The 41,281-nt window shown below is 71.0% G+C and carries 36 protein-coding genes (1 of these 36 running past the window's edge); 17 read left to right on the plus strand and 19 right to left on the minus strand.

Features of this window, described 5'->3' with window-relative positions:
* The 4 genes from AAW14_RS26390 to AAW14_RS26405 form a co-directional block, all read right to left on the minus strand.
* A protein-coding gene (locus AAW14_RS26390) for a carbohydrate ABC transporter permease (RefSeq protein ID WP_265566428.1) crosses the window boundary here: on the minus strand, nt 1-144 show its beginning. Its footprint begins 798 nt before the window's first position; only the first 144 of its 942 coding nucleotides appear in the window; it begins with the start codon at nt 142-144; its stop codon lies beyond the left edge, outside the window.
* Between the two features lie 2 nt (nt 145-146).
* Entirely contained in the window at nt 147-1,478 is a 1,332-nt protein-coding gene (locus AAW14_RS26395) for an ABC transporter substrate-binding protein (protein ID WP_265566429.1), read from the minus strand.
* Nucleotides 1,479-1,569: 91 nt separating this feature from the next.
* Entirely contained in the window at nt 1,570-2,820 is a 1,251-nt protein-coding gene (locus AAW14_RS26400) for an ROK family transcriptional regulator (RefSeq protein WP_265566430.1), read from the minus strand.
* A gap of 328 nt (nt 2,821-3,148) precedes the next feature.
* Entirely contained in the window at nt 3,149-4,243 is a 1,095-nt protein-coding gene (locus AAW14_RS26405) for a mechanosensitive ion channel family protein (protein WP_265566431.1), read from the minus strand.
* A 304-nt stretch (nt 4,244-4,547) separates the two neighbouring features.
* On the opposite strand from AAW14_RS26405, the gene AAW14_RS26410 reads away from it, so the two are divergent.
* The 4 genes from AAW14_RS26410 (at nt 4,548) to AAW14_RS26425 (ending at nt 8,170) form a co-directional block, all read left to right on the plus strand.
* Nucleotides 4,548-5,084, plus strand: a complete 537-nt coding sequence (locus tag AAW14_RS26410; protein WP_265566432.1) for an HNH endonuclease — start codon at nt 4,548-4,550, stop codon at nt 5,082-5,084.
* 408 nt (nt 5,085-5,492) lie between these two features.
* Nucleotides 5,493-5,732 carry a hypothetical protein gene (locus tag AAW14_RS26415; RefSeq protein WP_265566433.1) on the plus strand — a complete coding sequence of 80 codons (240 nt, stop codon included), beginning with the start codon at nt 5,493-5,495 and terminating at the stop codon, nt 5,730-5,732.
* On the plus strand, nt 5,733-7,883 hold the full coding sequence (gene malQ / locus AAW14_RS26420; protein ID WP_265566434.1) for a 4-alpha-glucanotransferase: 2,151 nt from the start codon (nt 5,733-5,735) through the stop codon (nt 7,881-7,883).
* A 47-nt stretch (nt 7,884-7,930) separates the two neighbouring features.
* Complete coding sequence (locus AAW14_RS26425) at nt 7,931-8,170, plus strand: hypothetical protein (RefSeq protein WP_265566435.1); 240 nt, start codon at nt 7,931-7,933, stop codon at nt 8,168-8,170.
* A gap of 462 nt (nt 8,171-8,632) precedes the next feature.
* Here the strand turns inward: AAW14_RS26425 and AAW14_RS26430 are convergent, their stop codons facing one another.
* Nucleotides 8,633-9,202: a TetR family transcriptional regulator gene (locus tag AAW14_RS26430; protein WP_265566436.1), complete on the minus strand. Its 570-nt coding sequence runs from the start codon at nt 9,200-9,202 to the stop codon at nt 8,633-8,635.
* 155 nt (nt 9,203-9,357) lie between these two features.
* Here AAW14_RS26430 and AAW14_RS26435 point away from each other — a divergent pair, with 155 nt between their 5' ends.
* On the plus strand, nt 9,358-10,830 hold the full coding sequence (locus AAW14_RS26435; protein ID WP_265566437.1) for an FAD-dependent monooxygenase: 1,473 nt from the start codon (nt 9,358-9,360) through the stop codon (nt 10,828-10,830).
* Nucleotides 10,831-10,990: 160 nt separating this feature from the next.
* Here the strand turns inward: AAW14_RS26435 and pepN (AAW14_RS26440) are convergent, their stop codons facing one another.
* Entirely contained in the window at nt 10,991-13,576 is a 2,586-nt protein-coding gene (pepN, locus tag AAW14_RS26440) for an aminopeptidase N (RefSeq protein WP_265566438.1), read from the minus strand.
* Nucleotides 13,577-13,859: 283 nt separating this feature from the next.
* On the opposite strand from pepN (AAW14_RS26440), the gene AAW14_RS26445 reads away from it, so the two are divergent.
* Entirely contained in the window at nt 13,860-14,345 is a 486-nt protein-coding gene (locus AAW14_RS26445; RefSeq protein WP_265566439.1) for a DUF1203 domain-containing protein, read from the plus strand.
* Between the two features lie 70 nt (nt 14,346-14,415).
* Here the strand turns inward: AAW14_RS26445 and AAW14_RS26450 are convergent, their stop codons facing one another.
* The 3 genes from AAW14_RS26450 to AAW14_RS26460 all read right to left on the minus strand — a co-directional run bounded on the left by AAW14_RS26450 (nt 14,416) and on the right by AAW14_RS26460 (nt 17,609).
* The gene (locus AAW14_RS26450; RefSeq protein WP_265566440.1) at nt 14,416-15,432 is read right to left on the minus strand and encodes an aspartate-semialdehyde dehydrogenase; all 1,017 of its coding nucleotides are present in this window, start codon (nt 15,430-15,432) and stop codon (nt 14,416-14,418) included.
* Between the two features lie 456 nt (nt 15,433-15,888).
* Nucleotides 15,889-16,773 carry an NmrA/HSCARG family protein gene (locus tag AAW14_RS26455; RefSeq protein ID WP_265566441.1) on the minus strand — a complete coding sequence of 295 codons (885 nt, stop codon included), beginning with the start codon at nt 16,771-16,773 and terminating at the stop codon, nt 15,889-15,891.
* Nucleotides 16,774-17,069: 296 nt separating this feature from the next.
* A complete protein-coding gene (locus tag AAW14_RS26460; protein WP_265566442.1) occupies nt 17,070-17,609 on the minus strand; it encodes a CGNR zinc finger domain-containing protein in 540 nt (179 codons plus the stop codon).
* Nucleotides 17,610-17,743: 134 nt separating this feature from the next.
* On the opposite strand from AAW14_RS26460, the gene AAW14_RS26465 reads away from it, so the two are divergent.
* From AAW14_RS26465 to AAW14_RS26475, 3 genes are read left to right on the plus strand one after another with little or no spacing between them, the layout of a single operon-like run.
* Nucleotides 17,744-18,187 (plus strand): VOC family protein, encoded by a 444-nt coding sequence (locus AAW14_RS26465; RefSeq protein ID WP_265566465.1) that lies wholly within the window; start codon nt 17,744-17,746, stop codon nt 18,185-18,187.
* A gap of 2 nt (nt 18,188-18,189) precedes the next feature.
* Nucleotides 18,190-19,077 carry a pyridoxamine 5'-phosphate oxidase family protein gene (locus AAW14_RS26470; RefSeq protein WP_265566443.1) on the plus strand — a complete coding sequence of 296 codons (888 nt, stop codon included), beginning with the start codon at nt 18,190-18,192 and terminating at the stop codon, nt 19,075-19,077.
* Between the two features lie 9 nt (nt 19,078-19,086).
* Nucleotides 19,087-19,545, plus strand: coding sequence for an NUDIX hydrolase (locus AAW14_RS26475; RefSeq protein WP_265566444.1), 459 nt, complete (start codon nt 19,087-19,089; stop codon nt 19,543-19,545).
* Nucleotides 19,546-19,611: 66 nt separating this feature from the next.
* On the opposite strand, the gene AAW14_RS26480 is transcribed toward AAW14_RS26475, so the two are convergent.
* Nucleotides 19,612-20,184, minus strand: a complete 573-nt coding sequence (locus tag AAW14_RS26480) for a GNAT family N-acetyltransferase (RefSeq protein ID WP_265566445.1) — start codon at nt 20,182-20,184, stop codon at nt 19,612-19,614.
* A 223-nt stretch (nt 20,185-20,407) separates the two neighbouring features.
* On the opposite strand from AAW14_RS26480, the gene AAW14_RS26485 reads away from it, so the two are divergent.
* Nucleotides 20,408-21,619 (plus strand): glycosyltransferase, encoded by a 1,212-nt coding sequence (locus AAW14_RS26485; RefSeq protein ID WP_265566466.1) that lies wholly within the window; start codon nt 20,408-20,410, stop codon nt 21,617-21,619.
* A 99-nt stretch (nt 21,620-21,718) separates the two neighbouring features.
* Here AAW14_RS26485 and AAW14_RS26490 read toward each other — a convergent pair whose 3' ends face one another.
* Both AAW14_RS26490 and pepN (AAW14_RS26495) read right to left on the minus strand, forming a co-directional pair.
* Nucleotides 21,719-22,771, minus strand: coding sequence for a hypothetical protein (locus AAW14_RS26490; RefSeq protein ID WP_265566446.1), 1,053 nt, complete (start codon nt 22,769-22,771; stop codon nt 21,719-21,721).
* A gap of 211 nt (nt 22,772-22,982) precedes the next feature.
* Entirely contained in the window at nt 22,983-25,556 is a 2,574-nt protein-coding gene (gene pepN, locus AAW14_RS26495; RefSeq protein WP_265566447.1) for an aminopeptidase N, read from the minus strand.
* A gap of 129 nt (nt 25,557-25,685) precedes the next feature.
* On the opposite strand from pepN (AAW14_RS26495), the gene AAW14_RS26500 reads away from it, so the two are divergent.
* Nucleotides 25,686-26,348, plus strand: coding sequence for a DsbA family protein (locus AAW14_RS26500; protein ID WP_265566448.1), 663 nt, complete (start codon nt 25,686-25,688; stop codon nt 26,346-26,348).
* 29 nt (nt 26,349-26,377) lie between these two features.
* Here AAW14_RS26500 and AAW14_RS26505 read toward each other — a convergent pair whose 3' ends face one another.
* From AAW14_RS26505 to AAW14_RS26520, 4 genes are all read right to left on the minus strand, one after another.
* Nucleotides 26,378-26,608 (minus strand): hypothetical protein, encoded by a 231-nt coding sequence (locus AAW14_RS26505; RefSeq protein ID WP_265566449.1) that lies wholly within the window; start codon nt 26,606-26,608, stop codon nt 26,378-26,380.
* A gap of 273 nt (nt 26,609-26,881) precedes the next feature.
* Entirely contained in the window at nt 26,882-28,267 is a 1,386-nt protein-coding gene (locus AAW14_RS26510) for an amino acid permease (protein ID WP_265566450.1), read from the minus strand.
* A 121-nt stretch (nt 28,268-28,388) separates the two neighbouring features.
* Nucleotides 28,389-29,282 (minus strand): TauD/TfdA dioxygenase family protein, encoded by an 894-nt coding sequence (locus AAW14_RS26515; RefSeq protein ID WP_265566451.1) that lies wholly within the window; start codon nt 29,280-29,282, stop codon nt 28,389-28,391.
* 338 nt (nt 29,283-29,620) lie between these two features.
* Nucleotides 29,621-30,811 (minus strand): ROK family transcriptional regulator, encoded by a 1,191-nt coding sequence (locus AAW14_RS26520; protein ID WP_265566452.1) that lies wholly within the window; start codon nt 30,809-30,811, stop codon nt 29,621-29,623.
* Between the two features lie 625 nt (nt 30,812-31,436).
* On the opposite strand from AAW14_RS26520, the gene AAW14_RS26525 reads away from it, so the two are divergent.
* Nucleotides 31,437-32,015 carry a biotin transporter BioY gene (locus AAW14_RS26525; protein ID WP_265566453.1) on the plus strand — a complete coding sequence of 193 codons (579 nt, stop codon included), beginning with the start codon at nt 31,437-31,439 and terminating at the stop codon, nt 32,013-32,015.
* A 134-nt stretch (nt 32,016-32,149) separates the two neighbouring features.
* On the opposite strand, the gene AAW14_RS26530 is transcribed toward AAW14_RS26525, so the two are convergent.
* On the minus strand, nt 32,150-32,866 hold the full coding sequence (locus AAW14_RS26530; RefSeq protein ID WP_265566454.1) for an LPXTG cell wall anchor domain-containing protein: 717 nt from the start codon (nt 32,864-32,866) through the stop codon (nt 32,150-32,152).
* A gap of 219 nt (nt 32,867-33,085) precedes the next feature.
* Here AAW14_RS26530 and AAW14_RS26535 point away from each other — a divergent pair, with 219 nt between their 5' ends.
* Nucleotides 33,086-34,735 carry a protein kinase domain-containing protein gene (locus AAW14_RS26535; RefSeq protein ID WP_416223379.1) on the plus strand — a complete coding sequence of 550 codons (1,650 nt, stop codon included), beginning with the start codon at nt 33,086-33,088 and terminating at the stop codon, nt 34,733-34,735.
* 99 nt (nt 34,736-34,834) lie between these two features.
* Here the strand turns inward: AAW14_RS26535 and AAW14_RS26540 are convergent, their stop codons facing one another.
* Complete coding sequence (locus tag AAW14_RS26540; protein WP_265566456.1) at nt 34,835-36,316, minus strand: amino acid permease; 1,482 nt, start codon at nt 36,314-36,316, stop codon at nt 34,835-34,837.
* A gap of 271 nt (nt 36,317-36,587) precedes the next feature.
* On the opposite strand from AAW14_RS26540, the gene AAW14_RS26545 reads away from it, so the two are divergent.
* Both AAW14_RS26545 and AAW14_RS26550 read left to right on the plus strand, forming a co-directional pair.
* On the plus strand, nt 36,588-37,073 hold the full coding sequence (locus tag AAW14_RS26545) for a ribose-5-phosphate isomerase (protein WP_265566457.1): 486 nt from the start codon (nt 36,588-36,590) through the stop codon (nt 37,071-37,073).
* Between the two features lie 137 nt (nt 37,074-37,210).
* Entirely contained in the window at nt 37,211-38,020 is an 810-nt protein-coding gene (locus AAW14_RS26550; protein ID WP_265566458.1) for an Fpg/Nei family DNA glycosylase, read from the plus strand.
* A gap of 25 nt (nt 38,021-38,045) precedes the next feature.
* On the opposite strand, the gene AAW14_RS26555 is transcribed toward AAW14_RS26550, so the two are convergent.
* Nucleotides 38,046-39,275, minus strand: a complete 1,230-nt coding sequence (locus AAW14_RS26555; RefSeq protein WP_265566459.1) for a GNAT family N-acetyltransferase — start codon at nt 39,273-39,275, stop codon at nt 38,046-38,048.
* Nucleotides 39,276-39,425: 150 nt separating this feature from the next.
* On the opposite strand from AAW14_RS26555, the gene AAW14_RS26560 reads away from it, so the two are divergent.
* Together AAW14_RS26560 and AAW14_RS26565 are read left to right on the plus strand one after the other, a co-directional pair.
* Nucleotides 39,426-40,604, plus strand: a complete 1,179-nt coding sequence (locus AAW14_RS26560; RefSeq protein WP_265566460.1) for a PP2C family protein-serine/threonine phosphatase — start codon at nt 39,426-39,428, stop codon at nt 40,602-40,604.
* Nucleotides 40,605-40,894: 290 nt separating this feature from the next.
* Nucleotides 40,895-41,221: a hypothetical protein gene (locus AAW14_RS26565; protein WP_265566461.1), complete on the plus strand. Its 327-nt coding sequence runs from the start codon at nt 40,895-40,897 to the stop codon at nt 41,219-41,221.
* Nucleotides 41,222-41,281 lie beyond the last annotated feature (60 nt).

Genomic DNA, 41,281 nt, shown 5'->3' on the forward strand with positions numbered 1-41,281 from the left:
GTCGTAGTGCATGAACGAGAAGTAGACCGTGGAGATCAGCGGGTACGCGAAGAAGACCGCGAAGCCGATCAGCCAGGGGGACATGAAGGCGACCGTGCGCAGCGCCGCGCGGCGGCGCTTCGACGTGAGGGTGATCGTGCTCATCGCTACTTCGCCTGCGCGATGTCCGTGTCGATCTGCCGGGCCGCGTTCGCCAGGCCCGCCTTCAGGTCCTTGGCCTTGCCGCTCTCGTAGTCGTAGCCGAACTGCTGGATCGTCACGAGGTACTGGCCGCCGTTGATGGAAGCGGGTGTCGTCGTCGAGTCCGGGCTGGCGGCGATGTCCAGGAACGTCTTGAAGCGCGGGTCGTACTTCAGCTTCGGCGACTTCAGCGCGGCCAGTGTGGACGGCACGTTGTGGATGTCGTTGGCGAAGCCGACCACCGCGTCCGTGTCCGTGGTCATGTACTTCACCAGCTCCCAGGCCGCGTTCTGCTTCTTGCTGGCGGCGGAGATGCCCGCGATGGTTCCGGTGATGTAGCCCTTGCCGTACTGGGCGGCCCGGTCGTCGGGCACGGGCAGCGGGGCCACCCCGACCTCGAACGCGGGCTTGGCGTCCAGGGCCATGCCCAGCCGCCACTCTCCGTCGAGCTGCATCGCGACCTGGCCGGTGTGGAAGGGGTGCTTCGGGCCCCACTCGTCGCCCAGCGTGGCGCGGAACTTCTCCAGCTTCTGGTAGCCGCCCAGCTCGTCGACGAGCCTCTTCTGCAGGGTGAAACCGGCCGTGAACGCGGGGTCCTTGGCGAGGTTCGACTTGCCCGACCCGTCGAAGTAGGTGGGTGAGAACTGCGCGAAGTAGTGCTCCGTCGTCGACTCCCAGCCGTGGTAGTCCGGCATGAACCCGAGCTGTTTGTAGCTGCCGCCGTCGGTGATCGTCAGCTTCTTGGCGTCGGCCTCGAACTCGGACCAGGTCTTGGGCGGCCCTGCGATGCCCGCCGCCTTGAACGCCGTCTTGTTGTAGTAGAGCCCGTACGCGTCGCCCAGCAGCGGCACCGTGCAGCGGTTGCCGTTGAACTGCGTGTACTCGTTCATCGCCTTCGGGAAGGTCGTGCCCGGGTCGATGTCCGCCTTCTTGAAGAAGGGATTGAGGTCGACGAGGGCGCCCGAGGAACAGAACTTGCCGACGTTGTTCGTGGTGAAGGAGGAGATGACGTCGGGGGCCTTGTCGCCGCCGGAGCGCAGCGCCTGGTTGATCTTGTCGTCGGTCATGTTGGCGACGACGTTGACGTGGATGTTGGGGTGCGCCTTCTCGAAGCCCGCGATCAGCGCGGTCACGGCCTTCGTCTCGGAGGGCGCGCTCCACGCGTGCCAGAAGTTGATGGTGGTCTCCTTGGACGCGTCGTCGTTCGCGCCGGAGGAGGACTGGCCGGTGCAGGCGGTGGTGAGGAGAGCGAGGGACGCGGTAAGGGCAAAAGCTGTCTTTCTGAATGCTTCGGGCATGACGGGGTCTCCCTGGGGCGGGCGGGGGGTGTGGTTCGGCCGGGGCGGATGTCGGGGCCGGGGTGCTGCCGGGGCGGGGCCCGGCGGTTGCTCAGCGCGAGGTGTCGAAGACCTCGTCGCGGGTGGTCGCGAGCGCGCTCTCCAACGCGCCGCGCAGCACGGGGTGTTCGCGTACGTCGCCGATGACGAGGCAGGGCCGGGACGCGGCCAGTTCCTCGAGTTCGGCCTGGATCAGGGTCCGCAGCGGCTCGCCTCCGGCGGTGAGCGAGGTGCCGCTGAGGACGACGAGTTCGGGGTCGAGCACGGAGACGAGCGCCGCGAGTCCGGTGGCGAGCCGTGTCGCGTACGTCTCGAGGAGCCGCCGGTGGGGGCCGGTCGCGCTGTCGGCGCCCTGGGCGACGAGGGCGGCGGCGACCTCGGTGTACGGGCCGGTGGGCAGGTCCGTGACGCCGAGTTCGCGGGCCAGCCCGGGGATCGACTGGGAGCCGGCCAGTTCCTGGTAGCCGCCGCTGTTGGCCCGGGTCACCTGGCGGACCAAGGGAGCGCCGGGCACCGGCAGGAAGCCGACCTCACCGGCACCCCCGGTCCAGCCGCGGTGCAGGCGGCCGCCGAGGACCAGGGCGGCGCCGAGACCGCCCTCGTTCCACAGCAGGACGAAGTCCTCGTGGCCCCGGGCGGCCCCGAGCCGTTGCTCGGCGAGGGCGACGAGGTTGACGTCGTTCTCGTACTCGAGGGGCACCGGAAGGGCGGCGGCCAGTTCGTCCAGCAGGGCGGGGGAGTGCCAGCCGGGCAGATGGGAGGCGTAGCGCAGGCGGCCGGTGTTGGGGTCGAAGGCGCCCGGGGTGCCGATGACCACCCGGTGCACGTCCGTGGCGGCGAGCCCGGCGGCCTTCACAGCTCCTTCGAGGGCCTCGGCGACCTGACGCACGACGGGCGACGGGGTTCCCCCCTGCTTGGGCGAGGCCGACGGCCTGGGGGAGGGGCGGCGGCCCGGAGTGGGCAGTTCGTACGTGCCGACCGTCCTGCCGGTGATGTCGGCGACGGCGGCGAGGATGCGTTCGGGGGTGACGTCGAGGCCGGCGACATGGGCGGCGGCCGGGTTGACGACGTACAGCTGTGCGTTGGGGCCCGGGCGGCCCTCGCTCGTGCCCGTCATCAGGACGAGGCCGGCGGCTTCCAGGCGGGCGAGCAGCTGGGAGGCGGTGGGCTTCGACAGGCCGGTGAGCTTGCCGATGCGGGTGCGGCTGAGCGGACCGTGCGCCAGGAGCAGATCGAGGGCGGCGCGGTCGTTCATGGCGCGCAGCACGCGCGGGGTGCCCGGCGTACCGGCGGATCCTTCCATGTCTGTCGCCACCTGCCTTTCAACGGCTCAGCTTCTCAGCGGGGCCACCGGGAAGTCCACCGGGTGATCGCCGCCGCGGCCGTTTCGGTTCTGTGCCCGGCGGACTCCGGAGATCACTGTTAGGAAAGTTTCCTATTGGTGAGAGGAAAGTAGGCCCGACGCCACGGGGGCGTCAATACCGGCCACTGGTGGCAACCAAGTCGTTACCCGGACATGGAGGGACCATGGGCGGCCGCACGACGAAGGGCGCCCGGAGATCCCTCCGGGCGCCCTTCCTTCACGTCCTGCAGGTCCTCTACGACTGCGTACCGCAGGTCGTGTACGCGTCCTACTTCGCCGCCGGGCGGGGCGACGCGATCGGGGCCGCCGCCTCCGACTGGGGCGAGGCCGAGTTCGCGTGCGCCGACGGAGCCGCCACCGTGGCCGTCGGATCGGCCGGGGCCGCACCCTCCGCCGCGGCCGGGAGCCCGCCCACGATGCGGATGTCCGCCTCGTCGAAGGCGCGCTTGACACGCCAGCGCAGCTCGCGCTCCACCCCCGCGGCCTTGCCCGGCATCGTCTTCGCCGAGACACGGACGACCATCGAGTCCAGCAGCACGCTGTCCAGGCCGAGCACCTCGACCGGACCCCACAGGATCTCGTTCCAGGGCTCGTCCTTGGTCATCCGCTCCGCCACCGCGTCGAGGGTCGCCTTCACCCGGTCCAGGTCCTCGCTCGCACGGACGGTCACGTCCACTCCGGCCGTCGCCCAGCCCTGCGAGAGGTTTCCGATGCGCTTGATCTCGCCGTTGCGGACGTACCAGATCTCGCCGTTGTCGCCGCGCAGCTTCGTCACGCGCAGGCCGACCTCGATCACCTCGCCGGAGGCAACCCCCGCGTCGATGGCGTCGCCGACGCCGTACTGATCCTCGAGGATCATGAACACGCCGGACAGGAAGTCCGTCACCAGGTTGCGCGCGCCGAAACCGATCGCCACGCCCGCGACACCGGCGGAGGCGAGCAGCGGAGCCAGGTTGATCTGGAAGGTGGCCAGCACCATCAGCGCGGCCGTGCCCAGGATCAGGAAGGACGCCACCGAGCGCAGCACCGAGCCGATCGCCTGCGAGCGCTGCCGACGGCGCTCCGCGTTCACCAGCAGCCCACCGAGCGCCGTGCCGTCCACCGCCTGGACCGTACGGGTCATGCGGTCGATCAGCTTGGTGATCGCCCGGCGAACCACCACTCTCAGTATCGCCGCGATCACCAGGATCAGGAGGACCCGGAGGCCGATCGCGAGCCAGGTGGACCAGTTCTGCTCGACCCAGCTCGCGGCGTTGGTCGCGCTCTGCTGGGCGTCCTGCAGCGTGGGGACCGCGGGAGCCGTCGTCTGCGAGGACGACGAAGACGGCGTGGCGCCGACGGCCAGTAGGGCGGGCAGGGACACAGCAAGTACCTCCAGGTGCGGTGTCTGCCTCCGGTACTGACGGTCAAGGTCACGGAAAGGTCACCGGAGGGCAGAGGCACCACACTAACGGGGCATCGTGTGGGGATCGTGGCCATGTTCCAGGGAGAGACCGTGCTCACCTGGGGAAGTAAGGGGGCGCGCAGCGGGGGAAGCTTCAGGTGTGGTCGAAAACACTCCCAGCCCGTTACCGGGACATGGTGGCGCTTCCACCAGGCATGAGGGGAGACTGACTGCAGATCGTCCCGGCGCGAGCCACGCGTCGCCGGCGTACAAGGAGGCATCCGTGCCGCATGTCCTGGTCCTCAACGCGTCGTACGAGCCACTCGGCGTCGTACCGCTCCGCCGCGCGCTCGTCCTCGTCCTCGAGAACAAGGCCATATGCCTCGAGGAGTCCGGCGCCTATATGCACAGCGCAACCGTTACTGTCCCCGCACCCAGCGTGGTCCGGCTCAAGCGATTCGTGCGGGTTCCCTACCGGGGGCCCGTTCCTCTTACCCGGCGCGCGCTCTTCGCGCGTGACGGCGGCCGGTGCATGTACTGCGGTGGCGTCGCAACCAGCGTCGACCACGTCATTCCGCGCAGCCGCGGTGGTCAGCACGTCTGGGACAACGTGGTGGCGTCGTGCCGCCGCTGCAACCACGTCAAGGCCGACCGGCATCTCTTCGAGATCGGCTGGCGGCTGCGTCACAAACCGGCTCCGCCCAGCGGTCTGGCGTGGCGCATCATCGGCACCGGGCATAGGGACCCGCGCTGGCTGCCATACCTGCAGCCGTACGGCGCGGATGACGCCTTGGCCCGGATCGACGGCATTTCCGCCTGACGATCCGGGCCTTCGCATACCCCGCCGCCCCCGGACCGGCCCCGCGCCCATGACGCGAGGCCGGTCACCCGAACACGCCCACCCCACCACTGTCCGTGGTCGAGGAGGGCGGTGAACGGACCTTCCGCGGCGCACCCGCGCGCCGCCCCCGCACCCAGCACCCAGCACCCAGCACCCTCTGCCTCGGTCCGGTGGTCCGGTTACGTGCGTCATGCAGCGAAGCCGTCGTCGGCTTCGTTAGGGTGTCCTACGGAGTGGCCGATGTGTCCTGTTCGGCCCTCGCGGCGGGAGCGAGCGGGACGAAATGTGACCACGGACACGTTGCTCAGCCTCGTACGTCTGCGCACGCGCCCACTGGGTAGGCCTGCTCTCGCCCGCATCCGTCGTACGACGACCAAGGAGGCCCCTGTGGCCGCACCGGCACACCCCCTGCTCCCGGCCCCGTCCAAACGCTACGCGGAGCCGTCCGCCGACCCCGACACTCTGCTGTGCGTCCTCAGCGCGGAGAGTGCCTCGGCGGAGGCACCGCTGACCAGTGAGCCGCCCCTGCCCGACGCCGAGCCCCTCACCAGCGAGCCCCCCCTCGCCGACGCCACACCCCTGACCAGCGAGCCCTCCGCCCTCGGCCCGGACCCCTCGGGCTACTAGATGGCACAGGTCGGCTCCGCGCGCGACGAGACGCCCCTCGCCCGGCTCGCCGCGCTGTACGGCGTCGCCACCTTCTACCGCCCCTCCCCGGACCGCACGGTCGCGACGTCGGACACGGCCGTCACGGCCGCCCTGGCGGCGCTCGGGGTCGACGCGAGCACCCCGGAAGCCGTCCGGCATGCCCTCGCCGCGCGCGAGAGGGAGCTGCGGGAACGGCTGCTGCCGCCGACCGTGGTCGGCTGGGGCGGGCGGCCGCCCGCCGCGCTCGCCGCCCTTCCGGACGGCACCCGCCTGCGGATCGAGACCGAGCAGGGCGAGATCCGGGCCTCGGCAGAACAACTCCCGCCCGGCGTCCACGCGTTGCGCGTCACCGCGCCCGACGGACGCACCGCCGAAGTCCCTCTCGTCGCCGCGCCCGCCCGGCTGCCCGCGCCGCCGACCCGCTCGTACGGACTGCTCGTCCAGCTCTACTCGCTGCTCTCCCGCCGCTCCTGGGGCATGGGCGACCTCGGCGACCTCGCGGAGCTGACCGCCTGGGCCGGGCGCGCGCTCGGAGCCGGGTTCGTGCAGGTCAACCCCTTGCACGCGGCCGTACCCGGCGCGCCCACCGACCCCTCGCCCTACCGCCCCTCCTCCCGTCGCTACCCCGACCCCGTGCATCTGCGCGTCGAGGACGTCCCCGAATTCGCGTACGTGGAGGACCGGGCCCGCCTCCGCGGGCTGCTGGAGCGCGCCGCCCGGCTGCGCGAAACCGTCCTCGACAAGGGCGCGTTGATCGACCGCGACGCCGTGTGGAAGCTCAAGCGCGAGGCGCTCGAACTCGTGCACGTGGTCCCCCTCGGACCCGGGCGGCGCGCCGCGTACGTCGACTTCCTCGCCGAGGAGGGCGAGGTGCTGGAGGACCACGCGACCTGGTGCGCGCTCGCGGAGGTCTACGGCTCCGACTGGCAGAACTGGCCCTCCCGGCTGCGTGATCCGCGCTCCGCCGAAACCGCCCGTGCACGTCGCGCGTTGCTGGACCGCGTCGACTTCCACACCTGGCTCGCCTGGCTGACCGACGCCCAGCTCGGTACCGCCCAGCGCACCGCGCGCGACGCCGGAATGCCCGTCGGCCTGATCCACGACCTCGCGGTGGGCGTGCATCCGGGCGGCGCCGACGCCTGGGCACAGCAGGAGTACCTCGCGGGCGGCATGTCGGTGGGCGCACCACCGGACGCCTTCAACGCGCGCGGACAGGACTGGGGCCTGCCCCCGTGGCGCCCCGACCGCCTCGCCGCCTCGGGCTACGCCCCCTACCGCCGGCTCCTGCGCGCCCTTCTCCGGCACGCGGGCGCCCTGCGCATCGACCACGTCATGGGGCTGTTCCGGCTCTGGTGGGTGCCGCAGGGGCAGCCGCCCACGGAGGGCACATACGTCCGGTACGACGCCGAGGCCATGCTCGCCGTCCTAATCCTGGAGGCCTGGCGCGCCGGGGCGCTGGTCATCGGCGAGGACCTGGGGACGGTGGAGCCCGGGGTGCGCGAGGCGCTGCACGAACGCGGGGTGCTCGGGACCTCCGTGCTGTGGTTCGAACGGGACTGGGAGGGCGACGGGCAGCCGCTTCCGCCCGAGCGGTGGCGGGCGGACTGCCTCGCCACCGCCACCACCCACGACCTGCCCCCGACGGCCGCCCGGCTCACCGGCGAACACGTTGACCTGCGCGGCCGGTTGGGCCTGCTGACCCGCCCGCTGGACCAGGAGCGTGCGGCCGCTGCCGCCGACACCCGGGAGTGGCTCGCCCTGTTGTCCCGGATCGGACTGCTGAAGGGGGCGAGCGGAGGGGCTTCGACGGCGTCGGAGGAGCTCGAGATCCAGGCCGTCCACCGCTTCCTGCTGCGCACCCCGGCCCGTCTGATCGGCGTCTGGCTGCCCGACGGGGTGGGCGACCGCCGCCCGCAGAACCTGCCGGGCACCTGGGACCAGTACCCGAACTGGCGCCTGCCGATCGCGGACGCGGAGGGGCGCCCCGTGACCCTGGAGGACCTCGCGGCCTCACCGAGGCTGCACGCGCTGGTGGACGTGCTGCGCAGGAGGGGCGGGACGGGCGGGGACGAGCGTGCACGAGCGGTGAAGCACGGAGAACGGCCGGGGCGGGGAGCCGAGGGCTCGTAGCGCACCCCGGGCGCGCGGGCCGTTCGGGCGTTCGCTACTTTTGCACTGTGGACAAGAAGAACGCCCTGCGCGCCGGCGCCCTGGCCGCCGGTACGACGCTGATGATGCTGCTCATGTCGTCCCCCGCGCTCGCGCTGACGCGCGACGACGGCGACGACCCCGGCAAGGGCCTGAGCGTGGCCGCGACGCTGGGGCTGTTCGTGGCGACGCCGATCGTGCTGTTCCTGATCATCGCGGGTCTGGTCATGGTCACCGACAAGACCCGCAAGCAGGCGAAGCAGGGCTGACGCCCGTCCCGGAGCCATGGGGTCTGCGCCCAGGGCTCGTGGGCCGCTCAGGCCTTCCCGCACCTTCCGTCGAGGGAGTCCGCGCACACATCAGGCGCGCGGACTCCCTCGACGTGTTTCACCCGGATGCATCAACGACCAGGGGTGCAGCGCCTCTTCTGGGGGCTGGGCCTCCTGCGGGCGTCGCGTCTCGTGGGGGCGTTGCGCCTCCGGCGTCCGTCGCGCCTCTCACCGGCGATCCGCCTCCCGCGGGCGATCCGCGTCCGGCGGGCGATCCGCCTCTCGTGGGTGTCGCGTTTTCCGCGGGTGTTGTGCCTCCCGCGGGCGATCCGCCTCTCGTGGGTGTCGCGTTTTCCGCGCGTGTTGCGCCTTCTACGGGCGATCCGCCTCCCGCGGGCGATCCGCGTCCGGCTGGCGATCCGCCTCTCGTGGGTGTCGCGTTTTCCGCGGGTGTTGTGCCTTCTACGGGTGCGGTGCCGTGAGATAGCGCTGCACCGTCGGCGCCAGCCAGGCCACGACCTCCTCGCGGGCCAGGGCGACGGCCGGCGGGAGCTTCAGCACATACCGGGCCAGCGCCAGCCCCAGCATCTGCGAGACGATGAGCCCGGCCCGGGCCGGCGCCTGCTCGGGGTCCGGGCAGATGCGCTGCGCGACCGGCAGCACCTGGTCCCGGAAGATCCCCTGCAGCCGCTGGGCTCCCGCCGGGTTGGTGACGCCCACCCGCAGCAACGCCGTCAGCACGCCGTTGTTCTCCTCCCAGAGGGTGAGGAAGTGGTCCACCAGCGCCTCGCCCACGTCGTGAGGCCGCAGCCGCTGGGGGTCGGGCATGCGGAGATCGACGTCGAGGACCGCGTCGAAGAGGCCCTCCTTGGAGCCGTAGTAGCGCATCACCATGGACGGATCGATCTGCGCGTCCTTGGCGATCGCCCGGATGGTGGCGCGCTCGTAGCCGTCGGAGGCGAAGCGCTCCCGGGCGGCGGCGAGGATCGCGGTGCGGGTGGCGTCGGAGCGGCGGGGGGGTTTCTCAGCCATGTCAACAACCGTAGGCCAACACTTGTTGACAGTCCAGTGGGCTCACTCTATGTTGGCAAACGGGCGTTGGCCAACAGGTGTTGGCCAACGGAAGTTGACCTGTATGCGTCGGCCCGCAGACGCTGACCTGCAGGCGTTGGCACCAGGAGGTCGCCATGGCAGGCAAGACCCGCACCACCGCTCCCGACAACGGCACCCCCGCGGATGTCCTCGTCGTCGGCGCCGGTCCGACCGGCCTCCTTCTCGCGGGCGACCTTGCGACAGCCGGCGTCCCCGTCACCCTCGTCGAGAAACGCCCCCACCAGATCAGCAATCTCTCCCGCGCCTTCGTCCTGCACGCCCGCACGCTGGAGCAGCTCGACGCCCGCGGGCTCGCCGACGAACTGGAGGAGCAGGGGGAGCGCCTCTCGGGCATCCGGTTGTTCGGCGGTCTGTCCCTCCGGCTCGACACCCTGCCCTCCCGCTTCAACCACCTCCTGGTCCTCCCGCAGTACCAGGTGGAGAAGGCGCTGGAGCGGCGCGCGGTCGAGGCGGGGGTCCGGTTCGTGTACGAGACCGAGGTCACCGGCCTGATCCAGGACGCCGACGGCGTGAGGCTGGAGGTGTGCCGGGCCGGGGGTGAGACCGGTGAGATGCGCGCCGCGTACGCCGTCGGCACCGACGGACTGCACAGCGCCGTCCGCCAGGCCATCGGCCTGCCCTTTCCCGGCAGGTCCGTCATCCGTTCCGTCGTCCTCGCCGACGTCCTCCTCGACGAGAAGCCCGAGCAGCCGCTGACCGCCGACACCGTCGGCGACGCCTTCTCACTGATCGCGCCCCTCGGCGACGGCTACTACCGGGTCATCGGCTGGCAGCGCGGCCGCAACGTCCCCGACAGCGTGCCGGTCGACCTGGACGAGGTCCGGCAGGTGGTCCGCCTCTCGCTCGGCCGTGACTACGGCATGCACGACGCCCGCTGGATGTCCCGTTTCCACAGCGACGAGCGCCAGGCGCCCGCGTACCGGGTAGGCCGTGTCTTCCTCGCCGGGGACGCGGCGCATGTGCACACCCCGGCCGGGGGCCAGGGCATGAACACCGGCCTCCAGGACGCGGCCAACCTCTCCTGGAAGCTCGCCGCCGTACTCCGCGGAGACGCAGGGCCCGCCCTTCTGGACACCTATCAGTCCGAGCGGCATCCCGTCGGCAGGGCCGTGCTGCGCAGCAGCGGCGCGATCGTGCGGCTGGCGATGGCGAAGCACCCCGCGACCCTGGCGCTGCGCGCCGCGCTGACCGGCTTCCTCGCGCGCGTCGGCCCGGCCCGGCGACGGGCCGTCGGCCAGGTCACCGGCATCGGATACGCGTACGCGGCCCCGCGTGGCGCCCACCCGCTGGTCGGCAGGCGCATCCCCGACGTCGCCCTCACCTCGGGGCGGCTCTACGAGGCTCTGCGCGGCGGCAGGTTCGTGCTGATCACGCCTCGGGCCCAGGACGCGGACGGCCGCAAGGACCGGCTGACGGTGGAGCACTGGGCGAGCGGACGGCGTACGACCGTGCTCGTGCGGCCCGACGGCTACGTCGCCTGGGCGGCGGAGGCTCCCGACGCCGCGCGGATCGAGGCGGCGCTGGTCAGCTGGACGGGTCGGAGCTGACCGTACCGATGAGCAACTGACGCAGCGGTCCGGCCGGTTGGCCGGACCGCTGTGCGTACCGCGCATTCGGCGACGCCGCTTCGTATGACCACGCCCGCCGCCTGACACGGCAAGGGGCGCCCGGCACAGCGCCGGGCGCCCCCTCATACAGAGGCGGTGACTAGGCCGTGGCCGCCGCCGCGTCCGCCGCCTGCGCCCTGAGCGCCCGCTCGACGCCCGCACGCGACTCCAGGATCAGGCGTCGCAGCGCCGGGGGCGGCTCGGCGGATGCCAGCCACGCGTCCGTCTGCGCGAGGGTTTCCTCAAAGACCCGGATCGACGGGTACAGCCCCACGACGATCTGCTGGGCCATCTCGTGCGAGCGCGACTCCCAGATGTCCTTGACCACCGCGAAGTACCGGTCGGTGTAAGAGGCGAGCAGCTCCCGCTGGTCGGTCTGGACGAAGCCCGAGATCACTGCCTCCTGCACGGCGTTGGGCAACTTGTCGGACTCGACGACCGATGCCCAGGCCTCCTCCTTGGCCTCCGCGGTCGGACGCGCCGCCCGGGCGGTGGCCGCGTGCCGCTCACCGGCCGCCGTCTTGTCCCGCTCCAGCTCGCCCGCGATCTCCGGCTCGTCGAAGCGGCCCACCGCGGCGAGCCGCTCCACGAAGGCCCAGCGCAGCTCGGTGTCGACGACCAGACTCTCGATGGACTGCGAACCGTCGAGCAGCGCCTCCAGGAGGTCCAGCTGTTCGGGGGTCCGGGCGGTCGCCGCGAAGGCGCGTGCCCACGCCAGCTGGTGGTCGCTGCCCGGCTCGGCCGCCCGCAGATGGGCGAGGGTGGCGTCCGTCCACCGGGTCAGCAGCGCCTCGCGTGCGGACGGGTCGGCGTACAGGTCGATCGCCAGCTTCACCTGGCGGTGCAGCGACTGCACGACACCGATGTCCGACTCCTTGCCGATGCCGGACAGGACCAGGGCGAGGTAGTCGCGGGCCGCCAGCTCGGCGTCCCGGGTCATGTCCCAGGCCGAGGCCCAGCACAGGGCCCGCGGGAGAGACGACTCGAAGTCGCCGAGGTGCTCGGTGACGAAGGAGAGGGACCGGGGGTCCAGGCGGACCTTCGCGTACGACAGGTCGTCGTCGTTGAGCAGGATCACATCCGGGCGCAGCCGGCCGGCCAGCTGCGGTACGGCCGTCAGCTCACCGTCGACGTCCAGCTCGATCCGGCCGTCCTCGTCGCGCAGCAGCTTGCCGCTCTCCTCGTCGAGGTTGTACAGGCCGATCGCGATGCGGTGCGGACGCAGGGTGGGCTCGCCCTTCGCGCCGGCCGGGAGCGCCGGGGCCTCCTGGCGGATGGCGAAGGAGGCGATGACGCCGTTCTCGTCCGTTTCGATCTCGGGGCGGAGGATGTTGATGCCGGCCGTCTCCAGCCACTGCTTCGACCATGTCTTGAGGTCGCGGCCGGAGGTCTCTTCCAGGGCGCCCAGCAGGTCGGACAGGCGCGTGTTGCCGTACGCGTGCCGCTTGAAGTACGCCTGCACGCCGGCGAAGAACTCGTCCATGCCGACGTATGCGACGAGCTGCTTGAGGACCGAGGCGCCCTTGGCGTACGTGATGCCGTCGAAGTTGACCAGGACGTCGTCGAGGTCGTTGATCTCCGCCATGATCGGGTGGGTCGACGGCAGCTGGTCCTGCCGGTACGCCCATGTCTTCATCGAGTTGGCGAAGGTCGTCCAGGAGTGCGGCCACCGCGACTCGGGGTGGTAGGCCTGGCAGGCGATGGAGGTGTAGGTGGCGAACGACTCGTTCAGCCACAGGTCGTTCCACCACTCCATGGTCACGAGGTCGCCGAACCACATGTGCGCCAGCTCGTGCAGGATGGTCTCGGCCCGCACCTCGTACGCGGCGTCGGTGACCTTGGACCGGAAGACGTACTGGTCGCGGATGGTGACCGCGCCCGCGTTCTCCATCGCGCCCGCGTTGAACTCGGGCACGAAGAGCTGGTCGTACTTCTTGAAGGGGTACGCGTAGTCGAACTTCTCCTGGAACCAGTCGAAGCCCTGCCGGGTGACCTCGAAGATCGCGTCCGAGTCGAGGAACTCGGCCAGGGAGGGGCGGCAGTAGATGCCGAGCGGGACGCTCTGCCCGTCCTTCTCGTACACGCTGTGGACGGAGTGGTACGGGCCCACGATCAGCGCGGTGACGTATGTCGACAGCCGCGGCGTCGGCTCGAAGACCCAGACGTCGTCCTTGGGCTCGGGGGTGGGCGAGTTGGAGATGACGGTCCAGCCGGTGGGTGCCTTCACGGTGAACTGGAAGGTGGCCTTGAGATCCGGCTGCTCGAAGGAGGCGAAGACCCGGCGGGCGTCCGGGACCTCGAACTGGGTGTAGAGGTAGGCCTGCTGGTCGACGGGGTCGACGAAGCGGTGGAGGCCCTCGCCGGTGTTGGTGTACGCGCAGTCGGCGACCACGCGGAGCACGTTGCGGCCCTCCAGGAGCCCCGGCAGGGCGATCCGCGAGTCCTTGAAGGCCTCGGCCGGGTCGAGTTGGTCGCCGTTGAGGGTGACCTCGTGGACGGCCGGGGCCACCAGGTCGATGAAGGACTCCGCGCCGGTCTCGGCGGAGTCGAAGCGCACCGTGGTCACGGACCGGTAGGTGCCGCCCTCCTGCGCGCCGGAGAGGTCGAGATCGATCTCGTACGAGTCAACGGTGAGCAGCTTCGCCCGCTGCTGAGCCTCTTCGCGGGTCAGGTTTGTGCCAGGCACGCGGTCATCTCCTCGTTATGTGTGGGTTGCGCCATCCTTCCATGTCGCCACTGCATTGGGCGATGACCGGGTGCCCTGGTGACGGAGGCCGAACAGGCACCCGGCCGCTGCCCCGCCGCCCTTGGGATCTGCCGCCCACGGATCCCGCTTCGGCCTGAACGGTCTCGTCCTCGAACGGCGGACGGCTGGGTCCGCCGACCGGCGCCGGGATGCCGACCGGCGCGCGGAGCGCGATGTCCGTTTCCCGCCGGTGATCGGGGCCGGTGAGCGCGAGTCTGGAGGTATGACGACGTACACGGCACGAGCCATCGATCCAGCCGTCCTGAAGGAGCTGCGCGTCTCGGACGACGCGGGCCGCCCCATGCGCCCCTCGGTGGACGAGGAGGGCGGCGCGCCCCTGCGCTGCTGCCTGCGCCGGAGCGTGACCGGCGAGCGGATCGCCCTTGTCTCGTACGCGCCCCTGCGCCGGTGGGCGGTGGAGACGGGCGCGGACCCCGGGGCCTACGACGAACAGGGACCGGTCTTCATCCACGCCGACGACTGCGCGGGTCCCGAGCTGTCCGGATATCCGTTCCCGGGCGCCCACCGCACGGTCCGCCGCTACTCGGCCGAGGGCCGCATCCTCGGCGGCCGACTGGTCCCGGCAGTCGTCCCGGAGGCCTTCGTGGACGCGTTCGCCGACCCCGCGGTCGCGCTCGTGCAGGTGCGTGCCGTGGAGTACGGATGCTTCCTGTACGAGGTGCGCAGGCCCGGGAACCCCACGGCATAGGGAAGGGGGCGGTCACCGTGCGGCGGCCGCCCCCTCGACTCCCGTATCGCTTGAGCGCTTCCCGTACCGCTTACTCGTTCAGCTCCGCCGCGACCAGCTCCGCGATCTGCACGGCGTTGAGGGCCGCGCCCTTGCGGAGGTTGTCGTTGGAGACGAAAAGGGCGAGGCCGTTCTCCACGGTCTCGTCACGGCGGATGCGGCCCACGTACGACGGGTCGTTGCCCGCGGCCTGGAGCGGGGTCGGGATGTCGGACAGTGCCACACCCGGAGCACCGGCCAGCAGCTCGGTCGCGCGCTCCACCGACAGCGGACGGGCGAAGCGGGCGTTGATCTGGAGGGAGTGGCCGGAGAAGACCGGGACCCGGACGCAGGTGCCGGAGACCTTCAGTCCGGGGATCTCCAGGATCTTGCGGGACTCGTTGCGGAGCTTCTGCTCCTCGTCGGTCTCGTTGAGGCCGTCGTCCACCAGATTGCCCGCGAAGGGGACGACGTTGAAGGCGATCGGGCGCTTGTAGACCCCCGGCTCGGGGAAGTCGACCGCCTCGCCGTCATGGGTCAGCTTGTCGGCGTCGGTGATCACCTTCTGGGCCTGGCCGTGCAGCTCCGCGACGCCCGCGAGGCCCGAGCCGGACACCGCCTGGTACGTGGCGACGACCAGCGCCTCGAGGCCCGCCTCCGCATGCAGCGGCTTCAGCACCGGCATCGCGGCCATCGTCGTGCAGTTAGGGTTGGCGATGATGCCCTTGGGGCGGTTCACGACCGCGTGCGGGTTCACCTCGGAGACCACGAGGGGTACGTCCGGGTCCTTCCGCCAGGCCGAGGAGTTGTCGATCACGACCGCGCCCTGCGAGGCGACCTTCTCGGCCAGTGCCTTCGAGGTCGCGCCGCCCGCGGAGAACAGCACGATGTCGAGGCCGGTGTAGTCGGCCGTGGCCGCGTCCTCCACCGTCACGCCGTCGAGGACCGTCCCCGCCGACCGGGCCGAGGCGAACAGGCGCAGCTCCCGGACCGGGAAGTTCCGCTCCGTGAGGATCCTGCGCATGACCGTGCCGACCTGACCGGTGGCTCCGACGATTCCGACCCTCACGGCGACTCCCTCTACATGTCTGTGCGTGCGTGTTGCTCGGCCGAGGCTTCTCCATCATGCGGTCGACCCCGGCCCGCCTGTCCAATTCTTTGCGCGGTGTGCCCGAGGAATGGGACGTGACGGCCCGCCCGCCGGTTGCGGACGTCCGGCGTCCACCCTGCTGAGCTGCAGAAATTCGCCCTATGCGGGCCCCGGGCCGCAAGCTGTGCTGCCCCGCGCCTGCCCGTCTCCGCGGGACGCACACGGCGGTGTGACGTACGCCTCCGGGCGGGGGCATCGGGTGGGAGGCGCGCCTCGCCTTGGTCGTGGACGACGCTGAGGACCTGCCAGGCGGTCCGGGTGAGACCGAACTCCGCCGGCATGTTGTTCATGTGGTGGGTGAGGGCTTTGTCGGTGCGGTTGAGCCGGTAGCCGATGGGCCTCATGCAGGTGCACTCCCATGGTTGGCCGGGTCGGTCAGGTCGCTGATGCGGCTGCGCCGGACAGGAGCGCGGTCCAGTCCTGGCCGGCGGCCCAGTCGGTGAAGCTGTGCCAGCCGACTTCGGGATAGTCACGGTGCAGCCCGGCGACATCGACGTCGAGGCCGGAGGTGGTGAAGTACTCGAACATGGCCGCCAGGTCGGCGGAGTGGGTCCGGACGTGGGCCGGAGACACCTCCTGGTGCACGACCGGCGCGCCGATGGCCTCCGCGAGGGTCTCCGCGATCTGGCCGGGGGTGCGCTCGTCGGAGGCGATGTCGATGCGCCGCCCGGCGAACTCGTCACGGCGTTGCAGGACCAGCGCGGCGAACGCGCCGATGTCGGCGGCGGGGATCAGGGTGAGTGCCCGGTCGGCAGGCATGGGCCAGGCGAAGGTGCCGCCGCGCAACCCGTCGAGGGTCCAGCCGTCGGCGTAGTTGTCCATGAACGCCGCCGGAGCGATCACCGTCCAGGGCACGCCGACTGTGCGCAGGTGACGCTCGACCAGGTGCTTGCTCTCGTAGTGCGGGATGCCCGTGCCGCGGTCGGCGTGGGCGGCGGAGGTGAGCACGATGTGCCCGAGGCGGGTGGATGCCGCGGCGTCGACGAGGGCCTTGCCCTGCCGGGTTTCGGTGGCCGGGTCGGTGCCGAACGGGGTGGTGACCGCGAAGAGGGAGTCGGCGCCGACGAGGGCCGTCTCGAGGGACGCGGGGTCGTTGAAGTCGGCTTGGCATACGTCGGCGCCGAGGCGGCGCAGGGCTTCGGCGGCGGGTGATCCGGCGCGGCGGCTGAGGGCGCGGACCCGGTGGCCGGAGGCCAGCAGGGCTCGGGCGGCGGCCCCGCCCTGGGCTCCGGTGGCTCCGGTGACGGCGACTGTGAGCATGAGCATGGTTCCCCTGTCAGAGTGTTCTCTGTGTGGCACAAGTAATGCGGCACGCAGAAGACTAGGGGAAATCGCTGCGCGGCGCAGATGTTTAGTGTGTGATCCGCGCGGCGGACGCGGGTCGGCCCCGGCTCTGCGAGGAGTTGCTCATGAGGCCCGGCTCTACGAGAAGTCGCTCATGAGAAAGGGCGGGCGCCAACCGGACGCCCGCCCAACCGGACACCCGCCCCCACGGCCGTTACCCGCTGCGGTGTGACCTTCTCGATCTTCACGCTGTCGCGCGTAGGGCGCGGGTCTCAGCTCTCGCGGGTGCGTGCGTAATGGCGGGACGCCTTCGCGCGGTTGCCGCAGGACGCCATGGAGCACCAGCGTCGGGTGCCGTTCCGTGACGTGTCGAAGAAGTGCAGGATGCAGGAGTCGTGGGCACAGCCGCGGATGCGGTCGGGGGCGGTGGCCAGCAGTTCCAGGTAGTTGCGGGCGGCGAGCCAGGCGGGGCCCCAGGCCGGGTCGGCGAACTCTGCGCGCTCGCCGGGGCCTTGGGGGGTCAGGGTCGGCCGGATCCGCCCGTGTTCGAGGACCGCGTCGACCGCGATGGCCCCGTCCCCGCTCGCGCCGTCCACGGCGGACTTCAGGGCGTCGCGCGCCTGGAGCGTGTGGCGCAGGGTCGCCTCGTCCGCGCCGAAACCGCCGAGTCCGTTGGCGGTCAGCCATACCGCGAGCCCGTCGGTGTCCGTGAGCAGGTCCTGGACGGCACCCTCGCGCATCCATCGGGTGTTGAGGAGGTCGAGCGCGAGCGGCTCCCCGGTGAGCGGGCGTGGGTCGCGGGCGGCGGGCATCGGGGCTCCTCGGCTGGGGACCTGCGCTAACCGGTCAAGGGTACGTGAGTGGTTGACCAGCTGCGAACATAACCTCTAAACTCAATTTTAGAGGTTAGCCCATCTGTGGGGCTGCCATGACCGAGGGGACCGCCATGTCACTGCGCACGGGCCATATCGGCCTGAACGTCACCGACCTCGACCGCTCGCTCGCCTTCTACCGGGACGTGCTCGGCCTTCCGGTACTCGCAGAGGGCAAGGAGGACGACCGGAGGTACGCGTTCCTGGGGGAGGGGCCCAGCCCGTTGGTCACGCTCTGGCAGCAGGCGCAGGGGGAGTACGACCCCGGGCGCGCCGGACTGCACCACCTGGCGCTGGAGGTGGACACCGTCGAGCGGGTCGGGGAGTACGAGAAGGCCCTGCGCGCGTACGGCGTCGCGTTCGCGTACGAGGGCGTGGTCGCCCACCGGGAGGGCTCGGCATCCGGCGGCATCTTCTTCCACGACCCGGACGGGACGCGCCTGGAGATCAGCGCGCCGGACGGCGCACAGGGTGCGCCGGTGCCGCACACGTCCACTCCGACCTGCGGGTTCTTCTAGCCATGAGCGTCTACCACGCGGGTTCGCGCGCGGTGCAGGAGCGGGTCGGCGTCCGCGACCGGGCGGACCATGTGGGCGCGGCCGTCGGCGACGCCCTGAAGCCGGTGGCCGCCGCCTTCCTGGAGCTCCAGCCGCAGCTGGTGCTGGGCGCGGCCGACCCGGTGAGCGGCGCCGTGTGGGCGTCACCGCTGACCGGCGCGCCGGGTTTCGTACGCGCCACGGGTCCGCGCCGGATCGCGGTCGTGGGCACAGTGGCGGCCGCCGACCCGCTCGCGGGGGCGCTGACCGGGGAGGGCCTCAGGGTCGGCACGATCGCCCTCGATCCGCGCACCCGCCGCCGCATGCGTCTCAACGGCCGGGCCCGTCCGACATCGCGCGGGCTGGCGATCGAGGCGGACCAGGTGTTCTCCAACTGCCCGAAGTACCTGCAGAAGAGGGAGTCGTACGAGACGGTGGTGTGCCGGACACCGGGCGAGCGCCGACGCGCCGACGAACTGACGGACGAACAGCGTGCGTTCATCGGCGAGGCCGACACCTTCTTCTTGGCCACCGTCCACGACCACGGCGCCGACGCCAGCCATCGGGGCGGCAACCCCGGTTTCGTAAGCGCCCCTTCGCCCGGCGAACTGAGCTGGCGCGACTATCCGGGCAACTCGATGTTCCTCACCCTCGGCAACCTAGCGGCCGACCCGCGCGCGGGGCTGCTGTTCCTGGACTGGACGACGGGCCGGACGCTCCAGCTCACGGGCGAGGCGCGGACGGAGTTCGGGGCCGACGGGGAGCGGCGGGTCCGCTTCACGGTGCGGGAGGTCATCGACACCCCCGCGGCGGTACCGCTGCGCTGGTCCCCGCCCGAATACTCGCCTGCCAATCCGGACCCGGCGGGTTAACGTCCCCGCGTGCGCAAAAAGTTGAGGGTGGCGGCCTACGCCATCTGCGTCCGCGACGGCCGGCTTCTGCTCGCCCGCGGCTCGGCCCGCGACGGGACCCCCGAGTGGACCCTGCCCGGCGGCGGCATGGAACACGGCGAGGATCCCTACGACACCGCCGTGCGGGAGGTGGAGGAGGAGACCGGATACCGCGTCGAGCTCACCGGGCTGCTCGGCGTCGACTCGATCCGCCGCAGCTTCCGCCGCTCCTTCGGACGCACCGTGGACCACCACGGCGTACGGCTCCTCTACGAGGGACGCGTCGTCGGCGGCGAGCTCCGCAACGAAGTCGGCGGTTCCACCGACCTTGCGGCCTGGCAGGACCTGACCGACGTGCCCGGGCTGCGGCGGGTGGGGCTCGTCGACACGGGGCTCACGCTGTGGCGGCAACGTCCCGGGGCGGGCCGGACCGCACTCCCCGGGGCCTGACGCCCGTACCCCGGGCGTGTGCCTCCCGGGCACTGTGACGGGCCCTGCGTGCCCACGCCCCTCGGCTCACCCCTGGCGCGTCAGCACCAACTCCGCCCGCTCCACGGCCCGCTCACGCGGTCCCGTCGACCTGTTCGCGGTGGTCGGGCCGTGTGGCGCCGGGTCGCCGAAGCGGAAGGAGAGCGAGGTGAGGAAGCGGCGGCCGCGGTCCCAGCCCACCGGCACCGTCGCCGTCACCCGGGCGGTGCCCGACGCGGCGGCCCGCTCCAGGAGCGCGCCGGCCACGGCCGGGCCCGTCCGTGTCCCCCACAGCGACGGATGCAGCAGGAACAGCCCCACCGCGCAGGCGTCCGGTGCCGGGAAGCGCAGGATCGCGTCGATGACCCCGACCACCGGACCCCCGGTGTCCTCGGTCACGACGAGGATCCGCTTGTCCTGCCAGTCGGCACCGGGCGGCAGGCTGTAGTACAGGCTCTGCAGGTCTGCGGGGCCCGAGGGGAGTCCGGTGGCCGCCTCGAAGTACGTGGTGGCCGCCTGGAGGAGCGCCAGGACGCCGGGCTCGTCGTCGGGGCCGGCCTCCCGGACGGCGTACCGTCGCCCGTCGGCGGTCGTGATCTCGGCGGTGATCGGCTCGGTCATCAGGACATCGTCACACCGGGACCGCCCCAGGAGCCACCGAATACCTCCCATGTTCGAAGACCGCCGAATTCTGGTGTAAACCCATCCGACTCGGACATGAGACACGCCGTTCATCCGTCTGAAACATCTGTGCCGCGTCATAGCGGCTAACCCGCTGTTCACGGGGATGGTTCGAGATTTGTGCAAGGCGGGTGGTCCAGTGCGTACAAGGCACGGTCTGCACGTGCTCTCGGTCTACGAGGGCTTCTTCTCCGGTGGCGCCCGGATTCTCCACAGCGATGTCGTCCTGGGACTGCAGGAAGGCGGCCAGCACCACCGGGTGCTGAGTGTCCACGGCGAAGTACTCCGGGAAGCGACCCGGCAGCCGATGGAGGACGACGCCTGCTACCGGTCGCTGACGACGGCAGGCGTGGAGGTCACGTCCCTGGGCCGCACCTTCGGTCTGCCCGGGGCCTCGGCCGTCGACTCGGCGCGCTACAGCGGGCCCGAGCTGGCGGCGACGGCCAGGGCGATGGCAGGCGCCGACGTCGTCCTGGCGCTCAAGGAGCAGCCGCTCGGCCTGCTCAACCAGGGCGGCCTGCCGCGCCGGCCGGTGATCGTCTGCCTGCACCGCTCCGACCCGGAGAACCAGGGTGCGGCCCTGTCCGAGCTGAAGGCCGCCATCGCCGACGGCAGGGTGGTGGCCTGCGTCTGCTGCGCCGAGTCGAGCCGGGCCGCCTACGAGGCCGCCGGGATTCCGCCCGAGCTGCTGCACGTCATACCCAACGGCGTGGACCTGCTGCGCTTCCGGCCGGACGCCGTCCGGCGGGCCCGGCTGCGCTCGGAGCTCGGCATCCCGGACTCCGCGCCGGTCGTCGTCTTCGCCGCCCGGTACGACACGATGAAGAACGTCCCGCTGTTCCTGCGCGCCGCGCACGCCTGGCTGCGGCGCGAGCCCGGCGGCCATGTGCTGATGTGCGGCGCGGGCATGACCGGCGCGCAGCCCGGGCTGCACGCCGACATCGAGGCCGCGTTCGGGGACGACACGGAACGGCTCACCCCCCGGCTCCACCGGCTCGGGGTGCGGCGCGACATGGAGACCGTCTACGCGGCCGCCGACGTGGTGGCGCTGACCTCGGCCTGGGGAGAGGCGGCCCCGCTGTGCCTGATCGAGGGCATGATGTGCGGGGCGGTCCCCGTCGCCACCGATGTGGGCGACAGCGCGGCGATCGTGGCCGGGCACGGCTTCGTCACCCCGCCGGACGCCGACGCGATCGCGACGGCCTGGAGCGACGCCGCCGAGGCCCGCGCCGGTCTTGCGACCGTCCTCGCCCGCAGCCGTGAGCGCTTCAGCCGCACCCGCATGATCGCCTCGTACGCCGCGCTCATCGACCGCGTCCACGCCGAGGCGATCAGGCCGGCCCTGCCCGAGCGGCCTCTGCCCGAGCCGCACTGACCGGCACGGCACACGAGGAGGGGCCGCCCGTCGGAGGCCCCTCCTCTCCCCCTTCTTCCCCCCTTCCCCCTCCTGTCCTGACACCGATGCCGGTGGTCACTACCGGGGCAGCACCACGACATACGCGGTCGGCTCCCGGTCCGCCGCCGCCATCAGGGCCGTGCGCACCACCGTCGCCTGCTGCTCCAGTGCCTCCCGAAGCTTCTTCGGGGTGATGTGCACGACCGTGATGCCGAGGCACTCCAGGTGTTCGCGCTTGCGGGCGTACTCCGACCACAGCGCGTCGTCTTCCTGGCGCGGCGCACGGGTGTCCAGCTCGAGTGCCACCGCCTGGTCGGGCCAGTACGCGTCCAGGCCGCCGAGGCAGGGGCCGCCGGGGAGCCTGAGGTCCACGTTCCACACCGGGTCCGGCAGGCCGTAATCGCGCACCATCCGGTACAGCCGGTCCTCCGCGATCGCCCGGCCCTCCGCCAGCAGCGAGTCCACCGCGTCCACCACGTGCGGGCGGCTGAGCAGCTTCGCCTGGTTCAGCTCCCGTACGACGGCGGCCGGTTCACAGTGGCCGCCGCGCACCGCCTCCGTCAGCAGGCGGCGCACCGTGCCCGCGTCCGTCAGCTCCGCCACCGCGTCGGCCAGGGCGCGCGGAACCGGTGCGACGGGCAGGCCGGTGACCAGGCTGGGGTCCGGCATTGCCGGGGTGCGGACCACCCGTGCGCAGCCCGCGCTGCGCAGCCGCCGCAGCCGGGGGACCAGGACGTCGACCTTGTCCAGCGACGTCAGCGGGGGCGCGCAGGCGAAGCCGTGCAGCGCCAGCGCGGCCAGGCCCGTGATCATCGCGTCGGGCTGGCGCCGCGCGGTTCCCGGGCCGTTCGCGCCAGGCTGGGCCGGGACCCGTGGCGCCGGCGCGCCGAGCGAGGAGCGTGCCGCGTAGAGCAGCACCGCGTGCAGGCGTTCCTCCGGGGTGGGCGGGCCCGGGTGCAGCAGATACACGCCCGGCAGGAACTGTTGCCAGGGGCCACCGGCCCGGCAGCGCTCGCTGGTCTCGGCGGTGGTCACACCGTGGGCGCGCAGCTGGGCCGTGGTCAGCACCCGGCGCTGCACCTCCGACAGATGGCGCAGCGGGCGGGGGGAGAGCGGGGTGTTGTGGGTCATGACCCCGGAGTTCCCGCGCCGGATCCGCCCCCTAACCCCTGTTACACGGCTGTCGGCAAATGCGGACAAGGCGGAGCTAAAGTACGCGCGTTCGACTGCCGAAAGAGGCTGGTCCGGATGGGGGGAGCGGCGGGTTACGGGTTCGGATACTCGTATTTCGTAACTGTCGTTTCCCGAAGCCCGTCAACCGCCGTCCCCGCGGAAAGCCGGCCTATCGGGCGGCCTGCGCGTCGCACACCTGCCCGCGCAGGGCGCGGGCCAGGTCGTCGCGCGCTTCCAGCACCAGCCTGCGCAGCGCGGGGGGCGCGGACTCGTGCGCGGCGAGCCACGTATCCGTCGCGTCCACCGTGTCCTGCGAGTCCTGGAGCAAGGGGAACAGGCCCTTCACCACGTCCATCCCGATCTGGATGGACCGCTCGGCCCACACGCGCTCGATCGCCGCGAAGTACTTCGCCGCGTACGGCGCGAGCAGCTCCCGCTGGGAGGGCTGCGCAAAGCCCGAGATGGTCGCCTCCACGAGAGCGTTCGACAGGGCGTGCGACTCGACCACCTGCGCCCACGCCTGGGCCTTCACGGCCGCCGAGGGGCGCGCGGCCAGACAACGGACCTGGTGGCGCTTGCCGGAGGCGGTGTCGTCCCGGGCCAGTTCCGGCGCGATCACCGACTCGTCCACGGCCCCGTGCGCGGCCAGCGGCTCCAGGAGCGCCCAGCGCAGCTCCTGGTCCACGTCAAGGCCGTCGATCTTCTCCGTGTCCTCCAGCAGGCCCCGCAGCAGCCGCAGTCCGGCCTCGTCCGACACCACCGCCGCGAAGAACCGCGCCCAGGTCAGCTGGTGCTGGCTGCCCGGCTCCGCCTGCCGCAGCTCGCGCAGCGCTCCCTGAGCCAGCAGCCGGCCGCCGGTCCGGCGCCACTCGGGCGCGGCGTAGTACGTCAGCGCCGAGTTCGCCCAGCTGTGGAGCATCTGGAGCACGCCGATGTCGGTCTCGCGGCCGGAGAACCGCAGCACCAGATCGATGAACTCCCGCGCCGACAGCAGCGCGTCCCGGGTCAGGTTCCACAGCGCCGACCAGCTCAGCGCCCGGGCCAAGGGGTCGGCGATGTCGCCCAGGTGGGCCTTCAGGGTGGCCAGCGAGGTGTCGTCGAAACGGATCTTGCAGTACGTGAGGTCGTCGTCGTTGACCAGCACCAGCTCCGGCGCCTCGGCTCCCGCCAGTTCGCCGACGACCGTACGCGGACCGTGGACGTCGACCTCGGCGCGCGCATACCGGACGAGTGCGCCCTCCTCGCGGCGGTACAGACCCACCGCCACCCGGTGCGGACGCAGTTCCGGGTGGGACTCGGCCGCTTCCTGGAGCACGGACAGCTCCGCGATCCGCCCGTCGGTGCTCAACAGCACTTGCGGGGTGAGCGAGTTGACGCCCGCCGTCTGCAACCAGGACCGCGCCCAGGCCGCCATGTCCCGGCCGCTCGTCTCCTCCAGGACCGACAGCAGGTCGCCGAGGCGCGTGTTGCCGTACGCGTTCCGCTTGAAGTAGCGGCGCGCGCCCTCCAGGAACGCCTCGCGGCCGACGTACGCCACCAGCTGCTTCAGGACGGAGGCGCCCTTGGCGTAGGTGATGCCGTCGAAGTTGAGCTTCGCGTCCTCCAGGTCGCGGATGTCCGCCGTGACGGGGTGCGTGGAGGGCAGCTGGTCGGCGCGGTACGCCCACGCCTTGCGGTTGTTGGCGAAGGTGATCCAGCCATTGGTGAAGCGGGTCGCCTCCACCAGCGAGAACGAGCCCATGAAGTCGGCGAAGGACTCCTTCAGCCACAGGTCGTCCCACCACACCATGGTCACCAGGTCGCCGAACCACATATGGGCCATCTCGTGCAGGATCACATTGGCCCGGCGCTCGTACGACGCCTGCGTGACCTTGCCGCGGAAGATGAACTCCTCGCGGAAGGTGACCAGACCCGGGTTCTCCATCGCGCCGAGGTTGTACTCGGGCACGAACGCCTGGTCGTACTTCCCGAACGGGTACGGGTGGTCGAAGTGGTCGTGGAAGAAGTCCAGGCCCTGCTTGGTGACCAGGAAGACGTCGTCCGCGTCGAAGTGCTTCGCCAGGCCCTTGCGGCACATCGCGCCGAGCGGGATCTCCAGCGTCGTACCGTCGTCGAAGGTGCGCGAGTAGGTGTCCGTGACGTAGTGGTACGGACCGGCGACGACGGCGGTGATGTACGTGGAGATCGGCTTGGTCTCCGCGAAACGCCACACCCCGTCGTGCAGCTCGCCGGTGCCGTTGCTCCACACCGTCCACCCCTCGGGGGCGCGGACCTCGAAGCGGAACGGGGCCTTGAGGTCGGGCTGCTCGAAGTTCGCGAAGACACGGCGGGAGTCGGCGGGCTCGTACTGCGTGTACAGGTACACCTCGCCGTCCTCCGGGTCGACGAAGCGGTGCAGGCCCTCGCCGGTGCGGGAGTAGGCGCACTGGGCGTCGACGACCAGCTCGTTCTCGGCGGCCAGGTCCTCCAGCTGGATGCGGGTGCCGTCGAAGACCTCGCTGGGATCGAGGTCCTTGCCGTTGAGCGAGACGGCGGTGACGCCCGGGGCGACCAGGTCGGCGAAGCTCGTCGCGCCCGGGTCGGCACAGCGGAAGCGGATCGTGGTGACCGAGCGGAAGGTGCGCGGCTCCTCGCCCGCGTCGCCTACGGCGGAGCGCAGGTCCAGCGACACGTCGTACCCGTCGACGGACAGCAGGGCGGCCCGCTCCTGGGCCTCGTCACGGGACAGGTTCTCACCGGGCACGGCGGCTCCCTCTGGCAGCTGGATGGGCGACAGGACCGATCCTGCCATGTGCCCCTGACGCCGGGCATCGGGAATGTCGTCGGCGACCTCTGTTGTTGCGCCGGAAACGACCACTTTCCGAGGAGAACGATGTCCGAGTCCGCGACTGCTTCCGGCAAGACCCCCGTCGACTTCTGGTTCGACCCCCTGTGCCCCTGGGCCTGGATGACCTCCCGCTGGGTCCTGGAGGTGGAGAAAGTCCGGGACATCGAGGTCCGCTGGCACATCATGAGCCTTGCCGTCCTCAACGAGGACAAGCTGGACCAGCTGCCGGAGGAGTACCGGGAGATGCTCGCCACCAAGGCGTGGAAGCCGGTGCGCGTGGTGACCGCGGCGTGGCAGAAGCACGGCGCGGACGTGCTCGGCCCGCTGTACACCGCGCTCGGCACGCGTTTCCACAACCAGGGTGAGGGCCCGACGACCGAGGCCATCGCGGCGGCGCTGCAGGAGGTCGGTCTCCCTGCGGACCTGCTCGACTACGCCGACCAGGAGGACTTCGAGTTCGACGCCGAGCTGCGCGCCTCGCACAAGGAGGGCATCGACAAGGTCGGCCAGGAGGTGGGCACCCCGGTGATCGCGGTCCCGGGCGCCGACGGCGAGCAGATCGCGTTCTTCGGTCCGGTGGTCACCCCGGCGCCCAAGGGCGAGGAGGCCGCGAAGCTGTGGGACGGCACGCTGGCGGTCGCCTCGGTCCCCGGTTTCTACGAGATCAAGCGGACGCGGACGAAGGGACCGGACTTCAGCAACCTGTAGGACCGCCTGCCGGCACCCCCGGAGGGGCGCTACATCCCCTCCGGCAGGGTGGCTCCCAGACTCCAGCGGTCCTTGCGCTGGACCCGGCGGCAGCCGGGGCGCGCGCAGCGGTGGTACTCCTTCGGGACGAAGAGCCGGCCCTCCAGCTGCGGCCCGAGGACCTCCTGTGCCGCCGCCTTCTCCGCGTTCGACTCCAGCTCCCGGAAGTCCTGCATCGTGTCGCCGCAGTTGGGGCACCGCCGGTAGGCCCGGTATGTCATGAGAGCCCTCCTCGTGGGACGGCCGCGGTGGCCGGATACCGCGGTTCGGTGAGCGTAGGTGAGCCCCGGCCCCCACGGCAGCAGGGAACCGGTCCCGCCGCCCGTTCGGGGGATCCGGAACCGGATGTGGCCGCAGAGATGGGGGGCGAGGTCTTCTCCGGGCCGCCCAGCGATCTCCACTGCTCCTTGTCCCGTGACTCCGCGAGCTGCCCCAGGCAACAAGAAGGCCCTCACGTGTCGCACGTGAGGGCCTTCCCGGTCAGGAGCGGCGCGTCAGCTCCCGGCCCGCTTCCGCTGCCGGACGTACCCGACGACCGCCAGGAACAGCGTCATCCCGCCGGTCGAGTACAGCTGCACGCGCGTGTCCGGCTGCCGAGCCATCAGCACGAAGATCGTCGCCATGCCCGCCAGCGCGACCCAGGTCAGCACCGGGAACGCCCACATCCGCACGACCAGCTTCCCGGACCCCTCCCGCTCCAGCCGACGGCGCAGCCGCAGCTGCGAGACCGCGATGAAGACCCAGACGACCAGAATCACCGCGCCGATCATGTTCAGCAGCCAGGGGAAGACGTCGTTCGGCCGCCAGTAGCTCAGGAGCACGCACACGAACCCGAACACGCAGGAGGTGAGCACGGCGATCCGCGGGACGCCGCCGGAGACCCGGGCCATGACCTTCGGGCCCTGGCCGCGCTCCACCAGCGAGTACGCGATGCGCGAAGAGCCGTAGATGTTGGCGTTCATCGCCGACAGCAGCGCGACCAGCACGACGACGTTCATCAGCCGGCCGGCGGCCGGGATGCCCAGGTGGTCGAGGGCAGCCACGTACGGGCCCTTCTCGACCACCTCCTTCGAGTCCGACGGGACCAGGGTGACGATGACCGCCATCGAACCGATGTAGAAGAGCGCGATGCGCCACATCGCCGTCCGGACCGCGCTCGCCACGCCCTTGACCGGGTTCTCCGACTCGGCCGCCGCGATCGTGACCGTCTCCAGGCCGCCGTATGCGAAGACCGACGCCAGCAGGCCGATGACCAGGCCCTGGCCGCCGTGCGGGAGGAAGTGGGTGAGGTTGCTCGTCCCCGGGGAGCGGGTGCCGGGCAGAACGCCGGCGACGGCCAGGACGCCGAGCACCAGGAACAGGGTGATCGCACCGACCTTGAGGGTGGCGAACCAGAACTCGAACTCGCCGAAATTCTTGACCGCGGCGAGGTTCGCCCCGCAGAAGACCACCATGAACAGCGCCACCCACGCCCACTCGGGCGTGCCCGGCAGCCAGCCGGTGACGATCTTCGCGGCGCCGATGCCCTCCAGGCCCACGGCCGTGCACAGCAGCACCCAGAACGACCAGCCCGCGGCGAAGCCCGCCCACGGCCCGATCGCACGCTCGGCGTGCGCGGAGAAGGAGCCGGACGACGGGTAGGCGGCGGACATCTCGCCGAGCATCCGCATCACCAGCATCACGAGGATGCCGGAGACGGCGTAGGCGACGACGATCGAGGGTCCGGCGGCGGCGATACCGGCGCCGGAACCGACGAACAGGCCGGCGCCGATCACTCCGCCGAGGGCGATCATCGACAGATGGCGCTGCTTCAGGCCGTGGGAGAGGGAGACGTCCGCCTCGGGCGGAGCCGAGAGTTCGGGGGAAGTCGTGCTGGGCATGGGGGCGGGCTCGTCCAGTCCGTGGGATGGGCAAAACGCCCACAGTCTGGGCAGCCTCTCCGCTCGGACGGAGAGACCGCCCACTATCCGGACGCCCACTGTGCGGAGGGTGAGATGCCGGTTACGCGGCGACCGACGTGTAGTGCGAGGCGTCGCCCTCGATCGAGTAGCTCTCCTTGCCCTCGATGCCGACCGGGACGTCACCGGCGACGGTGACCCGGTGGAGGCGGCGCGGCAGGCCGTCGTAGTTGTCGATGGCGTAGTGCTGGGTGATGCGGTTGTCGAACAGGACCAGTTGGTTCGGGGACCAGCGCCAGCGCAGGACGTTCTCCGGGCGGGTCACATACGACTGGAGCAGGTCCAGGAGCTTGCCGGACTCGGGCACCGACAGACCGACGATCCGCTGCGCGAAGCCGCCGATGAACAACCCCCGCTCCCCGGTCAGCGGATGGACCCGGACCACGGGGTGGACGGTGCGGTACGTGATCGACGTGAACTGGGCGCGCTGCGCGGCCTTCTCCTCGTCGATCGCCTCGTGAGGCACGGCGTAGTCGTAGTCGTTGGTGTGCTCGGCCCACAGCGTGTCGGCGAGACGGCGCAGCGGCTCGGGCAGATCGCGGTAGGCGGCCGCCGAACTGGCGATCAGGGTCTCGCCGCCGTACGGCGGGACGTTGATGCTGCGCAGGGTGCTGGCCTGCGGAGGGTTGAGCACGAACGTCACGTCGGTGTGCCAGTGGTTGGCACGGCCCCGCTCGCTGTCCACGGGCAGCACGTTCGGTGCGCCCTCGACGGCGGGCACCGTCGGGTGGGCGGTGGTGATGTCCCCGAAGTGGCGGGCGAAGGCCTGCTGGCCCTCGTCGTCGAGGTGCACGTCGTCGAAGACGAGCGCCTTGTGGACGTTCAGCGCCTCCCGGAGGGCGGTGACCGTCTCCGCGTCCAGGGGCCGGGAGAGGTCGACGCCGGACACCCGGGCGCCGATGTGCGCGGTGACCTTGTGGATCTCGATCTCGGGCATGTGCGGGTCCTTTCAGACGAGGGTGGAGGGGCTCCCCACCTGTTCGGCCGAAGCCCACAGGCCGGGGAGTACTGGTTGGCGGGGCTCCCTGGGTTCACCTGGCAGGCAGGCGTGGGAAGGCCCGGATACGGGGCAGCCCAGAAAAGGAGAAAGAACTGAGAGGGAATGCACGCGAAGGGAGCGCGCGCGAAGGCGCCGCGGAAATCGCCTGACGTGGCGTCAGGGCGTCAATGTGTCAGCAACAAAGGGTGCGACAGATCATGCGCGGGCTCATGAGGACGATGCTCCTGGCCACGGACAACGCCTGTCAACATTCCGAGTTTCTGAATTAACTCGGCTCAGGTGGCAGCGCTCAGGGGATCCCGGTACAGCACGTCCAGCGCCACCGATCCGCCTGCCGTGGCCGGCACGGAATCAGGAAAACTGGTCGGCAGGACCGCCGCCGGCCGCTCCGGCCCGACCGCTTCCCGCACCGCGGCCAGGCAGTCCTCCCGGTGAGTCACACCGACCTCGGTGACGACGACGGTCTCCGGGTTGAGCACGTCGAGCAGCAGCCCCGCCGCCCGCCCGGTCATCCGGGCCCGGTCCACCAGCAGCCCTGCGGCCATGGCATCGCCGGCCGCAGCCGCGGCGACCACGTGCATCGGGTTCACGCCGTCGATGACGCCCGCCTCCCGGGCCCGCCGGCACAGCGTCCGTTCGCTCAGCTCGGCCTGGAGGCAGCCGGTGCGCCCGCATCCGCACGGCTCGGTGCCGCCCGGCACCGGAAGATGGGCGATCGCCCCGGCCTGGGAGCGGGGACCGTGGTGCACCTCGTCGTTGGTGGCGAAGGCCGCGTCGACCACGTTGCCGACGAACAGGTGCAGCACACTGCGGCTGCCGCGGGCCCGCCCGAACAGCCGCTCACCGTTGACCAGTGCCCGCGCGTGCCCGTCGACGTGCACCGGCAGTCCGGTGCGCGCGCCGATCACCTCCCGGACCGGCACGTCCCGCCAGCCCAGCAGCGGGTGTTCGACGATGGTCCCGCAGTCGCGGTCGACCCAGCCGCCGGCCGCCACCCCGACCCCCAGCGGTCTGCCGGCCGGAGTCCCGGCGAGCAGCTCGCGCAGTCCGTCGGCGGCCCGTGCCAGAACCCACCCGGGGTCGGTGCGCTCGTGCTTCAGCCGCCGCTCGGCCACCACCCGCCCGCGCAGATCCAGCAGGGCGACCGTGCTGTAGGGCACCGCCACATGCACCCCGCCCACCACGAACCGTGAGTCGTCGAGGTCGACGGGCACATGCGGCCGCCCCACCCCGTTCGACTGCCGGGGAGTCAAGGCCTCGTGGATCAGCCCGAGTTCCGCGAACCGGGCGCAGTAGTCCGTCACCGACGCCGGGGACAGACCGGTCAGCCGGGCGATGGTGCTGCGCGCCACCGGTCCGTGTTCCAGCACGGACCGCAGGACGGCGCTCGCGCTCGTCCTGCGCCGGTCGCGGTCGGCGGCGCGGGGTACGGGGGAGGTGGGAGTGGGTGCCGCGGCACGGGGCATGGAGGCTTCCTCAGGGGAACGGGTCCGGCACTGCGCCTTCTGTACAGAGGAGGCGCGTCGGAGCCGCTCCGCCCGCCTCACACGCTTCAGTGTTCGCCTGCGGGGCGCTCGAGCCGGTTTCGAGACCGCGACGGTGCTCAGTCCTTCGGGCCTCCGCGCTCCCCCGAGCTCTCGGCTTCGCTCGAGCAGGGAGGTACCCCCATCGCCCTCGAAACCGGCACGCCCCTTCGGCTCCCTCGCGGGCGGCGACAGGTGGCCGTGCCCTGGCGTCGCAGGTCGACATGGCGACGCGACGTGAGATTCCGGGCCTGGGCAACCATGCGCCTGAAGCTAGCAAAACGGTCCACCGCTGCCCAGACGGCGACCGACGGGCGAGACGCCACCTGTGCGAGGAGCAGGCCGGGTTGGTGAAACCCTACATACGGCGACGGACATAGCCTCATGTCGACGAAGTCTCCACCTCAGTGACCGGTATCACGCCCCACCGCGTGTAAGTCGCATCTTTTGTGCACAGTCCACCAAGCCCCCGATCCAGCCTTTGTCCAGCGCTGACGGTGATCGGTTCAAGGGGCCTGGGATAGCGTCGCCGTGTCCCAGCCGTCCGCATCGCCGGAGTGAGTCCCCCATGAGCACCGCCACCGCCATCGCCCGCCCCGGCGAGGTCCTCGCCGACCTTCTGCCTGCGTCCCGTGTCCGCGACATCGCCCTCGTGGTCGGTGGCGCCGCGCTCACCGGGCTCGCCGCGCAGATCTCGGTGCCCGTGCCCGGTTCCCCGGTGCCGGTGACCGGACAGACCTTCGCCGCGCTGCTCGTGGGCACGTCCCTCGGCGCCGGCCGCGGCCTTCTGGCCCTTGCTCTGTACGCCCTTGCCGGTGTGGCCGGCGTGCCGTGGTTCGCCGGTGGCAGCTCCGGCGTTGCCGCCCCCTCCTTCGGGTACATCCTCGGGATGCTGCTCGCGGCCACCGTTGTCGGTGCCCTGGCCCGCCGCGGCGCCGACCGCTCGATGCTGCGCACGGCCGGCGCGATGCTGCTGGGCGAGGCGATCATCTACGCCGTCGGCGTCCCCTACCTGGCCCTCGCCACCGGTTGCTCCGCGACCGCCGCGATCGCGGCCGGACTCACTCCCTTCCTCATCGGCGACGCCCTGAAGGCCGCCCTGGCGATGGGCATGCTGCCCGCCGCATGGAAGCTCGTCAGGAAGTGACCCCGTAATTCCTGCGGAAGAGGTTCGCCGGGTCGTACTGACCTTCCAGCCCGGCGAGCCTCTTTCGCGTTCCGGTGTCCCAACAGTCCGGCCGAGTGCGGGGACCGGGTGCGGCACCGGCCCCCGAAGGCGCGTCAGTGCCGGTGCGGGCGGCGCCGGGTGGCCCACAGCCCCGTCGTGCCCGCGGCGACCAGCGTCGCGCCGGCCACACCGAGCGGCAGGACCTCGTCGCCGACACCGGTCTTGGGCAACTGGTCACCACCCGGACCCACCGGCTTGTTGTCGACGCCGAGCAGCAAGGGGGTCGCCGGGGCGTTCGGCGTCGGCTTGTTCGCACCGAACGGGACCGGGCCCTGCTGCCAGTAGGTCTTCTTCCCGTCGCTCGTCTGCACCGGCAGACAGATCTTCCCGGCCTTGCGCGGATCGAAGGTGGCGTCGACGGCGTACGTCTTCGAGGAGCCGGCCGCCAGATTGTCGATGGCGCAGCTGAAAGCGCTGTTCGAACCCGGCGGGAGATCCTTTTTCGGGACTTCCGCACAGCCCTTGACGTTCTTGACCGCGAGGCCGTCGAAACCTGCGACCAAAAGCCTGATCCGCCCGCTGTTCCCGGTGCCTCCGTTCTTCACCACGGCGGTAATCGCCGTTTTGTGCGAGCCGTTGTCGACCGAGATCCTCACGGGCAGCAGGGTCGTCAGTTTCACCCCGGCCGGCGGCTGGTCGACGACCTTTCCCCCCTTGCCGCTCATCGCCCCTTCGTTGTCCGCCGTGGCCGTGCAGGCGAGGATCATCACTGCCGAAAAGGATGCAGTGAGCAGCGATCCCGCGATGGCCGTCATATGCCGAGAACTCATGTTCGCCCCCCTTGGCTGCGCCTGAATTCGCAGTACTTGAAGAGGTACCACAAGATTTCTCCGCACTATGCTGGTACGGCCTGAAGTGTGACCATTGTGTTTCCGCTGGGGCGGGCGGTGAGGGGGTGCAGGGGAATGCCGGGAAATACGAGCGGCGGTGTTCCGGGGTTATGGGTGACGGGCCGTTATCGGCTGGTCGCGAGCATAGGCCAGGGGGGAATGGGGCGGGTGTGGCGGGCCGCCGACGAAATGCTGGACCGTCAGGTGGCCGTCAAGGAAATAAGGATGGCCGGACTGGACATGGAGGACGTCCGGACCCGTCGGGAACGCACCCTGCGCGAGGCCAGGGCCACGGCCCGGATCGACCACCCCAACGTCGTACGCGTCTACGACGTGGTCGACGAGGGCGACCGGCTCTGGATCGTCATGGAACTGGTCGACGGCCGCTCCCTGGAGGGGATCCTGGTGGAGGACGGGCCCGTCGGGCTGCGGGAGACGGCACGTATCGGGCTCGAACTGGTGGCGGCGCTGCGGCAGGTGCACGCGGGCGGCGTGCTGCACCGTGACATCAAGCCCGGGAACGTGCTCGTGGAACGGCAGGGGCAGCGGGTCGTCCTCACGGACTTCGGCATCGCCGCGATCCAGGACGCCAAGGCGCTGACCATGGCCGGGATGCTGGTGGGCTCGCCCGACTACATGGCACCCGAGCGGGTCTCGGGCCGCCCCCAGGGACCGCCGTCGGACCTGTGGTCGCTCGGCGCGACGCTCTGCGCGGCACTCGGCGGGCAGTCCCCGTTCTCCCGCTCCACAACCCTGGCGACCCTGCACGCGGTCCTTTACGAGGAGCCGGAACTGCCCTCTTCGGCTGGCGAGTTGACGGAGATCCTGGCGCCGCTCCTGGAGAAGGAACCGTCGGCGCGACCGGGACTCGAGGAGGTGGCCGAGGCGCTGGGGCGGATCGTGGCGGCCGACGGAGGGGAGCCCGGAAAGGACACGGCCACGCTCGTGTTGCACGACTCGGCGCCGACGCGCGCGGCACGGCAGCCGCCGGGGCGTGCAGGCGGCGCCGGGGCGCCGTCCGCCGAGACCTCCGCCGCGACGGGCTCGGAGGCTGCACGGACCTCCCGTCCGCCGACCGGGCCCTCCGGCGTCCTCTCCCTTCCGGCACCCCCGGGCACCGAGGTTCGCACCCCCACCGGCCCCGGTCCCGCCCGGCCCTCGGGCGCGCGCCGCAGCCGGCGTCGGGCCGCACTCATGGGTGCCGCGGGTCTCGCGGCGGCCGGCGGTGTCGCCGGGATCCTCATCGCGGCCGGCGGCGGTCCGAACGGCTCCGCGCACGGTACGTCCGCCGCGCCCCCGTACCCGTCCGTCTCCTCCGGCACACCGGGCAGAGCCGCTCCCTCCTCCGCGTCCCCCACCGTCGCGGGCACCTCCCGTCCGCCGAGCCTTCCCGCGGGGTCCCGGACCGAGGCCGGGCTGTACGCCTGGGTCCCGCCGAGGGGCTGGCAGCGGACGGCGCAGAGCGGCGCCGAGGTGCACTACTCCGCACCGGACCGCACCCAGGAGATCGTGGCCAACGCGACCCCGGCCCAGGGCGATCTGCTGCAGCAGTGGGAGCAGGCCGAGCAGGAGCGGAAGAAGGGCCTGGACTACCGCAGGATCCGCCTCGAGAAAAGCACGTTCCGGGGCGCTCCCGCGGTCGTCTGGGAATACACCGTCACGGCCAAGGCGCGGCCCTGGCACGTCCGGCTGCTCGGCTTCCGCGCGCACGGGACGTCGTACGAGATCAGCACCTGGTACGACCCCGACGCCGAGGACCGCGCGACCGGGATCTACGACGAGGTCCAAAGCGGGTTCACGCCGCTGTGAGCAGTGCGGGTTCACGCCGCTGTGAGCCGTGCGGGCGCACACATGCGGAAGGGCCCCGCGGCGTCTGCCACGGGGCCCTCGCGCACGCGCGTGCGACGGTCAGGCGCGGACCTCGGTCCTTGCCTCCTCCGTGTCGACGGCCGACTCGGCCGTCCGACCCCCGTCCAGCTTCTGCTTCACCACGGCGATCACCACGACCACCGCGGCGACCAGCAGCGACAGCAGCACGGTCGTCCGTCCGCTGCTCTCGCCCTCGGTGTCGGTGAGCATGTAGCCGAGGACGAACACGATCAGCGCGGCCGTCGCCCAGGTCAGGTACGGGTACAGCCACATCTTCACGATCAGCTTCTCCGGCGCCTCGCGCTGGATGATCTTCCGCATCCGCAGCTGCGAGAAGCAGATCACCAGCCAGACGAACAGGGCGACCGCACCGCTGGAGTTGACCAGGAAGAGGAAGACCGAGTCCGGGAACTTGTAGTTGAAGAAGACGGCCAGGAAGCCGAAGAGGACGGAGACGACGATCGCCGCCATCGGCACACCACGACTGGTCGTCCGCGCGAAGGCCTTCGGCGCATCGCCCCGCGCGCCGAGCGAGAAGGCCATACGGGAAGCCGTGTAGAGCCCGGAGTTCAGGCAGGACAGCACCGAGGTCAGCACGATGAAGTTCATGATCTCGCCGGCGTGCGCGATGCCGAGGGAGTCGAGGGCGGCGACGTACGAGCCCTTCTCCTTGATCGACGGATCGTTCCACGGCAGCAGGGAGACGACCACGAGGATCGAGCCGAGGTAGAAGACGCCGATACGCCAGATGATGCTGTTGGTGGACTTGGTCACGGCCCGCTGCGGGTCCTCCGACTCACCGGCTGCCAGCGTGGCGATCTCGCTGCCCATGAAGGAGAAGACGACCAGCAGCACACCGGTGAGGATGGCGCCGGGGCCGTGGGGCAGGAAGCCGCCGTGGCCGGTGAGGTTGCCCAGACCCGCCTTGTCGCTGTGGACGCCCGGCAGCACACCGAAGACGGCGAGTCCGCCGATGACGATGAAGGCGCCGATCGCCACGACCTTGATGCCCGCGAACCAGAACTCGAACTCGCCGTACGAGCTGACGGAGACCAGATTGGTGGCGGTCAGCACGATCATCACGATCAGTGCCCAGCCCCACTGGGGCACGGCCGGTATCCAGCCCTGGAGGATCTTGGCGCCCGCGGTGGCCTCCACGGCGAGCACGACCACCCAGAAGAACCAGTACAGCCAGCCGATCGAGAAACCGGCCCAGCGGCCGAGCGCACGGTCGGCGTGCGCGGAGAAGGAACCAGAGGTGGGGTTCGCGGCGGACATCTCGCCCAGCATGCGCATCACCAGCACCACGAGCGTGCCGACGAGGGCGTAGGAGAGCAGGATGCCGGGGCCGGCGGTGGCGATGCCGGAGCTGGACCCGACGAACAGGCCGGCTCCGATGACACCACCGATGGCGATCATCGAAAGATGACGGTTCTTGAGTCCGGCGTGGAGGCCGCCACCGGGTTCTCCGGCGCGGCCAGGGTCGTTTCCGGCCTTGGTGGGGGTCGGCTGCGAGGTCATGAAAGGTATTTCCTTTGAGCCGGGTGTACGGAATGTGGGGACACACGTACCTACGGACACTTTGTGACCCGTACGAGCGCCCTACGCCGTGTACGGGGGCTCGTACGAGCGGTGTACGAGCCGGTCCAGTGAATCGGAGGCGAATAAATTCGGGAACCTTTGAATCCAGATTGTTACTTGAGGTTCTCTTGAGGTTCTATGGTCCAGGTCACATCTTTCCTGGTCGGAACCCGGCGAAGCCGATCGGCGGCCGCCGTGTCACACTCGGACCATGCGCGTGTACCTCGGCTCAGACCATGCCGGTTTCGAACTGAAGAACCACCTCGTCGAGTGGCTCAAGGCCGTCGGCCACGAGCCCGTCGACTGCGGGCCCCACATCTACGACGCCCAGGACGACTACCCGCCGTTCTGCCTCCGCGCGGCGGAGCGCACCGCGGGTGACCCGGACTCCCTCGGCATCGTGATCGGCGGCTCCGGCAACGGGGAGCAGATCGCCGCGAACAAGGTGAAGGGCGTACGGGCGGCCCTCGCGTGGAGCGAGGAGACGGCGTCCCTGGGTCGCCAGCACAACAACGCGAACGTCGTCGCCGTGGGTGCGCGGATGCACACGCAGCAGGAGGCGACGAAGTTCGTCGAGACGTTCCTGAACACGCCGTTCTCCGGCGACGAGCGCCATGTGCGGCGCATCGAGATGCTCTCGCGGTACGAGACCACGGGCGAACTGCCGCCGGTCCCGGCCCACCACCCGCAGGGCTGAGCACGGGCACCGACCGGGCCCCGAGCAGGGGCCCCGCGGGCGGTTTTCCGTCTCAGGTCACCGGAACCGGGGTCTTCGACGGTTGCGGTGACCGAGGTCGGGTACGACTGTGACATTCAGGGGGAGGTAGGGCGAGCGTGCCAGAGGGGCACACCATTCACCGGCTGGCCAAGGACTACGCCGCACGGTTCGCGGGCGGCGCCGTCACCGTCCGCAGCCCCCAGGGCAAGTTCGCCGACGCAGCCGCCCTCCTCGACGGTGCCGAGCTGCACACCGCCGACGCCCACGGCAAGCACCTCTTCCTCGGCTTCCGCGGCAGTGACTGGGTGCACATCCACCTCGGTCTCTTCGGCAAGGTCACTTTCGGCGACGCCCCCGCGCCGCCGCCCACCGACACCGTCCGCCTTCGCCTCGCGAACCCGCTCTCGTACGTCGATCTCCGCGGGCCGACCACCTGCACGCTGATCACGGACGAGGAGAAGGCGGCCCTGCACGGCCGTCTCGGCCCCGACCCGCTCCGCGACGACGCCGACCCCGCGGCCGCGTACCGCCGTGTCTCCGGCAGCCGTACGACCATCGCCGCGCTGCTCATGGACCAGAAGGTCATCGCGGGCGTCGGCAACGTCTACCGCGCCGAGGTCCTCTTTCGGCACGGCATCGACCCGTACCGCCCCGGCAAGGACATCACCCTCGCCGAGTGGGACGCCCTCTGGTCCGACCTCGTCGACCTGATGCACGAGGGCGTCCGGAACAACCGCATCGACACCGTCCGCCCCGAACACACACCCGAGGCCATGGGCCGCCCGCCGCGCGTCGACGACCACGGCGGCGAGGTGTACGTGTATCGCAGGGCGACCCTGCCCTGCCACATCTGTGGCGGCGAGATCCGCACCGCCGGTCTCGCCGCCCGTAATCTCTTCTGGTGCCCGGGCTGCCAGCGGGGATAGGCGGCCCCGCCGGAGACGGCGTCCCTCAGAACCCGTGCGGCAGCCATGGCGCCACCGCCGAGCCGAACGCGAGCGATGCCTCCACCAGCGCCCCTTGGCACAGCTCCCGCACCCGCCCGGCCGCCGCCAGCGCCGTGAGCGGCACCCCGCCCAGATACGCCGACCCCAGCTCCCGTACGGACAGCGCGAGATCGGCCGCATCCGCCGTACGCACGCAGGACGCACCCTTGGCGTCCCCCGTCAGCCGCCAACTCCCCGTGTTCCAAGGGCAGAAGGCGTCCTCGACGTCGAACACCACGTCCACCGGCGTCTGGTACGTCCGCGCCTCCAGAGCCGCCCCGACGTCGACGAGACGCAGATGGAGGGAGTCCCGCAGCCGCGGCCGGCACCTCCGGATGTCGGACACCAGGTGCTGCCAGGCCTCGTCGACCGGCCGCCCGCGCACGGCCAGCGTCGTCGTCAGATCGATGCCGAACAGGAAGCGCCACAACGCCGCGTCCGACGCCGGATCGAGAGCGGCCAGGTCCGTCAGGGTCACCGTGCCGTTGTGCCCGCCGACCCCCGAGTCGAGCTTGGTGCGGAAGCGTGCGTACCCGGTGATCGCGCCGTCCCGCTCGGCGACCACGCACTGCAGCGGCGAGGCTCCGTCGCGCTCGCTCTCCGGGTCGAGCACGCGCAGCCGCTCCCAGCCGGGCTTCCGCGCGAGCATGCCAGGGCGGCCGGGCACCAGCCGCGCGTAGACCGCCTCGCAGGCGTCGAGGACGTCCACGGGGTCCGCGTACCGCAGCCGCACCTCGTCGGTGCCGGCCGGCACGGACAGCTGTACGCGGCTGGTGTCGATCTCGGCGCCGATCTGGAAAGTCGCGGCGCCGTACCCGAACCGGCCGTAGATCGCGGGCTCGGACGCGACCAGCACGGCGAGCGGCTCGCCCCAGGTACGGATGTCGTCCAGCTGCCGGCGCATCATCGACGTCAGCACCCCGCGCCGGCGGTGCGTGGCCGCGACGCTCACCATCGTGATGCCCGCCGCAGGGACCGAGGCACCGCCGGGGACCGTGAGGCGGAAGGTGAACGCCCCCGCCGTACCCGCGCACACCTCTCCGTCCCATGAACCCAGAAATCGATGGTATTCAACATTACTGCGCCAGAATTCACGTTCTTCGGGTGATTCATCCACCCCGCCGAAGGCCCGGACGAGGTTCTGGTACCAGCCGTCCCACTCGTGCTGCCGCAGTACCCGCACGTCTGTCGTCATGAGCCATGTCCTACCAGGGCAATGCGGGACGAGCGAGGGGATTTCTCTCCTGTTACGGCCGCTGCCTTCCTGTGAAGTTCGGCGCTCGGACGGGGGACAAGTGGTACCTCCCGTGCCAAGCGGCTGGTCCGATGGATAGGGTCCCGAGCAATGGCAGCAGGACGAGAGCGGCGCGCGGAAGCCGAGACGTTCACGGCCCGGTTGAAGAAGCTGTGGCACCGGGCCCGGACCGGTGTGCGCAGATCCGCCGTGGACTACTTCCGCGGGGACGGCTCGGACTGGGTCGCGCTGGCCGGTCTGCTGCTGATGATTCCGCTCATCGCCGCGACCACCCTCTTCGACCCCGTGTGGTGCTCGCCCGCCGTCCTCGTCCTGCCGATCGTGGCGGGCGGCCTGCTGCTGCGGCCCTCCAGCCTGCTCGGTCTGTACGCCGCTGCCGCCACCGCGCTGATCGTCGAGTCCGTGAAACTCGGCCCGTACACCGAGGGGCCGTCGCGGGTCACGCCCGGCATCGTGCTCGTGGTCGCGGCCTGCGGTTTCTTCGGCCTGCTGATCGCGCAGTTCCGCAGCCGGGTCGGGGTGCCGTGGCGGCGCGGCGGAACCATGCTCTTCGACCTGCGCGAACGCATCCGCGTGCAGAGCAAGTTGCCGAAGCTGCCGCTGGGCTGGCACCGCGAGATGGCCCTCAGACCGGCGGGCGGGCAGTCGTTCTCGGGTGACTTCGTGGTGGCGGCCCGGACGAGCGGCGGCCGCACGCTGGAGGTCGTTCTGACCGATGTGTCCGGCAAGGGCATGGACGCCGGCTCCCGCGCCCTGCTGCTGTCCGGCGCGTTCGGTGGTCTGCTGGGATCGCTCCCACCGCACGCGTTCCTGCCCGCGGCCAACGGCTATCTGCTCCGCCAGGACTGGGACGAGGGCTTCGCGACCTCCATCCACCTGGTCCTCGACCTGGAATCGGGCGACTACGAACTGTACTCGGCCGGCCATCCGCCGGGCCTCCAGCTCAGCGCGGGCACCGGCCGCTGGGAGGAGAAGGCGGCGGAGGGGCCCCTCCTCGGCGTCTACGACGGCGCCCAGTTCGACCCCGTCAAGGGCTCTCTGCGCCCCGGCGACGTCCTGATGCTGTTCACGGACGGCCTGGTGGAGACGTCGGAACGCGACATCGTCGAGGGCATCGACCGCCTCACGGGCGAGGCGGACCGCTACGTGGCCGGCGGCTTCCACGGTGCGGCCTGGCACCTCATCGAGGCGGTGGCGAGGGACGTGAACGACGATCGGGCGTTGCTGCTGATCTGCCGGGAGGGGCTGACGGCTCAGGCTGTGCGCTGAGCCGGTGCGGTCTTGGCGCGGTCGTGGCGCGGTCGTGGCGCGGACGGTATGGCTGTCGCGTTCGGCGCGGCCGTCGCGTTCGGCATGGTCGGCGAGGTCGTCACTTGGTCGCCGAACTCCCGTGCGCATGCGGCCCCAAAGGAGGAATTCGGTGGGTTGATTGCGGTAAATGCCCCATATGCCCCCTCAGGTTGACCGTTTGCTCAAGATGGACGCCGTGGGCGCGGATTGCTGGAGTGATCGCCGGATTGATAGGGATGGCCCCGTATGCGCCGTACGGGGAGGTTGGGATGAAGTTCGACATGGGGGTGCAGACCCTGTCGACGCTGATCAAGGGCTCGCGTGGGTCCAGTAGTGATCTGGGGGCGCTGGTTCGTCGGCTGGTGCAGGCGGCGCAGCCGTTGGAGGGGAAGTTCAATGGTGCGGGGCGGGTGGCGTTCGACCAGTTCAAGGGGCGGGCGGATGGTATCGCGGGGGAGCTGAACAGCTCGCTGGCGGCGATTTTGGGTGGTCAGTCCGGGATGGAGTCGGCGTTCGGTTCTGGTGACCAGGAGCAGGGCGAGAATGCGCGGCGGCAGATGTCGGCGGCGAACTTCGACGGGGCGCGGTTCCGCTGAACTGCCTTGCTGCGGCAGACCGGTTGAGCATCGGCCGGGTGCTGTGACATCTCTTTTCTC

The organism is Streptomyces hygroscopicus (assembly GCF_026168105.1).
Taxonomy (GTDB): domain Bacteria; phylum Actinomycetota; class Actinomycetes; order Streptomycetales; family Streptomycetaceae; genus Streptomyces; species Streptomyces hygroscopicus_D.

What these genes read in the sequence shown, in the direction of transcription:
- AAW14_RS26395 (WP_265566429.1), bottom strand. Translation starts at nt 1,478, where the DNA reads ATGCCCGAAGCATTCAGAAAGACAGCTTTTGCCCTTACCGCGTCCCTC.
- AAW14_RS26400 (WP_265566430.1), bottom strand. Translation starts at nt 2,820, where the DNA reads ATGGAAGGATCCGCCGGTACGCCGGGCACCCCGCGCGTGCTGCGCGCC.
- malQ (WP_265566434.1), top strand. Translation starts at nt 5,733, where the DNA reads ATGGCACAGGTCGGCTCCGCGCGCGACGAGACGCCCCTCGCCCGGCTC.
- AAW14_RS26430 (WP_265566436.1), bottom strand. Translation starts at nt 9,202, where the DNA reads ATGGCTGAGAAACCCCCCCGCCGCTCCGACGCCACCCGCACCGCGATC.
- AAW14_RS26435 (WP_265566437.1), top strand. Translation starts at nt 9,358, where the DNA reads ATGGCAGGCAAGACCCGCACCACCGCTCCCGACAACGGCACCCCCGCG.
- AAW14_RS26445 (WP_265566439.1), top strand. Translation starts at nt 13,860, where the DNA reads ATGACGACGTACACGGCACGAGCCATCGATCCAGCCGTCCTGAAGGAG.
- AAW14_RS26455 (WP_265566441.1), bottom strand. Translation starts at nt 16,773, where the DNA reads ATGCTCACAGTCGCCGTCACCGGAGCCACCGGAGCCCAGGGCGGGGCC.
- AAW14_RS26460 (WP_265566442.1), bottom strand. Translation starts at nt 17,609, where the DNA reads ATGCCCGCCGCCCGCGACCCACGCCCGCTCACCGGGGAGCCGCTCGCG.
- AAW14_RS26465 (WP_265566465.1), top strand. Translation starts at nt 17,744, where the DNA reads ATGTCACTGCGCACGGGCCATATCGGCCTGAACGTCACCGACCTCGAC.
- AAW14_RS26470 (WP_265566443.1), top strand. Translation starts at nt 18,190, where the DNA reads ATGAGCGTCTACCACGCGGGTTCGCGCGCGGTGCAGGAGCGGGTCGGC.
- AAW14_RS26480 (WP_265566445.1), bottom strand. Translation starts at nt 20,184, where the DNA reads ATGACCGAGCCGATCACCGCCGAGATCACGACCGCCGACGGGCGACGG.
- AAW14_RS26490 (WP_265566446.1), bottom strand. Translation starts at nt 22,771, where the DNA reads ATGACCCACAACACCCCGCTCTCCCCCCGCCCGCTGCGCCATCTGTCG.
- AAW14_RS26500 (WP_265566448.1), top strand. Translation starts at nt 25,686, where the DNA reads ATGTCCGAGTCCGCGACTGCTTCCGGCAAGACCCCCGTCGACTTCTGG.
- AAW14_RS26505 (WP_265566449.1), bottom strand. Translation starts at nt 26,608, where the DNA reads ATGACATACCGGGCCTACCGGCGGTGCCCCAACTGCGGCGACACGATG.
- AAW14_RS26510 (WP_265566450.1), bottom strand. Translation starts at nt 28,267, where the DNA reads ATGCCCAGCACGACTTCCCCCGAACTCTCGGCTCCGCCCGAGGCGGAC.
- AAW14_RS26515 (WP_265566451.1), bottom strand. Translation starts at nt 29,282, where the DNA reads ATGCCCGAGATCGAGATCCACAAGGTCACCGCGCACATCGGCGCCCGG.
- AAW14_RS26520 (WP_265566452.1), bottom strand. Translation starts at nt 30,811, where the DNA reads ATGCCCCGTGCCGCGGCACCCACTCCCACCTCCCCCGTACCCCGCGCC.
- AAW14_RS26525 (WP_265566453.1), top strand. Translation starts at nt 31,437, where the DNA reads ATGAGCACCGCCACCGCCATCGCCCGCCCCGGCGAGGTCCTCGCCGAC.
- AAW14_RS26530 (WP_265566454.1), bottom strand. Translation starts at nt 32,866, where the DNA reads ATGAGTTCTCGGCATATGACGGCCATCGCGGGATCGCTGCTCACTGCA.
- AAW14_RS26535 (WP_416223379.1), top strand. Translation starts at nt 33,086, where the DNA reads ATGGGGCGGGTGTGGCGGGCCGCCGACGAAATGCTGGACCGTCAGGTG.
- AAW14_RS26540 (WP_265566456.1), bottom strand. Translation starts at nt 36,316, where the DNA reads ATGACCTCGCAGCCGACCCCCACCAAGGCCGGAAACGACCCTGGCCGC.
- AAW14_RS26545 (WP_265566457.1), top strand. Translation starts at nt 36,588, where the DNA reads ATGCGCGTGTACCTCGGCTCAGACCATGCCGGTTTCGAACTGAAGAAC.
- AAW14_RS26555 (WP_265566459.1), bottom strand. Translation starts at nt 39,275, where the DNA reads ATGACGACAGACGTGCGGGTACTGCGGCAGCACGAGTGGGACGGCTGG.
- AAW14_RS26560 (WP_265566460.1), top strand. Translation starts at nt 39,426, where the DNA reads ATGGCAGCAGGACGAGAGCGGCGCGCGGAAGCCGAGACGTTCACGGCC.
- AAW14_RS26565 (WP_265566461.1), top strand. Translation starts at nt 40,895, where the DNA reads ATGAAGTTCGACATGGGGGTGCAGACCCTGTCGACGCTGATCAAGGGC.